The 57,671-nt window shown below is 60.4% G+C and carries 51 protein-coding genes (2 of these 51 cut by a window edge); 10 read left to right on the top strand and 41 right to left on the bottom strand.

Translation table 11 applies throughout. The features are described from left to right. The 4 genes in view from recJ to KIT79_05655 are tightly spaced (at most 50 nt apart) and all read right to left on the bottom strand, a layout consistent with a single transcriptional unit that may run on beyond the window. A protein-coding gene (gene recJ, locus KIT79_05670; GenBank protein MCW5828786.1) for a single-stranded-DNA-specific exonuclease RecJ crosses the window boundary here: on the bottom strand, positions 1 to 607 show its 5' portion. Its footprint begins 1,163 nt before the window's first position; only the first 607 of its 1,770 coding nucleotides appear in the window; its start codon is at positions 605 to 607; its stop codon lies beyond the left edge, outside the window. 16 nt (positions 608 to 623) lie between these two features. Further along, on the bottom strand, positions 624 to 2,189 hold the full coding sequence (locus KIT79_05665; protein MCW5828785.1) for a hypothetical protein: 1,566 nt from the start codon (positions 2,187 to 2,189) through the stop codon (positions 624 to 626). Positions 2,190 to 2,203: 14 nt separating this feature from the next. After that, positions 2,204 to 2,470 (bottom strand): hypothetical protein, encoded by a 267-nt coding sequence (locus KIT79_05660; protein ID MCW5828784.1) that lies wholly within the window; start codon positions 2,468 to 2,470, stop codon positions 2,204 to 2,206. Between the two features lie 50 nt (positions 2,471 to 2,520). Further along, the gene (locus KIT79_05655) at positions 2,521 to 2,955 is read right to left on the bottom strand and encodes an SMI1/KNR4 family protein (GenBank protein ID MCW5828783.1); all 435 of its coding nucleotides are present in this window, start codon (positions 2,953 to 2,955) and stop codon (positions 2,521 to 2,523) included. 31 nt (positions 2,956 to 2,986) lie between these two features. Here KIT79_05655 and KIT79_05650 point away from each other — a divergent pair, with 31 nt between their 5' ends. The 3 genes from KIT79_05650 (at position 2,987) to KIT79_05640 (ending at position 5,548) form a co-directional block, all read left to right on the top strand. Continuing rightward, positions 2,987 to 3,271 carry a hypothetical protein gene (locus KIT79_05650; GenBank protein MCW5828782.1) on the top strand — a complete coding sequence of 95 codons (285 nt, stop codon included), beginning with the start codon at positions 2,987 to 2,989 and terminating at the stop codon, positions 3,269 to 3,271. 139 nt (positions 3,272 to 3,410) lie between these two features. After that, complete coding sequence (locus KIT79_05645) at positions 3,411 to 4,247, top strand: SDR family oxidoreductase (GenBank protein ID MCW5828781.1); 837 nt, start codon at positions 3,411 to 3,413, stop codon at positions 4,245 to 4,247. Between the two features lie 275 nt (positions 4,248 to 4,522). Then, the gene (locus KIT79_05640) at positions 4,523 to 5,548 is read left to right on the top strand and encodes a L,D-transpeptidase (protein MCW5828780.1); all 1,026 of its coding nucleotides are present in this window, start codon (positions 4,523 to 4,525) and stop codon (positions 5,546 to 5,548) included. A gap of 50 nt (positions 5,549 to 5,598) precedes the next feature. Here the strand turns inward: KIT79_05640 and KIT79_05635 are convergent, their stop codons facing one another. Both KIT79_05635 and KIT79_05630 read right to left on the bottom strand, forming a co-directional pair. Continuing rightward, positions 5,599 to 9,252, bottom strand: a complete 3,654-nt coding sequence (locus KIT79_05635; GenBank protein MCW5828779.1) for a vitamin B12-dependent ribonucleotide reductase — start codon at positions 9,250 to 9,252, stop codon at positions 5,599 to 5,601. Between the two features lie 562 nt (positions 9,253 to 9,814). Next, on the bottom strand, positions 9,815 to 11,329 hold the full coding sequence (locus tag KIT79_05630) for a hypothetical protein (GenBank protein MCW5828778.1): 1,515 nt from the start codon (positions 11,327 to 11,329) through the stop codon (positions 9,815 to 9,817). A 474-nt stretch (positions 11,330 to 11,803) separates the two neighbouring features. Between KIT79_05630 and KIT79_05625 the strand changes: the two genes are divergently transcribed. Beyond that, on the top strand, positions 11,804 to 12,412 hold the full coding sequence (locus KIT79_05625) for a transcriptional regulator (protein ID MCW5828777.1): 609 nt from the start codon (positions 11,804 to 11,806) through the stop codon (positions 12,410 to 12,412). Positions 12,413 to 12,434: 22 nt separating this feature from the next. Here KIT79_05625 and KIT79_05620 read toward each other — a convergent pair whose 3' ends face one another. From KIT79_05620 to KIT79_05605, 4 genes are all read right to left on the bottom strand, one after another. Then, positions 12,435 to 13,016, bottom strand: coding sequence for a hypothetical protein (locus KIT79_05620; protein ID MCW5828776.1), 582 nt, complete (start codon positions 13,014 to 13,016; stop codon positions 12,435 to 12,437). A gap of 45 nt (positions 13,017 to 13,061) precedes the next feature. Beyond that, positions 13,062 to 13,580, bottom strand: coding sequence for a 2-amino-4-hydroxy-6-hydroxymethyldihydropteridine diphosphokinase (gene folK / locus KIT79_05615; GenBank protein MCW5828775.1), 519 nt, complete (start codon positions 13,578 to 13,580; stop codon positions 13,062 to 13,064). Between the two features lie 24 nt (positions 13,581 to 13,604). Then, positions 13,605 to 14,786, bottom strand: coding sequence for an LL-diaminopimelate aminotransferase (locus tag KIT79_05610; GenBank protein MCW5828774.1), 1,182 nt, complete (start codon positions 14,784 to 14,786; stop codon positions 13,605 to 13,607). Positions 14,787 to 14,960: 174 nt separating this feature from the next. Continuing rightward, the gene (locus KIT79_05605) at positions 14,961 to 15,194 is read right to left on the bottom strand and encodes a hypothetical protein (protein MCW5828773.1); all 234 of its coding nucleotides are present in this window, start codon (positions 15,192 to 15,194) and stop codon (positions 14,961 to 14,963) included. A 200-nt stretch (positions 15,195 to 15,394) separates the two neighbouring features. Between KIT79_05605 and moeB the strand changes: the two genes are divergently transcribed. Both moeB and tatA read left to right on the top strand, forming a co-directional pair. Then, a complete protein-coding gene (moeB, locus tag KIT79_05600) occupies positions 15,395 to 16,570 on the top strand; it encodes a molybdopterin-synthase adenylyltransferase MoeB (protein MCW5828772.1) in 1,176 nt (391 codons plus the stop codon). 106 nt (positions 16,571 to 16,676) lie between these two features. Further along, positions 16,677 to 16,907, top strand: coding sequence for a twin-arginine translocase TatA/TatE family subunit (gene tatA, locus KIT79_05595; GenBank protein ID MCW5828771.1), 231 nt, complete (start codon positions 16,677 to 16,679; stop codon positions 16,905 to 16,907). A 15-nt stretch (positions 16,908 to 16,922) separates the two neighbouring features. Here tatA and KIT79_05590 read toward each other — a convergent pair whose 3' ends face one another. The 4 genes from KIT79_05590 to KIT79_05575 form a co-directional block, all read right to left on the bottom strand. Then, positions 16,923 to 18,365, bottom strand: a complete 1,443-nt coding sequence (locus KIT79_05590) for a sigma-54-dependent Fis family transcriptional regulator (GenBank protein MCW5828770.1) — start codon at positions 18,363 to 18,365, stop codon at positions 16,923 to 16,925. 12 nt (positions 18,366 to 18,377) lie between these two features. Further along, entirely contained in the window at positions 18,378 to 20,138 is a 1,761-nt protein-coding gene (locus KIT79_05585) for a PAS domain-containing protein (GenBank protein ID MCW5828769.1), read from the bottom strand. Between the two features lie 41 nt (positions 20,139 to 20,179). After that, positions 20,180 to 21,397 carry a type II secretion system F family protein gene (locus KIT79_05580; GenBank protein ID MCW5828768.1) on the bottom strand — a complete coding sequence of 406 codons (1,218 nt, stop codon included), beginning with the start codon at positions 21,395 to 21,397 and terminating at the stop codon, positions 20,180 to 20,182. A gap of 153 nt (positions 21,398 to 21,550) precedes the next feature. Beyond that, a complete protein-coding gene (locus KIT79_05575; GenBank protein MCW5828767.1) occupies positions 21,551 to 22,930 on the bottom strand; it encodes an NAD-dependent malic enzyme in 1,380 nt (459 codons plus the stop codon). Positions 22,931 to 23,074: 144 nt separating this feature from the next. Between KIT79_05575 and KIT79_05570 the strand changes: the two genes are divergently transcribed. Continuing rightward, positions 23,075 to 24,043, top strand: a complete 969-nt coding sequence (locus KIT79_05570) for an SDR family oxidoreductase (GenBank protein MCW5828766.1) — start codon at positions 23,075 to 23,077, stop codon at positions 24,041 to 24,043. Positions 24,044 to 24,049: 6 nt separating this feature from the next. Here the strand turns inward: KIT79_05570 and KIT79_05565 are convergent, their stop codons facing one another. The 4 genes from KIT79_05565 to alaS form a co-directional block, all read right to left on the bottom strand. Then, positions 24,050 to 24,751 (bottom strand): VTT domain-containing protein, encoded by a 702-nt coding sequence (locus KIT79_05565; protein ID MCW5828765.1) that lies wholly within the window; start codon positions 24,749 to 24,751, stop codon positions 24,050 to 24,052. A 5-nt stretch (positions 24,752 to 24,756) separates the two neighbouring features. Beyond that, complete coding sequence (locus tag KIT79_05560) at positions 24,757 to 25,287, bottom strand: regulatory protein RecX (GenBank protein MCW5828764.1); 531 nt, start codon at positions 25,285 to 25,287, stop codon at positions 24,757 to 24,759. A 24-nt stretch (positions 25,288 to 25,311) separates the two neighbouring features. Next, entirely contained in the window at positions 25,312 to 26,478 is a 1,167-nt protein-coding gene (locus KIT79_05555) for a type IV pilus twitching motility protein PilT (protein MCW5828763.1), read from the bottom strand. A 92-nt stretch (positions 26,479 to 26,570) separates the two neighbouring features. Beyond that, entirely contained in the window at positions 26,571 to 29,228 is a 2,658-nt protein-coding gene (gene alaS, locus KIT79_05550) for an alanine--tRNA ligase (GenBank protein MCW5828762.1), read from the bottom strand. A gap of 171 nt (positions 29,229 to 29,399) precedes the next feature. On the opposite strand from alaS, the gene KIT79_05545 reads away from it, so the two are divergent. Then, on the top strand, positions 29,400 to 29,996 hold the full coding sequence (locus KIT79_05545) for a 2-hydroxychromene-2-carboxylate isomerase (GenBank protein MCW5828761.1): 597 nt from the start codon (positions 29,400 to 29,402) through the stop codon (positions 29,994 to 29,996). Between the two features lie 6 nt (positions 29,997 to 30,002). Here KIT79_05545 and KIT79_05540 read toward each other — a convergent pair whose 3' ends face one another. From KIT79_05540 to KIT79_05515, 6 genes are all read right to left on the bottom strand, one after another. Beyond that, the gene (locus KIT79_05540; GenBank protein MCW5828760.1) at positions 30,003 to 31,454 is read right to left on the bottom strand and encodes a glycogen synthase; all 1,452 of its coding nucleotides are present in this window, start codon (positions 31,452 to 31,454) and stop codon (positions 30,003 to 30,005) included. Beyond that, a complete protein-coding gene (locus KIT79_05535; protein ID MCW5828759.1) occupies positions 31,454 to 32,422 on the bottom strand; it encodes a hypothetical protein in 969 nt (322 codons plus the stop codon). The genes KIT79_05540 and KIT79_05535 overlap by 1 nt, the downstream gene beginning before the upstream one ends. 29 nt (positions 32,423 to 32,451) lie before the next feature. Further along, the gene (locus KIT79_05530; protein ID MCW5828758.1) at positions 32,452 to 34,566 is read right to left on the bottom strand and encodes a hypothetical protein; all 2,115 of its coding nucleotides are present in this window, start codon (positions 34,564 to 34,566) and stop codon (positions 32,452 to 32,454) included. Beyond that, entirely contained in the window at positions 34,563 to 35,810 is a 1,248-nt protein-coding gene (glgC, locus tag KIT79_05525; protein MCW5828757.1) for a glucose-1-phosphate adenylyltransferase, read from the bottom strand. Before glgC ends, KIT79_05530 begins: the two co-directional genes overlap by 4 nt. Further along, on the bottom strand, positions 35,807 to 37,354 hold the full coding sequence (locus KIT79_05520; protein MCW5828756.1) for a DUF1957 domain-containing protein: 1,548 nt from the start codon (positions 37,352 to 37,354) through the stop codon (positions 35,807 to 35,809). Before KIT79_05520 ends, glgC begins: the two co-directional genes overlap by 4 nt. A gap of 775 nt (positions 37,355 to 38,129) precedes the next feature. Further along, positions 38,130 to 38,747 carry a hypothetical protein gene (locus KIT79_05515; protein ID MCW5828755.1) on the bottom strand — a complete coding sequence of 206 codons (618 nt, stop codon included), beginning with the start codon at positions 38,745 to 38,747 and terminating at the stop codon, positions 38,130 to 38,132. Between the two features lie 129 nt (positions 38,748 to 38,876). Between KIT79_05515 and ppsA the strand changes: the two genes are divergently transcribed. After that, the gene (gene ppsA / locus KIT79_05510) at positions 38,877 to 41,288 is read left to right on the top strand and encodes a phosphoenolpyruvate synthase (GenBank protein ID MCW5828754.1); all 2,412 of its coding nucleotides are present in this window, start codon (positions 38,877 to 38,879) and stop codon (positions 41,286 to 41,288) included. 4 nt (positions 41,289 to 41,292) lie between these two features. Next, the gene (locus KIT79_05505; protein ID MCW5828753.1) at positions 41,293 to 42,297 is read left to right on the top strand and encodes a hydroxyacid dehydrogenase; all 1,005 of its coding nucleotides are present in this window, start codon (positions 41,293 to 41,295) and stop codon (positions 42,295 to 42,297) included. 6 nt (positions 42,298 to 42,303) lie between these two features. Here the strand turns inward: KIT79_05505 and KIT79_05500 are convergent, their stop codons facing one another. The 17 genes from KIT79_05500 to folP all read right to left on the bottom strand — a co-directional run. Beyond that, positions 42,304 to 42,711 (bottom strand): YraN family protein, encoded by a 408-nt coding sequence (locus tag KIT79_05500; GenBank protein ID MCW5828752.1) that lies wholly within the window; start codon positions 42,709 to 42,711, stop codon positions 42,304 to 42,306. Continuing rightward, positions 42,708 to 43,325 (bottom strand): ribonuclease HII, encoded by a 618-nt coding sequence (locus KIT79_05495; GenBank protein ID MCW5828751.1) that lies wholly within the window; start codon positions 43,323 to 43,325, stop codon positions 42,708 to 42,710. Before KIT79_05495 ends, KIT79_05500 begins: the two co-directional genes overlap by 4 nt. A gap of 26 nt (positions 43,326 to 43,351) precedes the next feature. Continuing rightward, positions 43,352 to 45,193, bottom strand: coding sequence for an AAA family ATPase (locus tag KIT79_05490; GenBank protein MCW5828750.1), 1,842 nt, complete (start codon positions 45,191 to 45,193; stop codon positions 43,352 to 43,354). Positions 45,194 to 45,321: 128 nt separating this feature from the next. Beyond that, a complete protein-coding gene (rplS, locus tag KIT79_05485; GenBank protein ID MCW5828749.1) occupies positions 45,322 to 45,819 on the bottom strand; it encodes a 50S ribosomal protein L19 in 498 nt (165 codons plus the stop codon). Between the two features lie 142 nt (positions 45,820 to 45,961). Next, positions 45,962 to 46,717 (bottom strand): tRNA (guanosine(37)-N1)-methyltransferase TrmD, encoded by a 756-nt coding sequence (gene trmD / locus KIT79_05480; GenBank protein ID MCW5828748.1) that lies wholly within the window; start codon positions 46,715 to 46,717, stop codon positions 45,962 to 45,964. A 5-nt stretch (positions 46,718 to 46,722) separates the two neighbouring features. Next, the gene (locus KIT79_05475; protein MCW5828747.1) at positions 46,723 to 47,292 is read right to left on the bottom strand and encodes a hypothetical protein; all 570 of its coding nucleotides are present in this window, start codon (positions 47,290 to 47,292) and stop codon (positions 46,723 to 46,725) included. Continuing rightward, positions 47,243 to 47,635, bottom strand: a complete 393-nt coding sequence (locus KIT79_05470; GenBank protein ID MCW5828746.1) for a KH domain-containing protein — start codon at positions 47,633 to 47,635, stop codon at positions 47,243 to 47,245. Before KIT79_05470 ends, KIT79_05475 begins: the two co-directional genes overlap by 50 nt. Positions 47,636 to 47,795: 160 nt before the next feature. Then, complete coding sequence (gene rpsP, locus KIT79_05465; GenBank protein MCW5828745.1) at positions 47,796 to 48,044, bottom strand: 30S ribosomal protein S16; 249 nt, start codon at positions 48,042 to 48,044, stop codon at positions 47,796 to 47,798. 208 nt (positions 48,045 to 48,252) lie between these two features. Continuing rightward, positions 48,253 to 49,875 (bottom strand): citramalate synthase, encoded by a 1,623-nt coding sequence (cimA, locus tag KIT79_05460; protein MCW5828744.1) that lies wholly within the window; start codon positions 49,873 to 49,875, stop codon positions 48,253 to 48,255. 155 nt (positions 49,876 to 50,030) lie between these two features. Further along, positions 50,031 to 51,254, bottom strand: a complete 1,224-nt coding sequence (locus tag KIT79_05455; GenBank protein MCW5828743.1) for an aspartate kinase — start codon at positions 51,252 to 51,254, stop codon at positions 50,031 to 50,033. 10 nt (positions 51,255 to 51,264) lie between these two features. Next, on the bottom strand, positions 51,265 to 51,759 hold the full coding sequence (gene tsaE / locus KIT79_05450; GenBank protein ID MCW5828742.1) for a tRNA (adenosine(37)-N6)-threonylcarbamoyltransferase complex ATPase subunit type 1 TsaE: 495 nt from the start codon (positions 51,757 to 51,759) through the stop codon (positions 51,265 to 51,267). An 8-nt stretch (positions 51,760 to 51,767) separates the two neighbouring features. Further along, the gene (locus tag KIT79_05445; protein MCW5828741.1) at positions 51,768 to 53,321 is read right to left on the bottom strand and encodes an NAD(P)H-hydrate dehydratase; all 1,554 of its coding nucleotides are present in this window, start codon (positions 53,319 to 53,321) and stop codon (positions 51,768 to 51,770) included. A gap of 6 nt (positions 53,322 to 53,327) precedes the next feature. Next, on the bottom strand, positions 53,328 to 54,062 hold the full coding sequence (locus KIT79_05440) for a pyridoxine 5'-phosphate synthase (GenBank protein MCW5828740.1): 735 nt from the start codon (positions 54,060 to 54,062) through the stop codon (positions 53,328 to 53,330). A gap of 12 nt (positions 54,063 to 54,074) precedes the next feature. Further along, entirely contained in the window at positions 54,075 to 55,451 is a 1,377-nt protein-coding gene (locus tag KIT79_05435; protein ID MCW5828739.1) for a phosphoglucosamine mutase, read from the bottom strand. An 18-nt stretch (positions 55,452 to 55,469) separates the two neighbouring features. After that, positions 55,470 to 56,393, bottom strand: coding sequence for a hypothetical protein (locus KIT79_05430; GenBank protein ID MCW5828738.1), 924 nt, complete (start codon positions 56,391 to 56,393; stop codon positions 55,470 to 55,472). Beyond that, on the bottom strand, positions 56,390 to 57,163 hold the full coding sequence (gene cdaA, locus KIT79_05425) for a diadenylate cyclase CdaA (GenBank protein ID MCW5828737.1): 774 nt from the start codon (positions 57,161 to 57,163) through the stop codon (positions 56,390 to 56,392). Before cdaA ends, KIT79_05430 begins: the two co-directional genes overlap by 4 nt. Before the next feature lie 108 nt (positions 57,164 to 57,271). Beyond that, a protein-coding gene (gene folP, locus KIT79_05420; protein ID MCW5828736.1) for a dihydropteroate synthase crosses the window boundary here: on the bottom strand, positions 57,272 to 57,671 show its 3' portion. It continues 383 nt past the right edge of the window; 400 of the gene's 783 nt are visible here — the last part of the coding sequence; the start codon falls outside the window, past its right edge; it ends in the stop codon at positions 57,272 to 57,274.

Below are 57,671 nucleotides of genomic sequence, written 5' to 3'. Positions count from 1 at the left end.
ACGCCACGCCGCAGCCGCACAGAAGCGGGAACGGGAACTGGCTGCCTTCCAGATGCGGATTGACAACCGCATGGGCCACCGGCGCACTTTCCGGAACCTGATGGTGATCGGTCACGATCATGTCAATCCCGTTCGCCTGGGCCCAGGCCACCTCCTCCACGTCCGCAATCCCGTTATCAACCGTAATAACCACGGACGTGCCCCTGTTACGGGCCTCCTTCAATGCATCCATGCTGAGTCCGTAGCCATCGTGGCTCCGGTGCGGAATGAAAAAGTCTGTCTTCGCGCCAATGGCGCGGAAAAACCGGAGCAGCAACGCGGTGGACGTCACGCCGTCCACGTCATAATCGCCAAAGACCGAAATCTGTTCCCCCCCGCTAACCGCACGGACAACCCTGCTCACTGCGGCTTCCATGCCCGGCAGGAGAAACGGATCGTGCAGATGCTCCAGCCGGGGGTGAATGAACCGGTCCACGGCGACCGGATCGCTCACGCCCCGGCGGACCAGTATCTCGATCAGCAACCGGTGAAGCGGGAACTCGGCCTCCAGCGACCGGACAAGCTGGTAGTCCACGGGGGCGGGAAGCACCCAGCGCTTTCCTGTCACGGAACTCATGTGATGCCTAAAGGACCACCTGCACCTGGATACGTATCATCTCGGGGCTGGAATCACCCGACAGGCCGAACCGCTGGATGCGGGACTTTCCGGTGGAAGGAAGCCGCATGAGGGAGGTTTCAACGGCTCGGGGATAGCCGTACCCGCCCCCTGGAAGCGGACTGATTGGGTCGGCTGCCCGCCAGGGTAGTTCATAGTGCAGGTAATCAGCGGTCACTTTCAGGTCATGCCCCCGTAGCAGGTAACTCAGGGCGAACCCCCACGAATAAAAGCCCGTAAACGTCGTATTACGGGGGGCACCGGGAACCGCATGCGGACAGGCAGCCAAGGGTGCTGCGGAACTTGCGGCGCAAACCGGATCTCGCCCTGCCACCAGCGCCTGAAACGGGCCATCCGAAAAGATCGCCTGCTCAAACCGGCCGGCAAGGTTGAACCCGCCGGGGAACAGGTATCCCGCTTCCAGCAGCCATGCGAAATCATCGAATCCCTGACTGGTGTGGGCGAACTCGTACCTCCGGTAGTTGGACTCCAGAAGAAGCGAGAGTCCCCTGAGCCGTGCCAGCAGGGCGGCTCCGGTGCTACTGTGCGCCATCGAGTTGCCACCGCCGTAGTACCGGTTCCAGAAAGCCTCCGGGAACTCCACGCCCGTGCAGATCTGCCGGCCGCGCAGAAGGCTCGACAATACGAAGTAACGGTGGCAGGTCGGACTGATCGGATTGGCCGTATCCCGCTCCAGGTTATCCCGGAGATTGACCACCCTCCCCCCTCCGAAATCGACCGATGGCACATCCCGGCCCCTGATGGTTTCCCACGCAAACCAGCCGCGAAACTGGACCGACAGGTCGCCCCGCCTCTGGTCAATCTGGTCCCAGTCGAAAGACTCCCCGGCCAGACGGACGTCCAGCCCCAGCGTGTAGTGAAGGCCGTCAAAATCACCATTTATACGGTTTGCGCCGCCCAGAAAGGCGCTGTCGTTCATGATTTCCAGGCTGAGGCGCACCGGCCCCAGTTCGGCATAAGGCCGGATTCCAAGGCCGAGCCCCGCTCCGGCGATTTGCGTAAACGTAGCTTCATCGGCGAACGCAAGATTCAGGGGACTCAAGGAGTGCTGGAGCGTCACGAACCGCTTCATCTGTCCGAACATCACGCCACCGGCGGAACCGATGCGCCAGTCACCCCACATCTGGTCGGCCTCGCAGTTGTTCCCCGTAGCGCATTCGGCAAAAAACCGGTACCGGAGGCTGGGGATGATCTGGCCTTCGGCCATGAACCGGCCCCGGGCTTCCCCGAAACCGAAGTAGTTTCCGTCCACCACCGGAGCGGCGGACGCGGGAGCAGTCTGTCCGCCGCTGGCGAACAGTCCGGTAAACCGGAACTGGGCCAGAAAATTAAGCCGGATTTCCTGCTCGCCATCGCGGGAAGTGCAGCGAATACCCCTATCGTATTCACATCCATAACGGCTGATCTGGGTTTCGGATTCCCCAGTATCCGCGGCTACCACGGGGACAGGCGAACCCAATACGGCCAGTGCTGCGACCATCCAGTTCCATGGCCAGCATCCGGTACGAACCATGTTTCGGCTGCCTGTTACTTCTGCTCGGGGCGCTTGTCTATGAATTGCCGTATACGGTCGGCGATCAGCTTGATCGCATCATCCTTGCCGGTATGGGATGCCGGCAGTATCTCATGGGGCGGAGCCGTTACCCAGAGCTTGCGGCCCTGCGGATCCATCATTTCCGGGCAATAGGCAACGAATCCCTTTTCCTTGATCCGCTTGCGTGTGGCAGGGTCAATGGAGTTGATCTCCTCGGCCTTAACCTTGATGACGAACTGGTAGCCCTTGTAAGTCGGCATCTGATCCTGCCTTTCCGCTGCGGGAACCCCTGCTGCACGTCCGCCCCGCTTCAGCGGCGTCGACGGCGCAGCAGCTCGTCTCGGATTTCTTCTGCTTCTTCGACAAAATTCGCAAGATCCTCGTCGTATTCGGCAACATCGGCCGTGTCGTGGTCCCATACGAACAGTTCCGGAAGCAGCCGGTCGTCCTCACGCTGGAGAACCAGATGGTTGCCATCTTGCTCGGCGATGCTGATGAAATCGTCCGGGAAATCCTCCGGCCGGGCATCGGTATTGATGTGGATAATATCCCGGCGGTCGGCCGTGGGGTTTGCGGGGTCCCTGAGGGCGTGGAACTTCCAGTCGTTGATCCCGGCCCCGTTCAATGCCTTCCATATCCGGATGACATTGCGCGGGAATACGACACCAAGCAGTTCCGTCGTGTCCTCGACTGCCTCATCACTCGCCCCGTAGGGATTGTGCTCGGGCTCGGCGGGCTGCTCCACGGGAGCGGGTGCGGGCGGCGGGGCAGGCTGCGTGGGCGGTTTCTTCGGGACTGGAGTTGGCGGTGCGGTCTCCCGCGGCTTTTCGGGCGACAAGACTTTCAAGCCGGGCTTCTGGGGCTTTGCTGCCGGAGTTTTCCGGACGGGCTTTTGGACCTTGCTCTTGGCCGCAGGCTTTGGCTTCCCGGCCGCCTTTTTCCGGGCCGGCTTTACAGTCTTTTTGGGAACTGGCGGCTTTTTCGCCTTTTTCCCCTTGGCTTTCCCCACAGCCTTTTTCTTCGGTTTTGCTTTGGCAGCACTCACGAACAACTTCCCCTAATCATCCGGAATCCGGACTGTTTTGGTGCTTAGTGGTCATAGGAAGTGACGTTTCAAAAGTAAAGCCCCGCCCGGCCGAAAAATGGCTTGCGCCCCGGCAGAACCAAACGTATATGACCACCGGAATGGGGGTTCAGGGCATGAACGGGAAAATCTGCGTCATTACCGGCGCCAATTCAGGTATCGGCAAGGATACCGCCATAGGACTTGCCCAAAAGGGCGCCCATATCGTGATGATTTGCCGGAATCCTGAGAAGGCCCGTGCGGCCCAGCAGGAAATCCGTGAGAAGGGTCAGGGGGCCCGGGTCGATCTGCTCATTGCCGACCTCGCCTCCAAGAAACAGGTCCGCAAGGTGGCGGCCGAATTTCTGTCCACTTACCCGCGCCTTGACGTGCTGGTGAACAATGCCGGTCTGGTCCAGAAGCAGAAGCAGATGACCGAGGACGGGATCGAGGTTCAGTGGGCAACCAACCACCTGGCCCCCTTCCTCCTGACCAGTCTCCTGCTGGATGTCCTGAAAAAGAGTGCCCCTGCGCGGGTCGTGACTGTCTCGTCCGGAGGGCACTGGGCCGGGCATATCAATTTCAGCGACATCGATAGCTCCAAACGGTTCAACATGTGGCTCGCCTACTGCAATTCCAAGCTCGCCAATATCCTGTTCGCCCGTGAACTGGCCAAGCGGCTGGAGGGGACCGGCGTCACGTCCAATGCCCTGCACCCCGGCGGCGTCAATACGAATTTCGCAGGCGGGCAGGTGCCGGAACGCCTGTTCGGAATCGCCCGGCGATTCATGATCTCGTCCGAATCCGGGGCCCGGACACCGGTTTACCTTTCCAGTTCGCCGGAAGTGGAAGGCCAGACCGGCGGATACTACGTCCGCTGCAAGCCCGCCTGGAGCCGCCCCGAATCCCGCAACCCCGATGTCATGCGCCGCCTGTGGGAAGTAAGCGAAAAGATGACAGGGCTGACCGCATAGGCTGATGGCCTGTGCTGGCTTCTGACGGTAGCGGCAAATGCCTGGCCGGCTATAGTTTCCTCCCGTGATTCCGGTTCTGGTCAAAGGCTCGTTGCTCCGGGCATTTCGGGGGGATCGTCCCTGTCCTCGCCGCTGTTTCGATCGGCAGTTCCCCTCCGTCCTCATCCCCTCCCGAACTGCCCGTCTGGGCCACGCTGCAGGCAGAATCCTCCTTCATCCGTAAACTTCCGGATGCAAAATCTCCCGCCATCGGCATCCTCCGTTCCGGGGACAACGTGATTGTCCAGGAGTGCCTGCCCTCATGTACGGATCCGTCCGCCTGGGTCCGGCTTCTGGGAGATGGGTATGTCCGCAATTCGCTCCTGAAACGGATCGAAACACCCCCGCCGCAGCCGGAGGGATTTCTGCACCTCCCTTACTGGTACGGACGGGTTATCCGGAAGGACACGGCATTCCGTGACCGCCCGGATGACGCAGCAAAGGAAACGGGCCGCGTGACCGTTGACACGATGATTGCCGTTTTCCTCGATGACGCACTCTACGAGAAGGGGTGGCTCAGGCGCATTGATGGAACCTATGTCCGCAGCAGCCAGGTTGCCCGGATCGAACCCTATCCCTTTTCAGGTGTACCGGACCCGGAACTCCCCATCGCCTTCACCCTGAGAAGAGTGAGAACATCTACCGATGAACTGTTTGAGCGCCATGTCCATCTTCCCGTCCTCGGAACCGATGTGAAAGGAAATATCGTGACTGCACCGGGCAGCCTGTCCCGCAGTGCGGTCCGCCTTGCGGTACAGAGGGACCGTCCCGCAGGTGTCAGTGCTGGCGGGAAATGGGTACACGTGGACCTCCGGGAGCAAACGCTGGTGGCCTATGAAGGCGACCGGCCAGTGCTGGCGACACTCGTCTCTTCTGGCAAGGACCAGACTCCGACACCCGAGGGGCTATTCATGGTCTGGCAAAAGGCCCGGCATGAACCGATGAGCGGCCTAGAGGACGACCCATATCTTGTCGAAGAAGTTCCCGATATCCTGTTTTTCTCTGAAGGAATAGCCCTGCACGGTTCCTTCTGGCACAGCCAGTTCGGAACACAGGTAAGCCACGGATGCGTGAACATCTCCGTGAAAGACGCCCGGTGGCTCTTTGACTGGAGCCCGCCGGAACTGCCGTTCGGCTGGCATTCGATCATTCCGGACATGGCCGGCCGGCCTTCCCTTCCGGTCCTGGTCGAACGGGCTCCGCCGGTGAAACTGCCCCGTTTCCAGCCTCAAACGGATGATGACTCCGATGCCCGAAACTGAAACGGGGAACCGTCAGGTCCCCCGTTTCAGGCTTCAACGCGGCACCGGTATCAGCTGCAGCCGCTCGTCGAGCCGCAGGTGACACACTTGAGGCAGGTGCCGTTGCGGACGAGCGTCATCGCTCCACACTCACCGCAGGGATCACCTTCGTAGCCCTTGGCCTTGGCCTCGGAAACCGCCGCGCGGGTCGGCCGGCCGGCAGCCGAGCCGGAAAGCCGGAAGCTGGCGGCTGGCGCCGCGCCTGCGCCCACGGATGCTTCGGAATGTGCTTCCACCGGACGGCCGTGGCCGTTGCCGCCGCTCTGGCCATCATCGCCGGGTCGGCCGGCAAGCAGCGGCATCTGTTCCGGATTCAGGGCATCCAGAACGCGCTCACGTTCCTCGACCACTTCCTCATCCTCGAACACTGGCTCGTTCGGCTGGCGGATCGAATCGCTCCGGAGATCGTCCGGCTGGACCTGCGCCAGTTCGTTCCGGCCCAGGTAACTGATCGCCAGTTCGCGGAAGATATAGTCCACGATGGATGTCGACAGTTTGATCCGGTCATTGCCCGCCACCATGCCATTTGGCTCGAACCGCGTGAATACGAAGGCATCAACGTATTCATCCAGCGGAACACCGTGTTGAAGTCCCAGGGAGACAGCGATGGCAAAGCAGTTCATCAGGCTCCGGAAGGCAGCGCCCTCCTTGTGCATGTCGATGAATATCTCCCCGATGGAGCCATCATCATACTCACCTGTGCGGATATAGACCTTGTGGCCGCCGACAATCGCCTTCTGGGTATACCCTTTCCGGCGGGTCGGGAGCAGCCGGCGCTTGCTGCGGTACAGGTAACGGTGGACGATTTTTTCGGCCATGCGTATCGCTGCAGGCTCGTCCACCGTCCGGTCGTCCAGTTCCGTATCGTCCTCGAACAGGTCATCGTCGGCGCTCACATTGAGCGGCTGTGAGAGTTTCGATCCGTCGCGGTACAGGGCGATGGCCTTCAGCATGAGCTGCCAGGATTCGGTGTAGCAGTCACGCACATCCTGGACGGTCGCCTCGTTTGGCATGTTGATCGTCTTGGAGATCGCGCCTGAAATGAACGGCTGCGCGGCCGCCATCATGTGCAGATGGGCACGGTACTGGATAAACCGCTTTCCGGTCCGCCCGCACTTGTTGGCGCAGTCGAATACGGGATAGTCGGATTCCTTCAGGTGCGGTGCACCCTCGATGGTCATCGTGCCGCAAACGTAGTTGTTCGCCTCGCGGATCTGTTCTTTCGAGAACCCCAAGTGTTCCAGCAGGCTGAAGACCGGATCGGCAAGCTGGGCATTGCTCAGTCCCAGCGTCTCCCTGCAGAACGCCTCGCCAAGCGTCCACTTGTTGAAGGCGAACGAGATGTCGAAGGCGGCATCAAGGGCCTGCTCGATCGCCGCGATCTGCTCCGCCTTGAACCCCTTGGCCTGAAGGGCCGCCGGATTGATATGCGGCGCGCCGCCGATGGAACCGCTGCCGCGGCAGTAGTTCACGATGTCCCGGATCTGCTCCTGGGTGTAACCCAGTCGCTCCAGCGCCACTGGCACCGACAGGTTGATGATCTTGAAGTATCCGCCTCCGGCCAGCTTCTTGAACTTCACCAGCGCAAAGTCCGGCTCGATGCCGGTGGTATCGCAATCCATCACGAGGCCGATCGTCCCCGTCGGCGCGATGACCGTCACCTGGGCGTTGCGGTAGCCGTGCTCCTGCCCCTTCGCAAGCGCCTCGTCCCAGGAACGCCGGGCGGCCTTGAGAAGATAGTCCGGACAGTTCTTCGGACTGATCGCCATCGGAACGACAGTCAGGCCTTCGTATTCGGCTGCCGGAACGCCATAGGCCGCACGCCGGTGGTTCCGGATCACCCGGAGCATCGGCTCGCGATTCTTGTCATAGCCGGGGAAAGCGCCCAGCTCACCGGCCATTTCGGCCGACGTCCGGTAGGAAACGCCCGTCATGATTGCCGTGATCGCACCGCAGATGGCGAATGCCTCCTGCGAATCATACGGGATCCCGGCCACCATGAGCATCGTCCCCATGTTGGCATAGCCCAGGCCGAGGGTCCGGAACCGGTAGGACAGCTCCGCGATCTTGCGGCTCGGGAACTGGGCCATCAGCACCGAGATTTCCAGCGCAACGGTCCAGAGCCGGCACGCGTGGTCATAGCTTTCCACGTCGAACCTGCCGTTCTTCGGGTCGTAGAACTTCATCAGGTTCAGCGATGCGAGATTGCAGGCCGTGTCGTCCAGGAACATGTATTCCGAGCACGGGTTGCTCGCATTGATCCGGCCATCAGCCGGGCAGGTGTGCCACTCGTTGATGGTCGTGTCGAACTGGACACCCGGATCGGCGCATGCCCAGGCAGCATGGGCAATCTGCTCATACAGCTGCCGTGCGGGGAGGGTTTTCGTCACCTTCCCCGACGTGCGGGCGGTGAGATTCCAGGGGCCGTCGGCCTCGACTGCCTTGAGGAAATCATTGGAAAGCCGGACGGAGTTGTTGGAGTTCTGTCCGCTGACTGTGGCGTAGGCGGCCGAGTTCCAGTTGGTGTCGTAGACCGGGAACTCGACCGAGGTATATCCCTGCTCGGCAAGCTGGAGGATGCGGGCAATGTAGTTGTCCGGTATGCCCGTCTTCCGCGCTTCCCGCACAGCGGCGCGCAAGTCCCGGTTTGCCTTGTGGTCGAACCGTTCGGAGGGTTCGGGCCATTCGTGCGCGGCCTTCATGATCCGGTTCAGGTGCCGGTTGCAGAGCGCCGACCCTGTCACCAGTGCGGCAACCTTCTGCTCCTCAATTACCTTCCAGTTGATGTAGTCCTCGATATCCGGGTGGTCGATATCGACTGTCACCATCTTGGCCGCCCGCCGGGTTGTGCCGCCGGACTTGATGGCGCCAGCCGCACGGTCGCCAATCTGGAGAAAGCTCATGAGACCGGACGAGCGTCCACCGCCTGAGAGTTTCTCATTGGCGCCGCGAATGGCGGAGAAGTTCGACCCTGTGCCCGATCCGTATTTGAAGATGCGGGCCTCACGGGTCCACAGGTCCATGATGCCGCCATCGTTCACCAGATCGTCACTCACCGACTGGATGAAACAGGCGTGCGGCTGGGGGTGCTCGTAAGCTGAGCGCGAACGGGTCATCTCCCCCGACCTGGGATCTACGTAGTAATGTCCCTGCGCCGGACCGTCGATTCCATAGGCCCACTGAAGGCCGGTGTTGAACCACTGGGGCGAATTGGGTGCGCCCATCTGCCGGGCCAGCATGGCACAGAACTCCTCGTAGAAAACGAGGGCGTCCTTTTCCGAACTGAAGTAACCGTGCCGCGATCCCCAGTATGTCCAGCAGCCGGCCAACCGGTTGAACACGTCACGGGCGTCGGACTCGCTGCCATAGCGCTGGCCATCGGGAAGTTTCGCCAGTGCTTCTTCGTCGGCGATGCTCCGCTGGAGCCACTCAGGGATCCCGTCGGCAGGAACCCGCTTCAGGATGCGGGGAACCCCCGCCTTGCGGAAATATTTCTGGGCCAGGATATCCACGGCTACCTGGGACCAGTCGGAGGGAGCCATGATGTTGTTCATTTCGAATACCACCGACCCGTCCGGGTTGACGATCTTCGATGTCCTCGCGACGAACTCAATTCCGTCGTAGGGCCCCTTGCCTTCAGTCGTGTACCGGCGCGTGAACTTCATATGAGCAACTCCCCCGGCAATCCGCCAGCCAGTCCGCAGGCAGCCCCCTGCTCCGGACCGAAAACCACACCGGCAAGCTCCGCCGCCAAGGGCGTAACATCCCCATTCTGCCATCCCCCGCATTAAGGGGGGATTGACGGAAGTCAGGTTCATGCCTTGCCGGGAGAAGCCCCCAAAGACCGCCGGACCGCGGGCTGGAACCTGTTAATTCGGGCAAAAACTGGCGTTCAGGAGACGAGTGTCTTCTTCACCTCTACCGTGATGACCCCTGCTCGACGCGACAGCTTGCCTGCCGTTGTGATGAACCCGTTTAACCAGACCGCCCCGGCTTTGTCAACGGAAAAACCACTAGATGTTGTGCCATATATTTAAGTATTACCCCTACATATGGGCATAAGTGGGTGGAAACTATGGGGAGAAACTGGGCAGACAAACCCGGCTCACTTTGAGAAGAATACCCTAACTGTGCGATTCGAAACGAGGTTGGGGCGGGAAAAGCTCCTGTGGATCGTTGCCTGTGGATAAGGCAGATCACTTTGGGCAGCAGGAATCTTTTGGGTGCCTAAATCCCGGCTGTCGTCTCGACAATTTCGACCGCGCCGGGATCGCCGCCGTAACGGTAGAAAATCGCCATGAAGTTCAGCGTCGTATTATTGCCGACATTCATGTTGCTGTTATTGGCTCCCAGCTTGCGCTGGAGTTCGGAATCGAGGTCTTGCGGGTCGGTCTTCTGCAGTCGGTCTACGCTGATCGAATTGCCTGCATACACGGTTTTTTCCTGGAGCACGGCCCCCTGCGGATCCCTGAGCCGCAACCGGACCCTTAGAAAATTCATTGGCGCCCCGCTGCGGTTCACCATTTTCCCCGTGGCCACATAGATCACCTCGCCCGCCAGGTTCGTTACCGGGAAGGTCTGGTCTACCCGTGCCTCGATCTTGGGTTGCGGGGGCGGGAAGTCGGGATTTGTCACCGGGAACGGAACAATGTCCCGTATGAGACGTGCCGTTTCGAGCGACACACCGGGCAGGCTTTCCGGAGCAAACTCGACCATGCTCCTCAAACCAACCGCCAGCAGCATCGTCACACCAACAGTGAGACCGATGATCAGCCCCATCCCCGGACCATCGTCACGGACCGGCTTACGGCGGCTGGAATCTCCCGCCCGGCTCAGGAACTCCAGCGTCTTGGAGGAGTGCGCGTCGAGTTCCAGATTGGCCGTCTGCGTGGGAGGCGGAGGAGCATCCGCGAAGCCCGCCGGGGCGCCTGACAGCAGCGAATCGAAGCTGTCGTCGCTGCCAGGGGCCTTGCCGCCTTTGTTTTTTGGCGGAGGCGGCGCATCGGCAAATACTCCGCCAAATGCATCTCCCGTGCGGTCAACATCGAGCTCGATGTCACCTCCAAAATCGAGGTTTTCACCTCCGTCACCGGAAGGTGGAGGCGGTGGAGGGACTGCCGGGCGCCGGGCGACCGGTGCAGCAGGCCGTTTCGGGGGTGCGGGAGACGGCTTTGGCTGTGGCGGAGGGGCCGATGCGAAGAGATCATCTAGACCATCACCACCACCAGGTGCCGGAGCTGGGCTCGCCTTGGCCTTGCGCGGGGGTGCCGGTGGAATACTGGCAAACGGATCACTGGCAGCAGCCGGGGGAGGAAGAGGTCGCTTGACCGGAGGCTTGGGTGCGGCTGCGGGCGAGGGCTTGTCCATTCCTGCGGAGAAAAAACCGGACAGGTCATCGTCCACTGGCGACTTGGGTGCTGCCGGTTTCGGTGCCGCAGCCTTTTGGGGTAGAGACGCTGGCTTCGGAGCTGCTGGCGGAGGTGGCCCTTTGGGTACATGTGATTTGGTCGACACCTCAGCGAATTCACCCAGATCAAAGCTGTCAAACCCGGCTTTTCCGGAAACCGGACCAGGCTTCGCCGCTGGTGGCGCCTTCGTTGCTGGCGGAGCGCTCGGCACCGGTGGCTTGGGGGCGGCTTCCCCTGCAATAACAGCCGAGCCATCAGGCCGGACGGTGAAAACCGCCGTACATTTGGAACAGCGGATCTTGACGCCTTTGGCCGTAACCTTTTCATCGGCCAATTTGAACTTGGCCTGGCAGCTTGGGCACAGAACGATCATCGGGCTACAACACTATCCGACCTTGGAACGAATTCACCCTGCAACGGCGGACTTCACAATGCGCCCATTGGGCTGGGGACGCCTTTTGCCGAGCCCTCACCAAAATTCAAGCCAGCGCGCCGCGGGCCGGTAGCATAGACGCAAAACTACCTGTAATTCCATCGTTTTTTTGCCGCTAACCGGCCCTGTCTGTTTCTAATTGTTCCATCTTGACGCGCCGCAATGACAAGTGTTATCCACAATAGTCCTGTCCACTAGGGTGGATTGGTCCGGATAAACAGGTGTAAATACCGTCGGCGACCGGGATACCGGAAGCCCCGAGAATCAAACGGGGTTTCGGAACAGCCTTCCGATGCATTAGACTTGTTGTTGTGGCCGCCAGTTTTCGGCGGTGCTTTTGGTGAACCCGATTCCCACTATAAAGGCCCGAACATAATGAACGAAGCAAAACCAGCGGCAGAAGCCACCGAAACCCGGCAGCGGGTCATCAAGCGGTACCCGAATCGCAAGCTCTACGATACCGAACAGAGCTGTTATGTGACTCTCGAAGAGATCGCCGCCATGGTAAAGGCTGGCGTCGATGTACGGATCATCGATAACAAGACGAGTGAGGACATCACATCGGTAACGCTCGCACAGGTCCTTTTTGAAGAAGAAAAGAAAAAGAAGAGCATTCTGGGCCTGAACCTGCTCCGCAAGCTGATTCAGGACGGGCAGGATCTCGTGCAGCGCGGCCTCACCGAAGCCCAGGACCAGATCAACCAGGTCCGGGACGAAACCGAAAAGCAGCTCCAGAAGGTATTCACCCGCAGCGACGTCAAGCTGGAAGACATGAAGGGACTCGTTAGCGAGTTCCTCTCAACCCGCCAGCGCAATCTCGAAACCTTCCAGAAATCACTTGACGAACGAATTCGCTACTGGATCGACAGGGTCCAGCAGGACCAAGACAGTGGAGCTAACGACCGCGAAAGCATCGAGAACGAGATTCGCTCGCTCCGTGAGCGCCTTGCCCAGCTCGAAGACAAGCTCGGCAAGCTGGGCTGATTATCCGGATATCCCGCAGTTATCAGGCTGGCGTCAGGCTGGCTGGTGCCGTTGCAACCGGGCCCTTCAGCTTGAGATAGATATAGGCCATTCCAGCATAGCAGAACGGTCCTGCCAGCAAACTGCCGATCGGAATCAGGCTCGCTGCAAACAGAATCAGGAATAGTGTGCCCAGGGCCATGGATACAGACCAGAAGTATCCCTTGATCAGTTCGCGGCTCCGGCCGAGTGCGCCCATCGCGCCGACGTGGGGATCATCTGCCAGCACCAGAAATGCAAGACACCATACTATTGAAAGATATATTCCCGGAACGACCAGCAGTATCAGGCCGATAGCAATTCCCATCGAACTCAGGATGACTATTCCCCAGCCGGTCAGGAAGCCCGAAAATCCCTGGAACAGATCGCCGACTTCAACATTCTCGCCACGAAGTGCCCGGATACTCAGCCTGAACATCCCGATAGCAGCGGGTGGCAGCAGGATGATGGTCAGCGTCATGACCGTCGCAATGAGTCCGGCAAAAAACAGCGCGAAGAAATTGTCCTTGTACACCTCGAACGAGGCATTCACCATCTTTCCGATTTCAAGCCTGCCGTCTGCCATGTTTCACCTTCGCGGCAGATCGTATCACAGATCAGCCGGCTGGCTCTAGAGCCTTTCTTCCAGCGGTTCCGCGCAGGTTTCGCGACAGGCCCTGAGCATCTCCGCAAGCTCCAGCCCGGTTTCGGGATGTACCCAGTCTTGCCAGACATCCAGGAACGGTTCCAATGCCCAGCGCCGCCCGGCGAGCCCCGGATGCGGCACCCGCAGTCCCGGCAGATTGATCACACGGTCATCCCAGGCGAGGATATCAATATCGATGGTGCGGTCGGCATACTGGCCATCCACTCTCCCGTGGCTATCCGCCCGATCACGCCCAAGGGATTTCTCAACATCGTGGACAACGCCCAGCAGTTCTTCCGGCCCCATGGATGTCGTGACAAGGATTGCGGCGTTGATGAAATCCGGAGAGCCCGGTTTCATGCCCCAGGCTGGGCTGGCATAGAGGCGGCTTTCGGCTTCAAGTCCTGCGCCAGTACGCTCGATCAGGCCGGAAACAGCACGGCGGAGGTTACCAACCCGGTCGCCAAGGTTGGAACCCAGCCCCAGCACTACACGTGAGGCCATCCCGAAAAATCCCTGTAGTCCGGACTAGCGCGAGGCCAGTGCCTTCTCGATCCGGCTGAAGGCGGTTTCCATACGATCCAGATCAACCGTGAGGGCAATCCGGAAGTACCCGGTGCCCGCCTCTCCAAAGCCGGAACCGGGCGTTACCACGACACCGGCCTTCTCGATACAGAAGTCGGCAAACGCCGCATCGCTATCAAACCCTTCGGGAATCTCCGCCCAGACGAAGAAACCGGCCTTCGGCTTGGCGGCCTTCGCACCGATCTGCTTGATTCCCTGCATGGCCAGCGACCGGCGGCGCTTGTAGATCCGGCGCATTTTCTCGACCGACTTGAAGTCCGAGCGGAGCGCAATCGCCCCGGCCCGCTGGATGGCATTGAAGGCGCCAGAATCAACATTCGTTTTCACCTTGCCAAGACCCGCGATGAGCTGGTCGTTCCCGGCGGCCCAGCCAATCCTCCAGCCAGTCATGTTGAAGGTCTTCGAAAGGGAATGGAACTCGATCGCAACGTCTTTCGCGCCCGGAGTTTCGAAAATGGAGAGCGGTTTCTCGGCTTCGTCGTAATATATTTCCGAGTAGGCACAGTCCGTCATGATGATTGTGCGGGTCTTGTGGGCCCAGGAAACCAGTTCCGAGAAAAACTCGGACGTTGCCGTGGCGCCCGTCGGGTTGGACGGGTAACACAGGTAGATCAGCTTGGCCCGGTGGGCGACATCATCGGGTATCTTGCGCAGATCGGGCAGCCATTTCCCCGACTTGGTCAGCTTGGCTTCGTAGACTTCACCGCCCGCGAACCCAACGGCCGTCTTGCCAACCGGATATCCGGGCGAACAGCAGATCGCCAGATCACCCGGGTTGATGAATGCAAGGGGGAAGTGCGCAATGCCTTCCTTGGAGCCGATCAGCGTGATGATCTCAGTGGCCGGATCCAGCGCCGCACCAAACCGGCGAGCCATGAACTCGCCCGCGGCCTCCCGGAAATCCATCGAGCCCTGGTAAGAAGGATACTGATGGGTTGACGGGTCTTTGGCTGCTTCGGCCAGTGCCTTGATAATGAATTTCGGGGTGGGTTGGTCTGGATCACCAATGCCGAGGCTGATGATATCCACGCCCCGCTTCTTTGCCTCGGCGATCTTCCTGTCGATCCCGGCGAACAGGTAAGGCGGCAGATCCTTGATTCGTCTGGCCAACTCAAATTCCGGCATGAACAATCACTCCATCTTCCAGCCGCAGGAGCGGCTGCAATCTCCGCGTAGGGAGACTGTGCCTGTTATCCATGAAAAACGGAAGGGAACCCCGTATCCGGACCTGGCGGCCTCACCTGACCATCCATCACCTATAGAATAGCCCGGAGGCTGGCGGCAAGAACGGCCTAGGGATCAGCGGACGCCCTGAATCTGCTCACCTGCATCAAATTCGCCGGCATTGAGGAAATAGTAATCGAGCGCTTCCTCGGGGGTAATGAATGTACGCGCCGCCCGGCCATGCAGCTTGACCCGGTAGTACGACCTGAACCCTTGGTAGGGATTCCACGAAGCGACTTCCTCCACCAGCCCCCGGCGGCCCTTCTCGATAACATTCACTTCGTCAATCGTGTCCCCAACGCCTGCCATTTCGCTATTTCCTTTTCCGGAACGGCCCCTGACGGACTCTCCAGTGACCGGGCAATTGATAGCTAATCCAGGCAGTTAAGCAAGCGGGAGCCCGCCGGAGACAGCCCTTTTCAGATGATAGAGCCGGACCTATAGTGCGGCCCTTGCGGCCTGCTGCCCAGGCATGGTGTATGGGCGGGCCGACTGGAGCACCTGCGAAAATGCCCTCCTCCCAGGACTATCTGAAGCAGATCAAATCCCAGATCCGGGAAGCCACTGTTGACGACCTTAAGCGTGCGATAGGCGGGCCCAATACACCCGCCCTGATTGACGTTCGGGAAGCTGACGAGTTCGAGCAGGGGCACGTTCCGGGTGCCCGGTTCATTCCCCGCGGATTTCTTGAACTGCGGATAGAGGACGCCGTGAGCGACCGGAAGGTTCCTGTTTACCTGATGTGCGCCGGCGGCGCCCGGTCGGCATTTGCCGCACGGGCGCTCAAGGAAATGGGATACGAGAATGTCTTTTCCGTCGCCGGAGGCTTCAAGGCGTGGAAGGACAAGGGATATCCCGTTCAGGTTCCCCGGACCCTTTCTGCCGACCAGATGAAGCGGTACTCCCGGCATGTGCTGATCCCTGAAGTCGGCATCGAAGGGCAAATGAAGTTGCTGGAGGCGAAGGTCCTGCTGATCGGAGCCGGCGGGCTGGGCTCCCCTTCCGCCTACTATCTCGCGGCGGCCGGTGTCGGGACGATCGGGATCGTCGATGACGATGTCGTGGATGTGTCCAACCTCCAGCGCCAGATCCTGCATACCTCCGAGCGGGTCGGGATGCCCAAGGTCGAGAGCGCCATGGAGACCATCCACGGCCTGAACCCCGATATCCGGGTAGTTCCGTACAAAATGCGAATCACCGCCGAAAACGTTATGGAAATCGTCAAGGACTACGACGTGGTGGTTGATGGCTGCGACAACTTCGGAACCCGCTATCTCGTCAATGACGCCTGCGTACTTCTGAACAAGCCGAATGTCTACGCGTCGATTTACCGGTTCGAGGGACAGGCGACCACCCTGCTCCCCCACGACGGCCCGTGCTACCGGTGCCTGTATCCCGATCCCACACCCCCAGAACTGGCGCCGTCCTGCCAGGAAGCGGGAGTGCTGGGCGTCCTGCCCGGCGTGATGGGACTCATTCAGGCAACCGAGGCCGTCAAGATCATTCTCGGCACCGGCGGGTTACTGGTGAACCGGCTGCTCACCTACGATGCGCTCGCCATGAAGTTCCGCGAAATGAAGATACGCCGCGATCCTGAATGCCGGGTTTGCGGCCAGCACCCGACCATCACCCGGCCGGTGGACATGGATATCACCTGCGCGGTTCCCCAGACCGCCCATACCTGAAACCCGGGATTAACCGCCCCCTACCTGGTTCGTCTTTTCGGTCCGGGCATGTTACCTATGAAGCGTGTCCGCGTATGGATAGCGGACGAACGGTGGAGTGACTGACATGGGAATCGGCGTTACCGAATGGCTGATTATTCTCCTCATCGTGCTGGTGTTGTTCGGCGGCCGCAAGCTGCCGGAGCTCATGAGCGGCCTCGGCAAGGGCCTCAAGAACTTCAAGAAAGAACTGAACCGTCCGGATGAAATAGACGTAACGCCAGAATCGAAAAAGCTTGGCGACAGCAGCGAGACGGACAAATCCCAATCCAGGCCAGAACCCCGGGACAAAGCCTGATACGAACCTGCCGGATCAGTCGATCCGGTATTTCTCGCACCGGTAACGGAATGCACGGAACGTCAGGCCCAAAAGGTCGGCCGCTTCTTTCTTGGCGCCACCAGTTCGATCCAGTGCCTTCATGATCGCCCGCCGCTCGATCTCCCCGATGTAATCCTCAAGACATAGGCCCTCGGCCGGGATATCGAAATCGGCTACTGGCAGCGGTACGCCCCGAAGGGGAAAAATCCCGACAGCGGGACGCCCTTCTCCAGCAGCACCGGCCGGATGGCGAATTGCCCCCTCCGTCTTCTCCCCGCTTCTGGCCGGAAGCGACGCGGGAGTAATGACATCGGCGCTTTCCAGTGCAACCGCACGCTCGATGATGTTCTCCAGTTCCCGCACGTTGCCGGGATAAGGCATTGTCTCCAGAACCGACATCGCTTCCCGCGAAATCGTAGTAATCCGGCGGCCAGTTTCCTGGGTGAACTTGTGCAGAAAGTGCAGGGCCAGCAGCGGAATATCCTCGCGCCGTTCGCGCAGCGGGGGCAGTTCGACCCCCACGACATTCAGCCTGTAGAAAAGGTCTTCACGGAATGTCTTGTCCGCAACCTGCCGGGCAAGGTCGCGGTTTGTCGCGGCAATGATCCGGACATCGACCTGAATGTCATTCTGTCCCCCGACACGCCGGAACGTCCGGTCCTGGATTACCCTCAGCAGCTTGACCTGGAGATCCAGCGGGAGTTCGCCAATTTCGTCCAGGAAAAGCGTCCCGCCCTCGGCCTGCTCAAATAACCCGGCCTTTTCTGCCACGGCGCCGGTAAACGCACCTTTGGTGTGTCCGAACAGCTCGCTTTCGATGAGATCCTTGGGGATGGCACCGCAGTTCACAGCCACGAAAGGCCGGACGGCACGCTTGGATGCGAAATGGATCGCCCTTGCAACGACTTCCTTCCCGGTTCCGGATTCCCCGGTGATCAGGACGTTTGCGCGGGTATCCTTGACCCGTTCGATAACCTCGTAAACCTGCTGGAGCCGCGGCGATGAACCGACGATGCCCCGAAAGCCATACCGCCCCTCGATGGCCTGCCGCAACCCCCGGTTTTCAGCACGAAGCTGCTTGGTTTCCAGACCCTTCCTGACCTTTGCCTTGAGGTCGTCCACATTGAACGGCTTCGTGATGTAGTCGTAGGCCCCCAGCTTCATGGCCTCGACGGCCGTATCGGTCGTGGCGAATGCGGTCAGGAGAATGACAATGGTGTCCGGGTCGGTTTCCCTGGCAGCACGAAGCACGTCAATGCCCGAACCATCCGGCATCCGGATATCGGAAAGTACCGCATCAAAGGGATCGTGTTTCAACAGTGCGGTAGCTTCCCGTACACCGGAAGCGGAGCTGACGAGGTGTCCTTCCTTTTCCAGAAGGATGCCAAGCATCTCCCGGACCGAGGATTCATCATCGACTACCAGGACTGAAGCCATTCCGACAACAGCCTACACGGCCTCTGCACGGCTGGTCGATAGTTCCCCGCTGCTTTCAGCCGGAATACTGCCGGGTATCCGGATGCTGAATACGGTACCGGCTGGACTGGTACTGAGGTCAACCTCGCCGCCATGCAGTTCGACAATCTTGTATACCAGTGAAAGACCGAGTCCGGTCCCTTCTGCCTTGGTCGTATAAAAGGGTTCGAACACCCTCGCCTGCATTTCAACCGGAATTCCCGGTCCGTTATCGGCAATCTCGATCTGGAGGCGCGGGCCGTTCGGTCCGGATTCTTTCCATGCGGACAATCTGATCTTGCCGCCGGGAGTGGTCCCCAGCGCCTGGTCGGAATTTCGAAGCAGGTTCCATACCGCCTGGGTCAGCATGTCCCGGTCTGCCGATATCTGGCCGGCCTCAGCCGCCACAGAAACCGTCAGCCGCGCCGAATCGCTGGCGGCCGACCGGAACTGCAGTCCGATATCCTCCAGCCATTTCTGTACATCAATCTGGCTTGGTTCCAGCGGCTTCGGACGGGCAAACTGCAGGAATTCCGTGATCAGCGTGTTCAGCCGGTCAATTTCCCTGCTTACGATGGCAAAGAGCCGTGATGATGCCATATCTGGCGGCAGGTCATTGCTCAGCATCTGGACACACCCGGATATGGAAGTGAGGGGATTCCGGATTTCGTGGGCGATACCGGCGGCGAGTTCGCCGATGGCCGCCAGCCGGTCGGCTTTCTGGAGCCTCTCTTCGGCACGCTTGAGCTGCGTCAGATCCTGAAAAATGAAAATGTTGCCCTTGGAACGGCCGGTTTCATCGCGAAGCGGCGTCACCGTGAGTCCAAAATACCTGTCTCCGGTATCTCCAATGACACGAACCTCCACGCGATCAATTCCGCCGGGGTTCTTCTCCGCAATTTCGGCGAATGCCGGGAACACCTCCCGGACTCCGGCACCCGTCAGCACCCTGTGTCCCGTCTGGAGAAACTGGTGGGCGGCAGCATTCAGGTAGAGTACCCGGCCCCGGGAATCGGTCGTGACGATGCCACTGGTCAGGTTGGAAACGATTCGCTCATGAAGCTGTTCGAGTTCGCGCCTGTCAACTTCGCTGCGCTCCAGCAGGTCACCTGTCTGCTGCAGGCGTTCGGCGATGTAACTGGTGACGGCACCGGCCGCGAACAGGCTGCCGGACTGGACGAAGACGCTGAACAGGCACTCGGCCAGGTCCGGCGCCTTGAAGAGGAACCCCAGGGTTTCTCGCATGATGGGCTGGGGATAGAGGTAAACCAGAAAGACCGCCGCCGCGTGGCCTGCTGTTCCCATCGCGGCGGCCCAGAAGGCCCATCTCTCACTGAGCAGGAAGCCTGCATAGATCACCACGACGATGAACAGGTAGGAAAACACGCTTGACGGGCCGCCCGACACGACGACCAGGAATGCAATCGTCAGGACATCCACGACCAGCTGGGACTTGGTGAGGAGAATCAGCCGGTTCGGCCGCTCCTCCCACCGGCGGAAAAGGAATGACCAGACGACCGTCGCGGCATAGATGAATGAAATGGTTCCATAGGTAGGCGACAGCACCCGGAGCACGGGCCCATCCTCGATGCGGAACCACTGATAGATCAGGGCCGCCCCGAGAAGGGTGCTGGCCAGAATGACACGGCCAAGCATCACCCGGGGAAGACGCTGGGCAAGTCCCCCCGGATGGCTCATCAGCGACGACACAAGGCCGCCCGGCGAAGAGTTCCTGAGCGGTTCTGGAGCCTGCATAGCGGTTCAGGCCTCTGGGGGGGGGGAGGCCCTGCCGACCGTTAATTGACGGCTTCACCCATCGAGAACACCGGCATGTACATGGCGATCAGGATGTATCCGATAAATCCGCCCAGGACCACGATGATGAACGGCTCCATCAGGGACGTCAGTGCCTCCACGGCCGTATCGACTTCCTCGTCGTAAAAATCGGCAATCTTGCCGAGCATGGTATCCATGGCGCCGGTCTGCTCACCGACCTGGATCATCTGGACCACCATGGACGGGAATATCTTGCTGCCAATCATCGGTTGCGCGAGCGGCTTGCCCTCCGACACGCCGGCGCGGACCAGGTCGACTTCCTTCTGGACAGCGATGTTTCCGGCGGTCTTGGAGACCACTTCGAGTGCTTCCATGATCGGGACGCCGGACGAAATCATCGTGGAGAGTGTGCGCGTAAATCGCGCCACCGCGACCTTCTTGATCAGGTCACCGAGCAGCGGAATCTTGAGCATGCCCCGATCTAGCATTTCCGATGTCCGGGGATTGGAACGCATGGCCCGCACGATAATGAACGGCGAAGCGATGCCTGCGAATATGTAATACAGGTTGGCCACGAACCAGTTGGAGAGGTCAATCGCGGATTTTGTGACCGCGGGGAGTTCCTTGCCGAACCCCTTGAACAGGTTGGCAAAGGTCGGCATGACCTTGACCATGAGCAGGATAACGACGCCGATCGCGACCGTGAGCACACCGATCGGGTAGGTCATGGCGCCCTTGACCTTCTTTCTCAGCGCCTGCGCTTTTTCCATGTAGGCTGCCAGACGCGTCAGAATCGTGTCCAGAATACCGCCCACTTCGCCGGCCGCACACAAGTTGGCATACAACTGGTCGAATGCCTGCGGATGTTTGCGGAGTGCATCAGCGAACGTCGAACCGGATTCGACATCGGACTTGATCTCCGTGAGGATTTTCTTGAACGGTCCCGGCGGCTGCTGCGACATGAGAATGTCCAGACACTGCACCAGAGCCAGACCGGCATCGATCATGGTCGAGAACTGCCGGGTGAAGATAACGATCGTCCGCTGATCGATTCCGCCGAGAATGTGCTTGAGGATCGGCAGGCTGGTCAGATCAATTTCTATGTTTTTCTGGATATTGATGTCGGTAAGGCCCTGAGCCTCCAGAACCTCACGCAGCTTCTCCGCAGACGCGGCCTCGGTGACCTGCTTGATCTTTTCGCCGTTCTTGCGCTTGGCCTTCCAGGTAAAATTCGGCATAAAACCACCTTACGTGGGGAACAATCCCCTCAGCGCAGCGTGGGACTACAGAACTGACTGCCCTGATTTCAGCACCTTATTGTACGTGCCACATGTCCGCTTCGCAAGCGGCAGCAAAGCACCGGCACTTAATGAACTCTTTAATAAACGATTTCAGGAGGGGCCTGCCGTCCGAATGACCTGCTCGCCCCTGATGTGGTGGAAATAGTCCTCGTCCAGCGTTTTCTGGGCAACACCCGCCTTCATCGCCGCACGGGCAACAGCGGCCGCCACGCTCCGGTGAACCGACAGGTTGAGCGGGGATGGCAGCAGTTCATCATCCCCGTGCGCCTCCTGGGCAATCGCCTCGGCGGCGGCAATCAGCATTTCCGGCACAATCCGGCTGGCCTTGGCGTCCAGAGCGCCCTTCCATATCCCCGGATAGCCCAGGATGTTGTTCACGCTGCGCCCGTCAACCGCAATTGCGGCTCCGGCCTGCATGGCTTCCTGCGGATCGATCTCCGGGTTCGGATTCGAGAGCGCCATTACGACCGAGCCCTTGCGTACCCGGTCAGGTTTGAGGAGCCCCTTCACGCCGGTTGTCATCAGCACGATGTCACTCTCAACGAGGATATCGTCCATGCTGCTTTCGATACCGCCGCCAGCCTTGAACCGGGCGACGGCGTCGCTGTTGCGGTCGCATCCCTTGACCGGCTGGCCTGTGTATTTGGCCACCAGCCGTGAAATGGCAAAACCGGCCGCACCCAGGCCCACCTGGCCGACTTTTGCCGTGGCAAGGTCCATGCCGATCTCCTTGCAGGCGGAGATGACGGCAGCGAGGGCGGCGACGGCCGTGCCATGCTGGTCGTCGTGCATCACGGGCTTGTTGAGCCGTTCGATCAGCTTCTCCTCGATTTCGAAGCAGGCGGGAGTTTCGATGTCCTCCAGATGGATCGCGGCAAACGTAGATGAAATCTTCACGACTGTTTCCACGAACTCGTTGATGTCCCGGGTTCCGATCAGGACCGGCCAAGCGTTCAGACCGACGAACTGGGTCAGAAGAGCCGCCTTGCCCTCCATCACTGGCATGGATGCTTCCGGGCCGATGTTGCCAAGGCCCAGCACACGGGAACCGTTCGTGCAGATGGCCACCGTGCTGCCGATGGAAGAGTATATCTCGGCCAGTTCCGGACGCTCGACCACCGCCCGCGACACGTCTGCCACGCCCGGCGTATACACCTTGCGCAGGTCCGCCACCGAACGGATGGGATGGGTAGGCTGGGAGCAGATCTTGCCGCCCCGGTGAATATCCATCACTTCGTCGCGGACTTCCAGCACGTCCACGTCCGGAGCCCGTTTCACGGCATCGAGAATCTTCTGGAGGATCGCCTCGTTCTCGCACAGGATATCAATATCCCGCACCGCATAGTTGTTGCCGAACGAAACCGTCTCGATCTCGCCGACATAACCGCCCTGGTCGCCGATCATGGTCAGCAGCCGGCCGAGGACGCCCGGCATATTGCGGTTCCGGCACCGGAGCGTACGGAGTATCATCGTCTGGTTGAACAGCATGAAGGGATCGTCCTGCGAAAAGCGGTCCGGCAGGGGACAGTTGCACCGGAAACCTCGGGTTAACTAGTAGCGTATCGGCCGGTTCATTTCCAGATGATCCGGACTTTCGCTGGAGTATTTGCACTTATGGGCCAGATTCTCGTCACCGGTGGAACCGGATTCGTCGGTTCGGCAGTGGTGCGTGCCCTGTGTACCGAAGGTGAACGCCCCCGCGTGCTTGCCCGCAAGGGGTCATCCACGGAGAATCTGGATGGGCTCTCTTACGACCTCATTCACGGCGATCTTGGCGATGTGCTCTCGATCGCGTCAGCAATGAAGGATGTCGAATACGTCTTTCATACCGCCGCCGTCCATAAAGTGACCGCACCGCGCGAGGAGATTATCACCGCCAATGTGCTGGGCACCCGCAATGTGCTGGAGGCCGCGGCAAAGGCAAAGGTCAAACGGTTTGTCCACACCTCTTCCACCGCTGCCATTGGTTCGGCGCCACCGGAGGGTCTTGCCGATGAAGAGACCATATGGGATCTCGGACCGCTTGAAGTGCCTTACCTTGATTCCAAGTTTCTGGCCGAACGCGAGGTCTTGCAGTGGATCCCGCGTGGCCTCGACGCCGTGATCGTCAACCCTTCAGCCCCGATCGGCCCCGGCGACCGCATTCCCGGTCCCACCGGTGCCGTCCTGCTGTCGTTCGCCCGGCGCCCCTGGCCGTTCTACTTCCAGGGAACCCAGAACTACGTGGACGTGGATGACGTGGCCGATGGCCATCTGAAGGCGCTCAGAAAGGGCCGGACCGGGGAGCGCTACCTGCTGACACATGCCAACTTCACCATGAAGGAGATGGTCCGTGAGGTGGCCCGGGCCGCCGGGAAGCACCCGCCCCCCATCGGCATACCGGTCCCTTTCCTTCAGATCGGAGCGCGAATCGGCGCATTGATCACGCTCGGCGCCCTGCCCCACAAGTCGGCTGATTATCTGGAAAAGCGTATTGCCTACGCCAATACCAAGGCTATCAAAGAACTGGGATTCAGTCCCCGGCCGATCGGGGAGAGTTTCGACAGGGCCATCGCCTATTTCCGGAGCAAGGGCTGGATGTAACGATGCCTACCCCTTCTTCTTCCCTTGTTTCTTGAGTTGACCGTACACGGTATACATCGCCCCTATGGTCACAATAATGATGGCCACGACAATCGGCATCGCCCACTCCGAGTCCCATACGCGCAGGTAAAGCTCCAGCAGGAATCCGGCGAGAATCACGTAGAAAAGGCTCGATATGACGTAGCCCGCCAGAGAGCCCAGAAAGAATATCTGCGGCCGGAGCGCCGAGACGGCGCAGACGGAGTTGAACATCCCCATGGCCGTGGGAGGAAATCCGCGCAGCAGGGCCACGGCCCAGAAACCGTGCTTAAGGATACGTTCTTCCCACTGGACCGCCTGCGCCGGAAGCCGGTCACGCACCCAGGCAGCGATGGCCCAGCGGATCACCATGAACTGGATCAGGGCGGAGACTGGCAGGATCAGCGAGAACGCCAGCCAGGTTTTAACCTCACCCATGAGGCCAATGCCGATCGCTGCCACCACACCTCGTGGGAAACCAAAAATGCCGAAAAAGAAAATGAACCCCAGGTAAAAGGGGACCAGATTCGGTCCGACCTTCGGGTCAGCCTGCCATTTGTCGAACGTTTGACGGATCGAATCAGGAGACGGCAGTCCGATACCGAGTTTCCATGCAACCAGGGCAAACAGGGCCGCTCCTGCAAGCAGAATGCCGACACGAAGACCGGTTCTGGGTTTGGATTCAGACACCGGATCTACTCCTCGTCGCATCCATCATGATCCGGGAATTCAGCCTCGGCGGTTTCGAGCATTTCTGAAGGCAAGTCATCGAACCTGCGGCGCACCAGGGAAACCGGGAACCCGCGCCGGACGATTTTCAGGGCGAGCCGCTGGCGGGCCTTCAGGTCGGCCGGCAGTTTCGCGGGAAGCATCCGGGCAAGGGCCTTATCCACCGGGGTTTCCGTCTCCATCTGGTCGAGTGCCCGGTCGATCGCGGACTTCGGGAAACCCCGTGTAACGAGCCTCGCCCTCACGGCGAGCCCCCAGTAACCCCGCCCGCAAAGGGTCCGGGCAGCCGCCTCGGCGTCCCGTTCCTCGTTGAGGAAATTCCGGTCTTCGACGAACCGGACTCCAGCCTCAATTTCATCGGGACCGTAATTGCGCTGCCTCAGCTTGCGGGCCAGTTCCCGGCGGGAATGGCCGGAACGGCTAAGCAGGTCTACCGCTTTTACGTGGGCCGGCGGCTTTTCGCGGGCATTCTTCTTACGGGCTGGATGGCCGGACATCGCCCGCATCCCTTCTGCTGCCGCTCATTCCAGCTCAAGATCGCTGTCGTCACCACCGTGCGCCTGCTCCAGTTCGCCTTCGGCCGCCTCGCCAAACTCGTCGAAGTCGGTATCCGAGGTGCCGGAAATACCCGACACGCGAAGTGCGAAGTCGTCAGGATTGGAGCTCTGCCGCAGGGCCTCCTCATAGGCGATGGCGCCACGCTTGAAGTGGTAGAAAAGCGACTGGTCGAAAGTCTGCATACCGTAGGTCTGGAAACCCTTCTGGATGGCGGACCGGATTTCCTTGACCTTTTCCTTATCCTCCATGCACTCGCGGGTGCGTGCGGTGGAGACCATTACCTCCACCGCCGCCACGCGGCCCTTCCCGTCCTTGGTGGGCACCAGCCGCTGGGAGATGATTCCCTTCACAATACCGCCAAGCTGCAACCGGACCTGGTTCTGCTGATACGGCGGGAACGCCGTCACGATACGGGTGATTGTCTCGGCCGCATCCAGTGTATGCAGGGTCGAAAACACGAGATGCCCGGTTTCCGCCGCCGTGAGGGCGATCTCGATCGTTTCGAAATCGCGCATTTCGCCTACCAGAATCACGTCCGGATCCTGGCGAAGGGCTGACCGGAGCGCCTGTGCGAAGCTGACGGTATCGAAGCCGACTTCCCGCTGGTTGATGATCGATTTCTTGTCACGATGCAGAAACTCGATCGGATCCTCGATCGTCATGATATGAGCCGTTCGGCTCTGGTTTACATGATCGATCATTGCGGCGAGTGTCGTGGACTTGCCCGAACCGGTGGTCCCGGTCACGAGCACCAGTCCGCGTTCATACATGGCGATCTTTTTCAGCACCGGCGGCAGGTTGAGCTGGTCAACCGACAGGATATTGAACGGTATCGACCGGAGCACCATCCCGATGGTGCCCCGCTGCTGGAACACGTTGACACGAAAACGGCCAAGCCCCGGCACGCCATATGCCAGGTCACATTCGTTAAACTCCTTGAACTTGTTTTTCTGGGCGTTGTTCATGATGCCAAACGCCATCTTGTTGACGATATCCGGAGTGAGCCGTGGGGCATCCTTGAACGGCGTCAGGGCCCCATTCAGACGCAAGATCGGCGGCAATCCCGCCTTGATATGAATATCCGAACTCCCCCGGCTGAGAGCCGTCTTGAGGATTTCGTTCAGCTCCATTGGGAACCTCTCCCCGCAAATCAGGAATAAACGCTACGGCCGGGAGCTTACCCGATCAGGGAGAATCGGCAACTCCCCAACGCGCGTAAGCGTTATTTCGACAGCAACTCTTTTGCGCGTGCCAGTGCGTTTGGAATCCCCGTAGGGTCGTTCCCGCCGGCCTGGGCCATGTCGGGCTTGCCACCACCCTTGCCCCCGATCAGTGGAGCGATCTCCTTCACGATCGCACCGGCGTTGACCTTGTTTTTGAGGTCCGCCGTCGCCGCCACGATAAGGCCGGCCCTGCCCTCATTCTCCGAGGCCGCGACGACGACTCCTGAGCCCAGCTTTTCCCTCGCCCGGTCGGCAAACTCGCGCAGCGTTCCGGCATCGGCGCCGTCCAGCCGGTGAACGATTTTCGCAACCGGACCGGACCGGTCGATAAGCGAACCAATGTCGGCCCTGCCTTCTCCGGATATGAGCTTGCGCTTCAGCTTGTCCACCTCGTGCTCAAGCTCTTTCACCCGCTCCAGGAGTTTCTCCACCCGCGCCGGTATATCTGCCGCCGGGACCGCCAGCTTCTCAGCCAGCGACTCCAGTGTCCGTTCGGCGCGGGCAAACTCAGCCAGCGCCGCCTCGCCCGTCACGGCGGTAACACGTCTGACTCCGCCTGCCACGGCTTCTTCGCGGATGATCTTGAACAGGCCGATATCCCCGGTATGGGAGACATGGGTTCCACCGCACAGTTCCATCGAGAAGTCACCCATCCGGATGACGCGCACCTCATCACCATATTTCTCGCCAAAGAGCGCCATCGCTCCGGCCTTGCAGGCCTCATCGTACGATGTCACCCGTGCGTCGACCGGATCGTTCCGGCGGATCGCCTCGTTCACCAGCGCCTCGATGGTGGTGAGTTCCCGGTCGTCCAGCCGTTTCTGGTGCGAAAAGTCGAACCTGAGCCGGTCGGCAGCGACCAGCGATCCAGCCTGGGAGACGTGCGTACCAAGCGTGCGACGGAGGGCCGCATGCAACAGGTGTGTCGCGGAATGGTTGCGACGTATGCGCTGGCGGCGCACTTCGTCGATATGCAGTTCGATGGAATCGCCTACCTTCAGCGTTCCCTGCTCCACGTGCCCCCGGTGGACAAACAGGTTTTCCAGCGGCTTATGCACGTCATCCACACGGACATGGGCCGTGCCGGTCCGGGCATTACCCGTATCCCCCACCTGCCCGCCGCTTTCCCCGTAAAACGGCGTCCTGTCCACTATGAACTCGATATCGGCGCCTTTGTGGACTTCACTTACCGGCTGTCCGTGGTGAATGATCGCCGTGATTTTCGCACTCACCTGCGGCGTTTCATATCCGGCAAAAAGCGTCTTCTGGCCGGCGAACTTCTGGTAAACTTCGTCGGCCGCCGCCGTAACCTGGCGGGCCGCGTCCCTGGAGCGTTCACGCTGGGCATCCATCTCTCTATCGAATTCCGCCTCGTCCACCTCGAACCCCATCTCGCGGCCCAGCGTGAGCGTGAGATCCAGCGGAAAACCGTAGGTATCGTAAAGCCTGAACGCGAAGGAGCCGTCGAGCCGGCGGGGCTTTCCCTTCTGCTGGTAGGTATCGAGGATCGCCAGTTGCCCCTGCAGAAGGTCCAGTCCCTGCGACAGTGTCTTCAGGAACAGTTCTTCCTCGGTCCGGATCGCCTCCCGAATATAGCCCTCTTTCTGCGCGATCTCCGGGTAGACATCGCCCATTTCGCGCACGACAGCGGCGGCCAGGCCATTGAAGAACGGCTTTTCCATGCCGAGTTTCTTGCCGTGCCGGATCGCCCGCCGCATGATGCGCCGGAGAACGTACCCACGGCCTTCGCGTGACGGCAGCACGCCGTCGCCGATCAGGAATACCGCGGCCCGGATATGGTCGGCCAATACCCGGAGCGAACTGTCCGGTTCAGAGCTTGCACCGAATCTGGTGCCAGTGATCTTTTCGGCATCCGAGATGATATTCCGGATGGCATCGGTCTCATAGTTGCCGTTCGCCCCCTGAAGCACCGCCGCGATACGCTCCAGCCCCGCGCCCGTATCGACCGAGGGCTTGGGCAAAGGCTCCATGCGGCCGTCAGCCTTCTGGTTGAACTGCATGAAGACGAGATTCCACAGCTCAATATAACGCTCGTTCACGTCGTCCGGTGACCCGGGTCCGCTGCCCTTCATCGGATCACTGTCGCCGAGGTCAATATGGATTTCAGTGCATGGTCCGCAGGGGCCTGTGTCTCCCATGCGCCAGAAGTTGTCGGCCTCGCCCATCTTGAGCACACGGCCCGGCAGCACGTCCGTATGCTTTTTCCAGAGTTCGCCCGCCTCGTCGTCCTTCTCGAAGATCGTCACCCAGAGCCGGTCCTTCGGAAGCTGGAGGACACCGGTAAGGAACTCCCACGCAAACCTGATGGCGTCTTCCTTGAAATAGTCGCCAAAGGAAAAGTTCCCCAGCATCTCGAAGAATGTGTGATGACGGCGGGTAAAGCCGACGTTTTCCAGGTCGTTATGCTTGCCCCCCGCCCGGACGCACTTCTGGCAGCTCGTCGCCCGGCGATAGTCCCGTTTTTCCTCGCCAAGAAAGGTCCGCTTGAACTGGTTCATGCCGGCATTGGTGAACAGGATGGTTTCATCTGTCTTTCCCGGCGCCAGCATCGGCACCAGTGAAGACGACGGCACGCGCCGGTGGCCCTTCGACTCGAAGTAGGTGAGAAACGCCTCGCGCAATTCGCGAGTGGTCATCCGTTTTCCAAAGGGTCTGGCCATAAATCCCGTATCTTTCCCGCAGGTTGACCGGCCGCCGGGGGCCGGACCGGGCTATATAGAGAGACGGCTCGCCCGGCTCAAGGGGTGGTCTCCGGTACAAGGTATTCCCCGTTTGCCCATGAGCTCCTTTCCGGCCAGAACTACGCCATGAATACCGTCGAGTTTTTCTACGACTTCTCCAGCCCCTGGACCTACCTTGCACAGACGCAGATCGAGGCCCTCTGCCAGCGGAACAACGCAAGGCTCCGCTACCGGCCGCTGTTTCTGGGCGGGTTATTCAAGACCACAGGCCATACGCCCACGATGAGCAACCCGCTCAAGTGGAAATACAGTCTCGCCGACATGGAAGATTGGGCATCACATTACGGCGTCCCCCTCAAGATGCCCTCACGTTTTCCCATCAACACGCTCGGCGCGCTTCGGGCATCGGCCGCAATAGAGAAAGCCGGCCATGACCCTGCCCGTTTCATCGGAGCGGTTTTCCGGGCCTACTGGGCCGAGGACGCGGATATTTCGAACCCGGACGTGCTGGCCTCCCTGCTCGAAAAATCCGGAGAGGACACAGAGGCCATCCTTGCCGCTACCCAGACCGAGGAGATCAAGAGCGCCGTCAAGGAATCCACCGATGAAGCCCACCGGCGCGGGGTATTTGGCGCTCCGTCATTCTTTGTGGGCGACAAGATGTTCTGGGGGAATGACCGGCTCCAGTTCCTGGAGAACTGGCTCAAGCGGCATCCGGCATAAAAGGCCCTAACGCATCTCCAGCGCACGGCGGTACAGGCCGCGGTATTCAGCCGCGGACCGGCCCCATGAAAAATCCTTTCGCATGGCGCGTCGCATGGCGGTTGTCCATGCCGCCGGATCGGTCCGGTACAAGGCCAGTGCCCTATCCAGCACATGCCGGAGGGCTCCGGCCGTAGGACCGCTGAAAAGAAACCCCGTCCCTGTATCGGGATAATCCGCCAGATCAGTGATCGTATCGGCGAGACCACCGGTCCGGCAGGCCACCGGCAGGGCGCCATACCGCATCGCTTGCATCTGGATGAGCCCGCAGGGTTCATACCGGGACGGGATCAGAACCATGTCGGCGGCAGCAATCAGAAGATGTGACAGATTTTCATCGAAACCGATCCGGACCGCAACGCTTCCCGGGAATGTCCGTTCCAGAATCCTGAGCCCTTCCTCAAGTTCAGGATCGCCTGACCCCAGTGCAACGAGACGGGCACCCTGCTGGATGGCCGGACCCAGTGCTTCCAGCGCAACATCGATCCCTTTCTGCCAGACAAGACGGCTCACCAGGGCGATGAGCGGCGGCCGTTCTCCGCCGAGCAGGCCAAAACGGTCAAATACCTCCTGCTTCAGCCGCCCCTTTCCGGCCAGATCATCCACACTGAAATGGTGTGCGAGGAATCTGCCTGTTTCGGGGTTCCATGCCCGCTGGTCAATGCCGTTCAGAATACCCCGGTAACGGTCCCCCAGATGCCTGAGCAGGCCGTCGAGGCCAAAACCAAGATCAGGTGCAAGCGTTTCGCTGGCATGGGCCGGGCTGACCGTATTCACAAGGTCGGCGGACTGGATGCCCGCCTTGAGGAAATTGAAGGTGCCGTAGAACTCCAGAGGGCCCCCGTTCAGATGGCTTTCAATTTCGTTCCATGGGATGGAAAGAAGGCCCAGCGCACTCATCGGGAACGATCCCTGGTATCCGACATTGTGGATGGTGAGCACAATCCCCGGACGGCGGTCCGGCCACGGAATCACATGCCGTGCGAAAAAGGAAACCAGCGCTGCCTGCCAGTCATGGACATGAAGGATGTCCGGCCTCCCACGAACGGCCAGTTCAGTTACGGCGCGGGCAAAAAACGCGAACCTCCGGTCGTTGTCGGGATAGTCCTGCCCCTGCTCGCCATAAAATCCCGGCCGTCCAAAAAATGCCGGTGCCTCGACGATGGTCACGATCAGGCCATCCGGTGTTTCCAGCGATCTCAATTCCGCCGGTTCGTCGTGGCTTCCGAGCGGGACCGATATGTAGCCGTCATGATGACTGAAGTCCTCGCGCCGGACAGATGCATAGCCCGGAACAAACACCCGGACTTCGTCACCGGTCCGGGCGAGTTCACCCGAGAGTGCCGCGACGGCATCTCCCAGTCCGCCCGATTTCGCCCACGGAGAACACTCCGACGAAACCATCCAGATTCGAGCCATCAGCGGACGGACTCCACAGGAATCAGCCAGTCCGGCGATGGAAGCGCCGCCGTCCGCTCGAGGTCCCGCAGGATCGAGCAGGCATCCTCCGGCCTGACAGGATTCACTGCAAGGCCCGCCTCCCATGAAACCGGAACGTACATTTCCAGTTCCGGGCGGATCACAATCTGCCATGACGGCACCGACGCCACTCCTGCCGGATGCCGCCACACCCGTAGTGCAAGCCTGATCGGCGGTGACTTCAGCGCCAGTTCCAGCCGGCGCCAGATATCCCGGATAAGCCCGGCAAGCCGATCCGGCTCGCACAGGTCCACGAAACTGATGGCAGGCTCAACAGGCGAAATCACGATTTCAAAGGGGTACGGCTGGGCATAGGTAGCAAATGCCACGAACGGCCCGTGCGCGATTACACGCCGGTGTTCGGGGTGCGGGCCGTCGTCCAGCAGGGAGACGGAAGCCCTGAACGGCTGCGGAAAGGCGAATACCTGGGAATGTGGATGAGACTGCCGGCCGGTGCCTTCCGACCGGTGGACCAGGAAGAAATTCAGGCGGCTATCGTTCATCAGGTCGCCTATGCGGCTTCGCCAGGCCGAGATGACATCCACCAGCAGGTCCACCGGATAGTCCCTGAGCAACGTGGCGTGTTCCGGCAGTTCGATCACGACTTCGTGCGCACCAAGGCCATCGCGCCGTATTTCCTGATGATCGTGCCGGGGTGGCGCGGCTTCGATGCGGAGCAGTGGATACTGGTTCGGAATAACGCGCAGGGACCACCCGGATCCGTTTGAAACGAACCGGTGGTTTCGCAACGTGAAGAGATCGCGCCCGCATGCCTGCTCATGACCAGGGCAGAACGGACAGTCAGCCGCAGGGACAATCTTCCCCGTCCTTTCGGCCGGCCGCACTGCCGCCTCCGGCGCGATCAGCACCCAGGCTCCTGACGGCTGGTGATAACGATATTCAGACATAAACAGAAGCCAGCCGGACCATTCCGGTTTCAGACGGCGCTCCAGCCCGTCAGGCGCAAAACCCCTGACGGGATCTGTATACGCACAGGCCGGGTTTCAGTCCATGCGCCTCCGCTTTGCACCCGGAGTCGGACAATCACATATCCGGCCTCATCGTGAACCACCAGCGGACATCGCAACTTTCCCTCCAGCACCTGCCGGTACACCACGACAGCGTCCCACTCTGGTGGTACTTCGCCAGCCAGCTGGTAGCCACTTCCATCCAGCCGAAGCGAGAACGTATGCCCGCCGTCAGTCCCGCCAATTACGACCTCCAGAACCTCCGGGGCATGGGTTAGCCCATCAACCCGGAACATCAGTTCCTGCTGGGGACTGAACCCTATATGAAAGGCATCAAACACCGGACCGGAACGGGCCATGGTGCCGCCGATCATGAACTGATCGGCACCGAAATGGGCTGCCGACGCCCATTCAAAGTAACTGTTCGCGAGGCCGTCGATCTGGCCATCCACGCGGGCCTTGGCGCCAACGACAAGACGCTCCGCGCCACCAGCAAAACGGAAAGCTGACAGCCGCCCCGGCTCCACCGGACGGTCCAGCGCACGCCAGGCCGCTTCCAGATGTGACTGGAACAGGTCGTGGAAGTTGAACCGGTGCTCGGTGGCGAACTGGCCATCCATCCACCAGAACCAGTCGCTTCCCTCGGCGGCAAGCATAGCCTCCATCGCCTTTGCATTCTGTGTGGATTCCGCAAGTTCCCAGAGTTCCCGGCGGGTAAAGTTGAGGGCTTCCCATGCGGCATTCTTCTGTTCTCCTCCGATCCAGATGGAAAACCGCCCGTTCACCCAGCCCCCGGCGCGCAGATGCGTGACCCGGCGGGCATGCCCGCTCGAAGCGCCGATGCTCTCCGACATCGTGGCGAGCCTGATACCGGGACTGTCTTTCACCGCCGCTTCGAGTGCCGACAGAAACTGCCAACCGGCACCGGGATAGGTTTCCCACGGGTTCTCTCCATCCAGAATCACACAGACCACCGGTGCCAGGCTGTCCGATAACGAAGCGATCGACCGCACCCCCTCCATAATATCCTGTGCGGCAGCTTCCGGGTTATCACGGGCATACCGGAAGCCGATCCGGTCCGAATAGTCGTGGCTCCGGAAGGCAACCAGAAGCGAACCGTCATCCGGGCCCGCTCGCCAGGGCCTGCAGATATCCGGTGAAGCATCGTCCAGACGTGCCGACCGGTGGAGGACTTCCTCGTCGGTCGCAATCCACTCGACTCCTTCCGAGGCAAACAGCCGGGCGGCGGCCTCCGAAACCGCCCCCTCGGCGGGCCACATCCCGCGGGGACGGCGGCCGAATCGGCTGTTCATGAACTCCAGCGACCGGTGAACCTGCTGCCGGGCATCGCCGATGCAGCCGTAGGATGACGGGAGCATCGCATCAGGCATCGCCTCGCGTGCGGAATCGGTGTCAATCAGGAGAGGCAGAATCGGGTGATAAAACGGCGTCGTGGACAGTTCCAGACGGTCCGACTCCCACTGGCGGCGGTACAAGGGGACAATCCGGCCGAGAATCTCGCTGGATATCCGGTCGAGCACTGCCGCATCCTCGTCCCGGTAGTCCCGGCCCTGGCGGGCCAGTTCATCAATGGCGGGGAAATCCCGCCGGGCGGCGAAACCGAACCATGCCAGTTGAAACAGGACTCTCAGGTCCCGGAAATCCTGATCGGTAAAATCCCGCCAGCCGTCATCCTCGCCCATCCGGCTCCACGCGTCATCCCGTTTCCTGTGCAGTTCGGCATAACGGGGAAGCGGGGCGATCATCGTTTCCGGGTGCGCCGAGAAGAAGTTGCGAAGCAGGAACCGGCGGCCCGCCGGGGTGAGACTGGAAGCGGGACTCAGGGCCAGCTCCCGGAAACTGTCCGTGCCACCATCCAGATAGGACTCCACCTGCATGATGAGCGACGGAACGAGATTTATCGTCCAACGGAGTCCCGGCAGGAGGTCCGGCAACCGGGCGAAGTCGTAGTATGACCTGACCGCATGAAGCCGCACCCACGGGGCAAAGCATTCCCGCTCGCCCGGCAGCCGGTACAACGGCTGGTGCATATGCCACAGGAAGGCGAGGCGAATGTCCTTCAAGTAAAGGTTGCCCCCGCCGGCACCACCACCACGCCGCTTTCGGTCACCGTGAAGCCCCGGGCCCGGTCGGCATCCAGCTCGTATCCGATCACCGTATCCGGCGGAATCCGGACGTGCTTGTCGACAATCACCCGCTTCAGTTTCGATCGGCGGCCGATATCCACGCCTTCAAAGATCACGCTCTCTGCAACGGTTGCGTAGGAGTTGATCCGGACCCTTGGGCTCAGGATCGAGCGGTCTATAAGACCGCCCGAGACGACGACGCCATCACAGACCAGTGAATCAGTCGCCACGCCGATACGGGACGTTTCACGGTCCGCGAAGACAAACTTCGCCGGCGGATGATGTTCACGGGCGGTGATCAGGGGCCACTCACGATTGTACAGGTTGAACTCGGGACTTACTTGGATGAGGTCCATCGACGCCTTCCAGTAGGCATCTATCGTTCCTACGTCGCGCCAGTAGCCCACTTCATTCGGGTTGCTTCCCGGAATGATATTCCGGGAAAAATCATAGGCGTGCAGGTTCATGCGTTCCACCCAGGATGGCAGCAGATCCCTCCCGATGTCGTGGGAGCTGCCCTCCTTGCCGGCGTCCTCGGCGAGCATTCTCTCCAGCGCATCCAGGCTGAAAATATAGTTTCCCATTGACACCAGGGACTGACCGGGCCGCCCCGGCATTTCGGGTGGATTGGCCGGCTTCTCGACAAAACTCGTAATCCGGCCAGTATCGTCTATTCCGATACAGCCGAACTGGCTTGCCTCCGAGCGGGGTTGCGGAATAACCGCCACACTGACATCGGCCATGGCGCGCTCATGCTCGGCAACCATCTGCCGTATATCCATGCGGTAGATATGATCGGCGCCAAACACCGCCACATAACGGGGCCGGTCCCTTCGGATGTAGGTGAGATTCTGCCAAAGGGCATCGGCCGACCCCAGATACCAGCCCTTGTTCTGCCCTTCCGTTGCCGGGATGGTTTCACAGAACTGGCTCAGTTGCGACGAAAATGTCCAGCCGCGGGACAAATGCCGGATCAATGAGTAGCTCTGGTACTGGGTCAGCACCATGATCCTGAAGATGTGCGAATTGACCAGGTTCGACAGCACGAAATCGATCAGGCGGTAATGTCCACCGAACGGAACGGCCGGCTTGGCCCGGCTCGTGGTTAGGGGCTTCAGACGCGTACCGGCGCCTCCTGCCAGAACAATGGCCAGCACATCGCCTCCCGATGCGAAATTCATACTTCTTCTCCTTCGGTCGAGGCCATAAAAGGCCAGTCGCCCTTCACGGGCATCTGCCCAGAAACCTGCCAGCGGCCTGTTTCCAGTCCCCGGACGAGATCGATAAACCGCTTCAGGTGGTCTTCAACACGTTTCCGGGCATAGGTGGAATGGGCCCCGCTGGCGAGCATGAAAGGCCAGTCCGATGCCTGAGCCAGCATCAGCTCGTTCACACACCCTCGCCAGGCCAGTTTCAAGGCTGCGCCTTCTCCAAGATTCAAATGCGCCAGACGGCGTCCGGCTTCCAGCAGCCGGGAGGGAATCCAGTCGTTAGCGGGATTCAGCCACATCTCCGAATAGCCTCCCTCTCCCCAGCTTCCTGACGATGGCTCGGATATCTCATGCAGAGGAAAACGGTTGAGATATCCGGATGGTGTTACCGTCTGGATGCCGGTGCTTTCCTCCACAGACAGTTCGAGCACCTTCTCCAGCCAGTCGGGGCCTTCAAACCACCAGTGTCCGAACAGTTCGGCGTCATAGAGAGACGTCACCAGCGGAGTGCGGTCTCCGTGCATTGGCTGCCCGGCCAGACGGCCAGCGAGTTCCCTGACGAACTGCTCCGCATGTTCGTTTACCCGCCGGAGCGCCATGGCCCGGTCATACGGCATTTTCTGTTCTTCCGGACCCGTGACCCGCCGGTATTTGAAACCGGTTGGCCCCCTTCCGATGCCACCCCACAGAAACGGCGCAAGTTCCAGCTCGCCCAGTTCGTATCCGGCGTCATGGTAAAAATCCCGATAAACGGGATCGGCCGGATATCCATCCCGCGAACTCCACACCTGGCGGGATGTCAGTTCATCGCGGCCGAAGAATATCACGCCAGCCGGGCTCACCACCGGAGCATAGGTCCCGTCCACCGGACTGTGCGATCCGTTACGGAATGCGTGCGCATCAACAAACGTGTGCCGGACGCCGACACGGGCCAGAACTTCATCGAGCCCTTCCATGTATCCGCATTCCGGAAGCCAGAACCCCTCCGGCCGCCGGCCCAGATGGCGTTCAAAAACATTGAGCCCCATGGTGATCTGCCGCTCAACCGATTCCGGATCGGCCGCAAGGATCGGAAGATAGGCATGGGTAGCTGCCGTAGTCATCAGTTCGATCATTCCGCCGGCTTCGAGGTCACCAAATGATTCCAGCAGCATTCTTCCGTGATGACTTTCCCACTCATCACGAAGCCAGGCGATCCGGTCCCGGTAGAAGTGAACCACCGGCTCATACACGGTGCCCTTCAGCCGCTGGCTTTCGTGCCCAGAGAACCGCTCCAGCTTGCCCAGGTAACGGTCAAGACGCCCGCAGAGCAGCGGATCCGCCAGCATCAGGATGAGAGTGGGGCTCAGGGAAACGGTCAGACGGGCCTGCACATTGCGCTGGTGCAGCCGGTCAAGAACTGCCAGAAGCGGCAGATAGCATTCCAGCACAGCCTCAAAAAACCAGCTCTCCTCGCGGTACTCGGGGAGCTCCGGATGCCGCACGTACGGCAGATGTGCATGGAGCACGGGCATGAACAGTCCGGAGCAGTTCACAATCCTGCGGCAGGTCCGGGCCAGAGCCTTCCGCCGCTGGCATGCGCCCCCGCTACGCCCCTGCGCCGTTGTCCCCTTTGAAATTCACCGGAACTGACAGTCATGGTCCCAGCCGGCTCTTCCTCATGCTCAGGCGACAGATCAGGACGGACGGATGGAGCCGCGAGCAATTCTGCTGCTGTCCCCCAGACGACGGGACCGGAACCTGCCCGTGTGCGGGGCATCCGGGCAACACGGCTTTCCATGCGGGATTCGAACTTGGCCGCAGCATTGAACCCGATCCGGATCCGGATATAGCAGTCACTCATACCGGCCTTCACATACACTGGTCCGTCTGACACCCTGAGCGGCTCATCCGAAATTACCGTCCAGTGAACGCCGTCGGCGCTCCATTCTACCCGGCAGGTTGCGCTGGAGGCGTCATTTCCAAAAGCCGCATAGGCTGCCGCAGGTTCCAGATAAAAAAAGAGTGTCCAGGGATCGCGGACGAGAAGATCAAACGGCCCGGCTCCTGTTCCATCGGAAGAACCGGCTGACCGTATTTCACCTGTTGCTGCTTGCCGCAATTTCCGGCTGTGGGGCTGGGAATCCCCCAGGCGGCCCGAGAGCTTCCGGGCAGTATCGGGTCGCTCACCGGGGGCCGGCGCAGGCCATTTCCCGGCCGGAGCGGGAGTCCGATTGCCATCCCGGCGGTTTCCACCAGACAGCCCGATGCGGCGGGCCAGATACCGGAAAAACCTGATAATGAGACGAATCATCGTGACGTCCGGGCCAGAACAGCTCTCCTGCATAGTGCCAGACAGCGACGGACTTCGCCGCCCTCGGTACACCACGGTTCTAGCACGTTCACATTTACGAAACGATCTTTCAGGATCGGATAGGCCCCGCCGTCCCCGATATCGGGAAAATGGCGCAACAGTTCCTCATGGTGGCGGGCAAGCCGGTTACGCCAGGCTGCCGCGTCCTTCATCTGCCCGTTGCTGTCAAGGAACTGTAACAGGCGGTCGAGGCACCCGTATGCCCGTCCGGCGAGAAATCCCGCAAACGGCACCGTCACTTGCCCGTTTTCGTTCACCGACGCCCACATGCCGACCACATCAAGCTCGGGGAGGTCAATTCCCAGCTCCACGCGCCGGCGCCTCAGCGTCTGACCGGCACTGGCTTCACCGTTTCTTGCTTCCGTGTAACCGGTTTCCAGAACGTCCAGATAGTACCGCGCCTCCCGGAGGAGCCGCAGGGCATCGGTGCCGGCCAGATCGGCAGAACCGGTACCACGCGGCGATTCCGTCTCCGGTGTTGCCGAACCTTCGCCGCCGTTCTCGTCGGCCAGCATATCCAGAAGAAAGTGCGCTGGTTGCCTGTCGCCGGACATGAGCCCCCCTTCAGTTCCTAGTCTAACACCCTGCCCATACACGCCTTATGATTAACGTCATCGCCATGGTGTCCTCCCCCGTTAACCATTACGCTCGAAGGCGCGCCCCATTGCCGGAAAGGTACCCAAATGCCCCAGTATATCCGCTGGTTCGAAGACATCTCCATTGCCGACGTTCCCCTGGTCGGAGGCAAGAATGCATCGCTGGGTGAAATGGTCCGGGAGTTGAGTTCCCAGGGCGTTAAGGTTCCCCCCGGTTTCGCTGTAACGGCCGACGCCTATACGTCGCTGATCGAAACCCGCAGCGTTGGCCAAGAGATAGAGCGCATACTGAAGGGGCTGGATACCCATGACGTCGCAGACCTCGCACGTCGGGGGCAGAAAATCCGCACGCTTATCCGTGAGACACCCCTTCCGGATGCTGTCCGCACGGATATCGTCGAGGCTTACCGGCAGCTTTCCAAGCGTACAGGCGTGGATGATATTGATGTCGCCGTCCGTTCTTCCGCCACGGCGGAAGACCTGCCTGATGCCTCATTCGCCGGCCAGCAGGAAACGTTCCTGAACGTGCGTGGCGAGGCCGATCTCCTTGTGGCCTGCCAGAACTGTTTTGCGTCGCTGTATACGGACCGGGCCATCAGTTACCGCGTGAACAAGGGTTTCAGGCACTCGCAGGTGCGGCTGTCAATTGTCGTGCAGCAGATGGTCCGTTCCGATCTTGGAAGTGCCGGAGTGATCTTCACGCTGGACACGGAGTCCGGCTTCCGTGATGTGGTGTTTGTTACGAGCGCATGGGGACTTGGCGAAAATGTGGTCTCCGGCAAGGTCGATCCCGACGAGTTTGTCGTGCTCAAGCCGACGCTCAGGATGGGGAAACAGCCGATTCTCCGGCGTACGGCTGGCGCAAAGCAGTTCAAGCTGGTTTACGCGGGACAGGGCACACGGCGAACGCGTGATGTCGAGGTGTCGAAGGCCGACCGGGAGCGTCTCTCCCTAAGCGATGCCGATGTTATCCAGCTTTCCCGGTGGGCCTGCATCATCGAGGATCACTATACCCGGAAACACGGGCGCGACACACCAATGGACATCGAGTGGGGCCGCGATGGGCGCACGGGGGAACTCTATATCCTTCAGGCCCGGCCCGAAACTGTCCAGGCCAACCGGCGGGTGGCAGAAATGGTCACCTACGAACTGGAGGAACGCTCGAAGGTTCTGGCTATCGGCCGCGCTGTGGGGTCGATGATCGGCGCTGGTCCGGTCCGGGTCATCCAGTCAGTGAATGAACTGGGCAGCTTCAGGCCGGGAGAAGTGCTGGTCGCCGACATGACCGATCCCGACTGGGAACCGGTCATGAAGAAGGCAGCCGCCATTGTCACCAACCGGGGTGGCCGGACCTGTCATGCCGCCATTGTGAGCCGCGAACTCGGTGTTCCCTGCGTGGTCGGAACCGGAGAAGGTACCACGCTGCTGGGAACCGGTACGTCCGTCACGGTGAGTTGCTCCGAGGGCGAGGAAGGCCGGATATACGACGGCATCCTGAAGTTCCGCCGCACGACACTGGACCTCTCCCATCTGAAGGCGCCCCGGACGAAAGTCTACTGCATCCTCGGCAATCCGGATCAGGCCCTGAAGACCGCCATGCTGCCAGTCAGTGGCGTGGGGCTCGCCCGCGAGGAGTTCATCATCAATGAATACGTCAAGGTGCACCCCATGGCACTGGTTCACTACGACCGGCTGAAAGACACGGAAGCCCGCAACGCCATCGCGAGGCTCACCCGGGGCTACGAGAACGACCGGACCCGGTTCTTCGTGGACCGCCTCTCCGAGGGTGTCGGCATGATCGCGGGTGCATTCTACCCGCGCCCGGTGATTGTCCGGCTTTCGGACTTCAAGACCAACGAATATGCGAATCTCCTCGGTGGACGTGATTTCGAGCCGGAGGAAGAAAACCCGATGATCGGCTTCCGGGGGGCGTCCCGCTATTACCACGAACGCTACCGGGAAGGATTCCGCCTGGAATGCCTCGCCCTGAAACGCGTCCGCGACGAGATGGGCCTTACGAACCTCAAGATCATGGTGCCTTTCTGCCGCACTCCGGGAGAAGGCGAGCGGGTGATTGCCGAAATGGCCACGCACGGCCTGAAGCAGGGAGAAAATGGTCTCGGAATCTATGTCATGTGCGAGATCCCCTCGAACGTCATCGCTGCCGACCTGTTCGGAAAGATATTCGATGGGTTTTCAATCGGGTCGAATGACCTGACGCAACTGACCTTGGGTGTGGACCGTGACTCGGCTATCGTGAGCGGGCTGTTCGACGAACGGCTGGAGCCGGTCAAACGCATGCTGGCTGCTGCCATTGATGGCGCACACAAGGCCGGCCGTCCCATCGGCATTTGCGGTCAGGCCCCCAGCGACTATCCCGAAATCTGCCGGTTCCTGGTGGAAAGGGGCATTGATTCCATTTCCCTCAATCCTGATTCCATCATGAAGGGAATCCAGTCCGTTCTTGATGCCGAGAAATCACTTGGCCTTGCGGGATAGGGAAATGTCCAGAACTGTCTTTTACGAAGTTACCCCGACTGAACGCCCCACCCTTGAGGCACTCATGAAGGGCGAACAGGCGCTCTATACGGACAAGCTGCTCACCCGGGAAACGGCTGCCCTCGCCGCTGGTGCGGCTGTGGTCTCCGTGTTCATTGTCTCGCAGGTTAATGCCGGAGTCCTTGGGGCATTACCTGACGTCAAGCTCATCGCCACACGATCTACCGGCTACGACCATATTGACCTCAACGCGTGCAGGAGCCGGAACGTCGTCGTGGCCAATGTCCCGTCATACGGTTCCAACACGGTGGCGGAGCACACCTTCGGCCTGATCCTCGCCCTCTCCCGGCGGATCGCCGTCACTTTCCAGCGTGTCAGGCTGGGAGAGTTTTCACGGGAAGGGCTGTGTGGTTTCGACCTGCGCGGGAAAACCCTTGGAGTCATTGGAACCGGACGGATCGGCAGCCATGTGATCCGGATCGGGAAAGCCTTCGGCATGAATGTGATCGCCCATGACGGACACCCTGACGAGCGGCTGTCCGCGGCGATGGACTTCGGCTACGTTCCGCTGGACGACCTCCTCACTCGCTCCCATGTGGTGAGTCTGCACTGTCCCTATACTCCCGAAAGCCACCACCTGATCAATGAAAAGTCACTCGCCCGGATGCAGAAGGGTACGCTTCTCATCAACACCGCCAGAGGCGGGCTCGTAGATACTCGCGCACTGCTGGGCGCCCTCAGGTCCGGCCATCTGGGCGGCGCCGGACTGGATGTTCTTGAAGAAGAAAAATCGATTTTCGAGGAGCGCGAAGTGCTGGCCGACAGTTACGACCGGGAAAAACTGGAACTTCTCGTTCAGAACCACGCCCTGCTCAAGCTGCCCAACGTCATCATTACCCCACACAACGCCTTCAACAGCGAAGAGGCCCTTCACCGCATCCTTGAAACCACTGTTTCCAACATCCACGCCTGCCTTGCCGGAACCCCCGTAAACGTGGTCACCGGATAGTCCTCGCTAATATCCTGTTACGTTCGGCACATGCTCGAACGCATAGGTCCCGTCGGGAGCCTCATCCACGCCAATCACATCGATCCGCAGCGGCACATCCCTGATGCCGCCCGACTGGACATAGGCCTCGGCCAGACGAATCAGCTTTTTCACCTTGCCCGGCGTGACCGATTCGATTCCGCTTCCGAATTCACGGCCTGATTTCGTGCGGACCTCCACGAAAACATACGTTTCACCGTCGCGGGCGATGATGTCCAGTTCGCCAAGGGCGCAGTTCCAGTTCCGCTCAACGATCTGCCAGCCCTTGCGCGCAAGCCAGATGGCGGCTGCGTCTTCACCCCGTGCACCGAGGTTTTTACGGGGTCCGGAACCGGGCGCGGGTTTCCCTGCTGACGAAGAAGGTTTCGGGCTCATGGCAGGAACTCCTTGACCCCCCGGAACGTGCGCCGGTGAATGGGACAAGGGCCATTTTTCCGGATCGCTTCCCGGTGAGAAGCAGTCGGATAGCCCTTGTGCCGGTCGAATCCGTATTCCGGATAACGTTCAGCCAGATCCGACATGAGAAGATCCCGGTGAACCTTGGCCAGGATACTGGCCGACGCAATAGACGGACTCCTGGAATCGCCCTTTATCACATACTGCTGGCGCACCAGTGCGTCGGTGAGCCGGTTTCCGTCAATAAGCGCCAGTCCCACCGGCCGGTCCAGCGCTTCGATGGCCCGCCGCATGGCCAGCAGTGATGCCCGGAGAATGTTGTGCCGGTCGATCTCCTCGACGCTCGCCTCGCAGACCGCAAAGGAAAGTGCCCGCTCACGGATAACCGCCGCCAGTTCCAGCCGTACCTCGTGCCTGAGTGCCTTGGAGTCATCAACACCGGCAATCGGGGAAGCATCCGGATCGAGAATCACCGCCGCTGCCACAACCGGGCCTGCAAGCGGGCCACGCCCGGCCTCATCAACACCGGCCAGAAATGCGGTCACCGGGATCCCGGACCGGAACCGGCGGTCGAAGTCGGGGTCTACCGGCATGATCTATCCACACGCCCTGGGACGTTCTATGCCGGCAGTTTTATGGCCAGATCCGCCATGCTGGCAACCTGCGCACGGGACGTGGTGAGGATGACCTGCGAGCGGCCACCTACGGCCTTGAGTACCCGGAACAGACCCGCCAGCCAGCGGTCATCGAGGGTCCCGGTGCCGCAATCAACCAGCAGCGGCAGTTTTTCCTTCCGGTCGGCAATGAATTCCATCAATGCCCCATGAACGGCGAACTGGAAAGCAGTCAGCACGCTGCTGCCCAGTTCGCCAATGAGCCGCTCCCGCGAGGAAGGAAGATGCCTGAGGCCTGCCGAACCATCGGAGGATAGCGAAACGAGCGAATAGCGGTTCTCCGTAATCGTCTGCAGGTGGGCAGAGGCGCGGGGCATAATGGCCGCAGCCAGGCCATCCGGGCTTTCATCCAGATAGCTAGCCGCCGCCGCGATCAGTTTCCCGGCCCCCACTCCGGCAACGCCCTTGTTTCCGCCGGCATTCTCCAGCCTGTCGAGCTGGCGGCGCAGTTCGGCTGGATCAATGGCGGCCGCGGCTCCCGCCTTCTTGATCGCCATCTGGGTTTCCTTGATCTTCGCAGTGACTTCCTTGAGCCGGGCGGCCGCCTCGGCCACTTCCGGAGCTTCACGGGCCTTGTTGGCTGCCGCACGGGCCTTGTCCGCCGTGGCCTTCAGCTTCTTGAATGCGACGAGCCGCTCCAGAAGCTCGCGTGGAGTGTCCGATTCGGTTCGCCTGAGCACGGAAATGACGTCCGCTGATTCCACGTCGTACTTGCGCATGAGCTGATTGCGCTGCTGTTCGGTTTTCTCCGGTTTGGAAATAACCTCTTTCAGGTCCTGCATCAGTTTCATCCACTGAAGATAACCGAATCCGGCGAGGGCTGCGCCCACCATCACCAGCAGAAACGATTTCGATGCATGCGGGGCATACTGATCGCCTGACATTTTCATCCCGATCCACAGGATGAACCCCAGCAGGATTACTCCTATTCCAGCCATGACGATCGGATGCTGATAGGGCGCCACCTGTTTTGCGCGGGCGGCGTCCGCTTCCTGGTAAAAGCTCAGCATCTGCTTTTCGAGATGATCCAGTTCTCGCTTGCGTTCTCCCGATTTCTCATCGTGGTTGCGGATCCGCTCTTCCTGTTCGGCCGAAATGGACCCCAGTTTCTCGTTCTGGGGCTGCTCCAGCACCTCCTCGGCCTTTTTGGCTTCCGCTTCGAGATCGTCCGCCCTTTTCAGCGTGCTCATCAGGTCAAACTTTTCGCTCTCGTAACCGTCCAGCTCGTACTGGAGCTGGTCGAGCTTGCCGGTTCCTTCCAGTGCTTCCTTTATTTCCCTGATCTTCTGTTCGCGGACTTCTGGCGAAAGCTGGCTCAGTTCATCCACCGCCGAGCCAAATCCCGCTGCCCCGGGAGCTTCGCTATCCAGCCGGTGAATGACGCAAAGCGCATGATAGATTTCGAGAGAGGGGAGCCCCATTTCTTTCAGAACCGTATCGATTTGCGCGGAATCCCCGGCGATCGGCATGAACTTTTTCGTCTCCGGATCCAGTTTTGAAAGTGATGACGCATTTTTCACGAAATCCCTGACAATACGATAAGTGCCGTCTTCCGGTCCCGCCCTGAAAACAATCGCTCCGCGTGAGAGCTCCGGAGTTTCCCACGATACCAGTTCGGAAGAATGCTTCGAGTCGGCCGGGAACAGCGACGCCTCGATGATGTCAACCAGCGTCGTCTTGCCGGACTCACTTCCGCCCACAGCCATAATAAGACCAGGCTTCAGTTGTATCTTGAACGAGTCCTTGAACCGCCGGACTCCCTGAACCACCAGTTCGATGATCTGCACGGTTGGCTACTTCCTCGTCCCCGGAGTCTATTCGCTCCACTGGACAAGACCAAACCGGAGAAGCAGCAAAAACAGCCTTCCCTGTCTCCATGATGAGGAGACAGGGCCAACGGGCAAGAGATGAGTGGTTAGGCCTTCGGAGCTTCGCCAGCCGGTTCGGCAGGAGCTTCCGGGGGCGGATTACCGGCCGCCGCCTCTTCAGGAGCCTGCTGCGGCAGGAGCAGCTTGCGGAAGTTCTCCGTGCCGCGCTTTTCCCGGAGCTTGGCTGCACGGCCGGAAAGGTCACGCAGGTAGTAGAGCTTGCCCCGGCGGACTTCGCCCTCCTGCTTCACTTCAATCTTTTCGATCCATGGCGAATGCAGGGGGAACGTACGTTCCACACCCACGCCGAAAGACACCTTCCGGACCTTGAACGCCCGCAGCAGGCCCCGGCCTTTACAGGCGATCACCACACCTTCGAATATCTGGATACGTTCCTTGTCGCCTTCACGAATACGGGTGTGGACCCGGACAGTGGCACCTGGGCGGAAGTTTTCCTTCACCCGGCCGCGCTTGCCGGCCTTCTTCAGGCGGTCGCCCTTGATCTGTTCGGCTTCTATCTTCTGGATGATCGGATGCATCGACATGGCTTCATTCCCGGTCAGGAGCTCCTTCGGCACATGCCGGGCGGAGCCTCAAGAGGGGCCTCCCTTGCCACGGAAACGAGGGGCAAGTCAAGGCAGATGAAACCGGAAAGATTCCGGCGGCTTAGCCGCATCCAGGGCAGTCTCAGTCGCCCCCGTAACCCAGCGCCTTCAGATAGCCCATATCGGCCGCCGTCAGACGCCCTTCCTGCTCTGCCCGGCGGATGAGTTCCGGCCGCCGCTCCCAGGTCCGTTTCAGGCTTTCTTCCCGCCGGAACCGGGCGATACGGGCATGATCCCCCGACATCAGCAGTTCCGGAACCGATACCCCCTCGACCACTTCGGGGCGTGTGTAGTGCGGGCCTTCCAGGAGCCCCCCGCTGGTACCCGAAGCATGACTTTCAGTGGCCGCCGAAATCTCGTTGCCGAGTACCCCCGGCAGGAGCCGGATAATCGAGTCGCTAATGCACATTGCAGGAAGCTCGCCCCCGGTCATCACGAAATCTCCAACCGATACTTCCCTTGCCCCCGTCAAATCGAGCGCACGCTGGTCAAATCCTTCGTAGTGGCCACAGAGGATCACCAGACGGGGACAGCCCGCATGTTTCCTCGCAAGGCTGTCGCTCCACGGCTCACCGGATGCCGACGCGGCAATTACCGGGGTTCCCGCCGGAAGGTTGAGCGCCCGGATCTGCCTGAGCACGGGGGGTGCCTGGATCAGCATTCCGCCACCACCGCCGAATGGCGCTTCATCCACCCGGTTATGCTTGTTCTCCGCGTGGTCGCGCAGGTTGTGAACATGGAGTTCCACAGCGCCCTTCGACTGGGCCCGGCTGATAATGGAATGATTGCGCCAACCTTCAAAGGTTTCCGGGAACAGGGTGACGATATCGATATGCACCGGCTCTACTCGTCGCTATCGGCACTGATCACCGCATGTGCTGGCACATGGAGGACGCCATCCGCGAATTTCACTTCCGGCAGGAACAGTGCAACATACTGCCCATCACCAAGGACTCCATAGGACTGACCGGCCGGATTCACATAAAAGTCCCTGATGAGCCCCGCTGGCTGAACGGCACCGGCGACCCGGACCTGGGCGCCTTTCAGGTCTTCCAGATAGAGGCCTTCTGATAAATCCTTGCGTGCAGCGAGTATTGCCGCCCCACGCCACTTTTCAGCCGCTTCCGGCGAGGAAATCTCTTTCAGGACCAGATGGAAACAGTTTCCGGCGGGTGCGGCGCGAACGATGGAGACATCCATGGTGCCTGATTCGGAATGCTCCAGGCGCAGCGGGATTTCCGGGCGAAGATTATCGCCCGAACCGCTCCAGATCATCACCTTGAGAGCACCCTTCAGTGCGTGGGGTTTCACCACCCGGCCAAGCTCGATCCACTGGCTGGGGGCGCGGGAAGGATTTCCCGCGTCAGTCGTCGCGGCTGTCGTCGTCGCCGCCGGCTTCTTCTTCACCGTCATCGGCCGTCTCGTCGTCCGCACCGTCATCATCACCATCATCACTGGCATCGTCGCCGCCAGCATCGTCACGGGCATCGCGGGCGGGCGGCCGTGAGCCTTCGGGCTCGACGATTTCCATCTCGGCCTGGACGCGGCTCCGGGCGGCCAGTGCATTCACCATCGCCCGCAGGGCACGTGCCGTGCGGCCATTCTTGCCAATCACCTTGCCGAGATCGGAGGGATCCACATTGATTTCGTAGAGCGTAAACCGGTCGCCGTCCTCATCCCGTTCGGATTCATCGATCCGCACGGCATCAGGCATCGACACCACATCACGCACGATCTCCTCCAGCATGGTCCGGATCGGCACTGGTGGCGGCGAGGGAGCACGCGAGCTTTCGGAAGACTCCTGAGTTTCCTCGTTTTCCGTCATATCGGACATGGGTATCTCCAAACGGGCGGCCTGCTGCCTTGCCGGTTCAGCAAATGCCAACCGGACTGTTCAGGAAGGAGGAGCGCCTGACTTAATTCGGGAGCTGAACGCCCTGCTTTTTCAGCAGCGCACGGACGGTTTCCGACGGCTGTGCACCCTTCGACAGCCAGTACTGGATGCGTTCGGTGTGAAGCGTAGTGCCACGCTGGGTTCCGGTCGGGATGTGCGTACCGAGCACCTCCAGATGACGGCCATCACGGGGCTTCGTTTTGTCAGCGGCCACAATCCGGTAGGCGGGACGGCCCCGGTTACCGCGGCGGGAAAGTCGGATCACTACCATAAAGAATCTCTCGCTTGCTCCTGGAAACCTCAATCTTTTCAACGGGTTCCTTCAAAAGCCACACAAGGCTTCCGAAGGTCCGGAGGGCCATTTCTAAAGGAAAACCCTGCTGAAAGCAAGACCATTCGAAGCGTGCCGAAATGCACACAGCTTCAGGCTCTCCCCAGGGAGCCGTGAAGCCCCAGCAGGCTGTCACAAAAGGCGCCAGTTACCCTTTCTTTTTGTCCTTGTACAGCTTGTAGGCGATCGAGTCAGCCAGTGCCTGGTAGCTAGCCTCGATGATGTCGTGGGAGACGCCCACGGTACCCCAGCGGTCCTTGCCATCACCCGATTCGATGAGGACACGGACAAATGATCCTGTGCCCTTTTCGCCGGCGATGACACGGACCTTGTAGTCGAGCAGTTCCACGTCCTTCAGTTCCGGATAGAACGGGATCAGGCTTTTCCGGAGCGCGCCGTCCAGCGCATTCACGGGTCCGTTTCCCAAGGCAACCGAGTGGGAGACCTGCCCATCCACCTCAATCTGGACGGTTGCCTCCGACAGGGGTTCTTCACCCTCGGCCCGTTTTTCGTCGATCACGCGAAAACCCACCAGCCGGAAGCCCTTCCGGTGGTTTTCCTTGTGAAGCGCCCTCTGCATCAGCAGCTCAAACGATGCCTCGGCACCCTCATACTGGTAGCCCGCGTGTTCCAGAGTTTTCAGCTGGTCGAGAATCTCGCGGGTTGCCGGGCTGTTCTTCGCAAGGTCGATATGGAACTCCTTGGCCTTGTAGAGGACGTTGCTCTGCCCCGCGAGATCACTGACCAGAATCCGGTGGCTGCTTCCGACCAGTTCGGGTTCGATGTGCTCGTATGTGCTGGCGTATTTCTGCACAGCCGACACATGGATCCCGCCCTTGTGGGCGAACGCGGAATCGCCCACGTAGGGCTGGCGCTTCCATGGAGGCATGTTCAGGAGTTCATACAGCAGGCGCGAGACATCGCGCAACGAGCGGAGCTGCTTCGGTGTAACGACATCGAGGCCCAGTTTCAGTTGCAGGTTCGGAATGATCGAGACGAGATTCGCGTTCCCGCACCGTTCGCCGATGCCGTTGATCGTGCCCTGCACCTGGCCTGCACCCGCCTCAACCGCAGCAATGGCATTGGCAACACCGCATTCGGTGTCATTGTGGGCATGAATGCCCAGCTCCGCGCCGGGGAGTTCCTTCCGGACGTCCCCGACCACCGATCCGACCCATGAGGGAAGCGAGCCGCCATTCGTGTCGCACAGGACGAGCACGTCAGCCCCGGCATCCCGGGCACTTCTCAGCACCTGCAGAGCAAAGGCGGGGTTCGTCCGGTAGCCGTCAAAGAAATGTTCAGCGTCGAAAAACACCTTGTCGACGTGCCGTTTCAGGTATTTCACCGAGTCATGAATGAGATCGAGATTTTCCTCCAGAGAAATCTCCAGCGCCTTTGTCACATGGAAATCCCATGACTTCCCGAAAATGCAGGCCACCGGTGCGCCGGACTCAACCAGTGCCTTCAGGTTGGGATCCTTCGACGCCTGTAATCCGGGTCTGCGTGTCGAACCGAAGGCCGACAGCTTCGAACGTTCGAACTTCACCTTCCGGATGCGGCTGAAAAACTCCACATCGCGGGGGTTCGATCCCGGCCAGCCACCTTCCAGATAGTGGATGCCAAGTTCATCCAGTGCCCGGGCGACAGTAATCTTGTCCTCAACGCTGAAGTTGACGTCCTCGCACTGGGAGCCATCCCTCAAGGTCGTGTCGTATATCTCAACCCTGCGCCTGTGCGCGGAAGCCGAAAGTGCTTTTGCCGGCGGTGTCATGTGTCAAAAAAACCTCTCCCTCCCCGTCCGCCCCTTGGCGGTCAGGTGAGGCAGGGCGGGACCAGCCGGGTCCGCCCGAGTCAGATAATAATGGAAATCGAGAGCGCGGCCATTTGTATGTTTTCCGGCCTTTCATGCGCCTCCCGGCGGTTGGTTCAGGCCGGATTTTCGCCTAGCTTGAACTCATCGTGGAGGGTCCGCACCGCCAACTCGGTATATTTCTCCGAGATGACAACCGATATCCTAATCTCCGAGGTCGAAATCATCAAGACGTTGATGCTTTCACGGGCCAGCGCCTGGAACATGCGGCTGGCCACTCCGGCATAGGACCGCATTCCCAGCCCCACCACCGACACCTTGGCGATGGCCGAATCGGTCTGGACGCCTGCCGCGCCAAGCTCCTTGGCAAGTGGTTCAATAATCGTCCGCGTCCGCTCCAGTTCCGCCTTGGTAACGGTGAAGGTGAGATCGGTGGTTCCGTCGGCCGACACGTTCTGGACAATCATGTCCACGTTGATGTTGGCATCGCCGATAGCCTTGAAAATCCGGGCTGCTATGCCCGGCTTGTCCGGCACCTTCTGCACGGTGACTTTCGCCTCGTTCTTGTCATAGGCCACGTTCGTGGCGATGAGACCTTCCATGTCCTTTGTCTCCTCGACGATCATCGTCCCTGGCGCATCCGAAAGGCTGCTCCGCACCTGCACGGGCACTTTCCACTTCATCGCGAACTCGACCGACCGGGTCTGCAGCACTTTTGCCCCCAGGCTGGCCGCTTCCAGCATCTCCTCATGGGTAATGCGGCCAAGCTTGCGGGCCGAAGGGCACATGTTGGGATCGGTCGTATAAACGCCATCCACGTCGGTATAGATATCACAGCGATCAGCCTTCACTGCCGCTGCCACGGCGACAGCGGAAAGATCCGAACCGCCCCGCCCCAGCGTCGTCACGTTGCCTTCCGCATCGATCCCCTGAAAACCGGTGACCACGGGAATGACCCCGGCGGCCACGTCACGCAGAAGCCGCTCGGGTTCAATGGCGGTGATGCGTGCCTTCATGAAATCGCTGCCCGTGCGGATAGGCACCTGAGGGCCGGTATAGCTTCTCGCTTTCCCCCCCAGATTCTGGATGGCGATGGCCAGCAGTCCGCAGGCGACGGTCTCGCCCGTTGAAACGAGCTGGTCCATCTCGCGAGGATCGGGCAATTTGGTTATTTCAGTGGCGAGCCCGATCAGGCGGTTCGTTTCTCCCGACATGGCACTGGATACAATAATAACCCGGTCGCCCGCCGTCTGGGCCGCAAGCGCACGGCGGGCAACGTTCTGGATCCGCTCGATCGAGCCGACCGACGTACCACCGAATTTCATGACAACGAGTGGCATGGTTTTCTGGTCAGGACCGCCCCAGCCAGCGACAGAACGCGGGACTGATTGCGGCTGCGCCCACAAGGGCCGCTTTCGCTTTCCGGCCACGGGAAGCGTGGCTCAGGAGTATTTCGATCCGGTCCGGGGGCAGGACCTCAGGGAACTTCTCCGCCCATTCGGCGATCACCACGGCGTTCTCGCCAAGAAGGTCATCCCAGCCGATATCGGGCAGTTCGTCTAGTGCGCCTAGACGATAGAAGTCAAAATGGTAAACCGGCAGCCGGCCACCCTCATAAACGTGCTGAATGGCGAAGGTGGGACTTGTCACCTGCGCGGGTTCCGGCAGTTTCAGCCCCTCGCCTATGGCCCGGACCAGCGTCGTCTTGCCTGCCCCCAGTTCACCGTCCAACGCAATAAAGACCGGGCCTTCACTGATCGCCCTGCCCAAAGCCCTGCCCCATTTGCGGGTGGCGGCGAGCGTGGGGAGCGAGAGCTTTCGAACAGGGACCGGTTGAGCCGGCATGCGGCGTTTCACCCCGTCTCCTCGAATGCCTCGCCCAGATATTGGAAAACTTCCGTGGCGAGGACTGATGGCCGCTTGGTCCGGGCTTCGGCCATTTCGGCCGCACGGCCATGAATCCAGACGGCCCGCGTAACGGCTTCGACCGGATCAAGGCTGGTGGAGGCCAGCATTCCGCCGATGAACCCTGCAAGCAGATCCCCCATTCCGCCGGTAGACATGGCAGGGGTTCCGGTCGGATTCAGCCGAACCGCCTTCCCCGGCGCGGCGATTACTGTTCCCGCGCCTTTCAATGCGATTGTGGCGGCATATTTTTTTGCCAGTGCCCTGGCCGCGCCCACACGGTCTGCCTGGATTTTCGCCGTTGTGGTCCCGAGAAGGCGGGCCGCTTCACCCGGATGAGGCGTCAGGACCAGATCCTTTATCTTTGGCGCCTTCTTCAGGTTCGCCAGAAGGTTAAGACCGTCGGCATCGAGCACGACCGGTATTTGCGTCTCCGCAAGGATCTTTTGCAGAACGCTACCTGACGCCTTTCCGACCGGGATCCCCGGCCCGAGAACAAGCACGTGCCCCGGCGTCAGCGCGTCGAGAATGCTCCGGGCGGTTTCCGGCGCCCATCCGTCCGGAGTGCTCTCGGAAAGGAGCAGCGTCATGGTTTCAGGCTGGCGTGCGGCAACGACCGGTTCCAGCGATTGCGGGACGGCGATTGTCACGAGTCCAGCCCCTCCCGCATGGGCGCCCAATGCAGCCAGCACCGCCGCGCCGGATTTCCCATGCGTGCCGGCCAGCACAAGCACGTGACCGTATGTTCCTTTGTGAGAATTATTCTCGCGGCTCCGCAGTTCGGCATCCCACCCTTCCCCGGCGGGATCGACCAGTTCATGCGAAGGCTGGAACTTCTGGATGTGACTGTCCGGGATCGGAATAGGAACCAGCAGCAGGTACCCGCAGTGCGTGCGTCCAGGCTCCAGAAACTGCCCCGGCTTTTCAAGGCCATACGTCACGGTCAGGTCTGCCTGTACCGCCGTCTTCATCACAGCCCCATTGTCGGCGGAAATGCCGCTCGGAATATCCACGGAACAGACGAAAATACCGGCATAGTTCAGCGCATCTATGGCCTGTGCTGCAATCCCCTTCACTGGCGAGTTCAGACCGGTTCCAAACAGTGCATCCACAGCCAGGCCGGCGCCTTCCAGCGCGTCCCGGAACCGGCGGATATCAGCTGCCGCAGCGAGCGGGACGACCGGACCTCCGGCAGCGATGAAAGCCTGCGCATTCACAGCCGCATCACCTGCCAGGTCCGGCACACGGCCGAGCAGATACGCAACAGCGGGGATGCCGATTTCGAGGAGCTTTCGCCCAATCACGAAACCGTCACCGCCGTTATTCCCCTTGCCGCAAAGGATCACGGCACCCAGTGCAATATCTTCAGCCCGAACGTGCTCGCGGATTGCCTCAAATGTCCCGTGTCCGGCGTGTTCCATCAGCACGAGGCCCGGTACACCGGACCGGATTGCGCCGGTGTCGAGCGCACGCATCTCCACCGATGTGGCCAGTTTTCTCATTGGAAATCAGTCGGGCTCGTGACGTGCCTGCCGGATGATATCGGCCATTTCACGAACAGCGCGTTCCATGCCGGTGAGGATGGCCCGGGAAACGATCGAGTGCCCGATATTCAGTTCTTCGACTTCCTCCAACGCCGCCACCGGGCGGACATTCTCGTAGGTAAGTCCATGACCTGCATTGACGCGAAGCCCCAGCTTTTTGGCCATGCGGGCAGAGTTCACCAGCATTTCATACTTGGGCTTACGTTCCAGCTCGGTACGGGCGAGCGAATACGGACCTGTGCAGAGCTCCACATACTGCGCGCCAACGAAATGGGCGGCCTGCACCTGATCAGGATCGGGGTCGATGAACAGGCTCAGGGATATGCCCGCTTCACGAAACAGGCCGGCATACTTCTGAAGCTGCTGGCGGTAGAGGGCGACATCAAGACCGCCTTCGGTAGTCACTTCCTCGCGCCGCTCGGGAACCAGCGTCACCTGATCGGGCTTGACCAGAAGGGCGATCTTCACCATCTCCTGCGTCGCGGCCATCTCCAGATTCAGTTTCGTTCGGACCACCTGCCGCAGAATCTGGAGATCCCGGTCCTGGATATGGCGCCTGTCTTCACGCAGGTGAACCGTGATCCCACGCGCCCCGCCCAGTTCGCACAAGAGCGCCGCCGTGACCGGGTCCGGCTCCACCGTCCGGCGGGCCTGCCGCACCGTGGCGACGTGATCAATATTTACGCAGAGCCTGGCCATTATCTTTTCCCCTTACGCTCCGAGCCGGTCCTTCAGGGTTCCCCCCAGCCGGTCCAGAAGCGCGTTCAGACGGCCGGCATCCGGGCCTTCCATCATCACCCGGAGCAGTGCCTCGGTTCCCGAGTAGCGTACCAGCAGACGCCCGTTTTCGCCCAGCGTTTCTTCCGTTTCCCGGATCGCCTTTGAAACCGCCGGATCGGATTCCAGCGGAACACGTTCTTTTACCTTGAGGTTCCAGAGAATCTGCGGCATGGGCGTCATGATGCCCCGGAGTTCGGACAGTTTTTTCCCTGTCCGTTTCATCACGCCCAGCACCTGGAGGGCGCAGATGGTTCCGTCGCCAGTCGTCGCATGGTCGAGAAAGATCATGTGGCCCGACTGCTCGCCGCCGAAGCAGTAGCCGCCGCGGCGAAGCTCCTCGACGACATAACGGTCTCCCACCGGTACCCGCACCAGCGAGATACCATGCTGCCGGAGAGCCACTTCCAGCCCCATGTTGCTCATGACCGTGGCAACGACGGTGTTCTTGCGGAGCAGCCCCCGTTCCTTCAGGTCAATGGCACAGATCGCCATGATCTGGTCGCCGTCAACCACTTCACCCCGTTCATCCACCAGAATCACGCGGTCGGCGTCGCCATCAAGCGAGATTCCGGCCTGGGCCTTCCGGGCCAGAACCTCAGCCTGCATTTTCTCCGGATACAGGGAGCCGTACCCGTTATTGATGTTGATGCCATTGGGTGTAATGCCGATCGGAAACACCTCGGCACCCAGTTCGGCAAATACCTTGGGTGCGACGAAGTATGCTGCGCCGTTGGCGCAGTCGAGCGCCACCACCATGCCGTCCAGTGTGAGTGACGGATCAAACGTCTGTTTGGCATGAACGATGTAGCGGCCCTCGGAATCCTCCACGCGGCGGATCCGGCCCACCGAGGTGCCGGTCGCCAGGCTTCCGGCAGGAACCCCTTCTCTCACCCAGCGTTCGATCTCCGCCTCCTCGGCATCGGGCAGTTTGAAACCGTGACGGTCAAAGAACTTGATGCCGTTGTCCTGATAAGGGTTATGCGAGGCACTGATGACGATTCCGGCGTCGGTCCGCATGTCATGGGCGAGGAACGCAATGCCTGGTGTCGGCATGGGGCCGATCAGAGTCACGTCGGCTCCCATCGAGCACAGACCCGACGCAAGTGCATGCTCCAGCATGTAGCAGGAGAGCCGCGTGTCCTTGCCAATCAGCACCTTCGGCCGGGCAGTTCCCCTTGTACGCAGCACCCAGGCGAGCGAGCGGCCCAGTGCCATCGCCGTGCCCGTATCCATCGGGTACTGGTTTGCCAGCCCGCGGATTCCGTCCGTGCCGAAAAGCGTCCTGCTGTTTCCGTTCTGGCCAGACATACAGTTTGCGAAACTCTCTTATCTTCCCGCCGTCACCACGATATCAAACTGCTTGGGCGTGTAGCTGATTTCAAGACCAGTGAGCGGTCCCGGCCCTTCCATGCGGACCTTGGGCGAAACCCGGCGGTAACGGCCCGGCGGATACGGGGAGAAATCAACCTCGGCCTGCAAACTGGCGGCTCCCAACCCCCTGACCAGTGAAGCTGGCCCGGAAATAGTGACACTGACCACATCCGGTGTGACCTGCACGTTATGGCCGTCCCGGTGACTGATCCGGACAGGGAGCAGCAGTTTCTTCTCGATGGTCTCCTCAGTCACCTCGGCCCGGACATTTACCCTCCGGGGAGAGAGATACTGGAAGGCTTCAGGAGAAGCGACGATGCCTGCTTCCCGGTCGGGTGACCGGATAAGTGCGTTGATCTCGACCGGTTCGGTCTGGACCTCCTTCAGCTTTTTTCCGATCCGTGCCGGGCCCTTGAACAGCACCTGCGAGGGCCTTATCTCGACCACCTTGACACGAAAACCGTCGGGGACCGGACCGGCAAGCTGTTCACGCACCGGAACCAGTGCTTCCAGAAGCGCCTCCAGTTTGACGCTCACCACCGGAGGCGCAACCCCGACCACGGCGACACCTACCGGGAGGCCCTTCACGTTTGTGCCGTCCAGTTCCAGGTTGGCATCGCCCTCAGCCCGTCCGGAAAGATCCAGTTCGATCGCCAGATCATCCTGACGGAGGCGGGAGAGTCCCCCCCGCGAACCGCGTAGCGTCACCATCGCCGTCTCGCGCAGCTTTTCGGTAACAATCAGGCCGGATGGTATGCTGCTAACCTCAAGCGGCACCTGGATATTCAACTGGTTATCACCGCCCAGCCGGATCGACGACCACGCCACCACGGCCAGCACGAATGCAACGACCAGGTTGGCCGTGTCCCGGCGGCTCATGCAGTCCTCCGGAGCAGTTCAGTCAGGTGGTTGAGCAGCGTCGCACCGTCAAGATCCGGCGTAATCCGGCCTTCAAAGGCAAGCGAAATGCGCCCCTCTTCTTCGGACACCACCACGGCAAGCGCGTCTGTCTCGGAAGTAATACCCATCGCGGCGCGATGGCGAGTGCCCAGATGGCGGCTCACCGTCGGGTCCACATGAAGGGGGAGAAAGCAGCCCGCCGCCTTGATCCGGTCGGACTGCACGATCACGGCACCATCGTGCAGTGGCGAATAGGGCAGGAAAATGCTGTACAAAAGATCCTCATCGACCACGGCGTCGATGACCGTGCCGACTTCCACGTAGTCGTTCAGGCCTATCTCGCGTTCAATGACAATCAGCGCGCCGATCTTCGCCTCCGCAAGACTCGCGGCGGCCTTGGAGATGTTTTCAAGAGCCCGTGCCTGTTCGACCGCCAGCACCCGGCTGAAGAACCCGCGTGTCTTTCCGAACCTGGCAAAGGCGCGGCGGATGTCGTCCTGGAACAGGATGACCACGACCAGGAAAAGGTTGGAGAAGAGCGCACCGATCAGCCAGTGTGTCGCTGCAAGATCAATGACCCGGGTGAGATAATAGAAACCGCCGAGCACGGCGAGCCCGGTGAGAATCTGTGCGGCACGTGTTCCCTGGATGAACGTGAGGATCGCGTAAAACAGCACCGTCAGTACGGCGATGTCCAGCGCGTCCTGCCAGCGAAGCGTGCGGGCGATGGACACAAGAACGTCGGTCATCGTTACGGGTTCCACGTACGGCAGATGCCGCGCTCAACGAAAAGCCCGGACTCCATCCGCCGTCACACTGATACTGTAAACCCGGATACGGGTAAAACTCAACGAATCTCAAGGGTTTTCAACGGCTTGGAGCACATTCAGCACCGCCCGGGTCGCAGCGACATCATGCACGCGTAGCACCGATACCCCCTGCCCCATGACAGGTCCGATGAGGGCCAGTGTCGCGGCGAGCCGTGCATCGGGCAGGTCACCTGCCAATTCCCGCAGGAAGCTTTTCCGCGACCAGCCGCAAAGGATGGGCAGGCCGAGCTTCGACAGCGGCGAGAGGTTCAATAAGAGCTTCCATGAGTCTGGTGCTTTCTTCGCGAACCCGATACCGGGATCGACGAGGATCCGGTCCCGGCGGATACCGTCCTTAACGGCGTAACGGACTCTTTTCGCCAGTTCCGAGGCCACCTCCCGGCTTACGTTCCGGTACCGGGCCAGTTTGTACATCTCCTGACTCGTG

The organism is Deltaproteobacteria bacterium, from assembly GCA_026129095.1.
Taxonomy (GTDB): Bacteria; JAGRBM01; JAGRBM01; order JAGRBM01; family JAHCIT01; genus JAHCIT01.
Note: the sequence above shows the minus strand (reverse complement) of the source record. Positions and strands in the feature narration are given on the sequence as shown.

Excerpts from the sequence above, each read along its gene's own strand:
- KIT79_05665 (MCW5828785.1), bottom strand. The coding sequence starts at position 2,189 with ATGGTTCGTACCGGATGCTGGCCATGGAACTGGATGGTCGCAGCACTG.
- KIT79_05660 (MCW5828784.1), bottom strand. The coding sequence starts at position 2,470 with ATGCCGACTTACAAGGGCTACCAGTTCGTCATCAAGGTTAAGGCCGAG.
- KIT79_05645 (MCW5828781.1), top strand. The coding sequence starts at position 3,411 with ATGAACGGGAAAATCTGCGTCATTACCGGCGCCAATTCAGGTATCGGC.
- KIT79_05635 (MCW5828779.1), bottom strand. The coding sequence starts at position 9,252 with ATGAAGTTCACGCGCCGGTACACGACTGAAGGCAAGGGGCCCTACGAC.
- KIT79_05625 (MCW5828777.1), top strand. The coding sequence starts at position 11,804 with ATGAACGAAGCAAAACCAGCGGCAGAAGCCACCGAAACCCGGCAGCGG.
- KIT79_05620 (MCW5828776.1), bottom strand. The coding sequence starts at position 13,016 with ATGGCAGACGGCAGGCTTGAAATCGGAAAGATGGTGAATGCCTCGTTC.
- folK (MCW5828775.1), bottom strand. The coding sequence starts at position 13,580 with ATGGCCTCACGTGTAGTGCTGGGGCTGGGTTCCAACCTTGGCGACCGG.
- KIT79_05610 (MCW5828774.1), bottom strand. The coding sequence starts at position 14,786 with ATGCCGGAATTTGAGTTGGCCAGACGAATCAAGGATCTGCCGCCTTAC.
- KIT79_05605 (MCW5828773.1), bottom strand. The coding sequence starts at position 15,194 with ATGGCAGGCGTTGGGGACACGATTGACGAAGTGAATGTTATCGAGAAG.
- moeB (MCW5828772.1), top strand. The coding sequence starts at position 15,395 with ATGCCCTCCTCCCAGGACTATCTGAAGCAGATCAAATCCCAGATCCGG.
- tatA (MCW5828771.1), top strand. The coding sequence starts at position 16,677 with ATGGGAATCGGCGTTACCGAATGGCTGATTATTCTCCTCATCGTGCTG.
- KIT79_05590 (MCW5828770.1), bottom strand. The coding sequence starts at position 18,365 with ATGGCTTCAGTCCTGGTAGTCGATGATGAATCCTCGGTCCGGGAGATG.
- KIT79_05585 (MCW5828769.1), bottom strand. The coding sequence starts at position 20,138 with ATGCAGGCTCCAGAACCGCTCAGGAACTCTTCGCCGGGCGGCCTTGTG.
- KIT79_05580 (MCW5828768.1), bottom strand. The coding sequence starts at position 21,397 with ATGCCGAATTTTACCTGGAAGGCCAAGCGCAAGAACGGCGAAAAGATC.
- KIT79_05575 (MCW5828767.1), bottom strand. The coding sequence starts at position 22,930 with ATGATACTCCGTACGCTCCGGTGCCGGAACCGCAATATGCCGGGCGTC.
- KIT79_05570 (MCW5828766.1), top strand. The coding sequence starts at position 23,075 with ATGGGCCAGATTCTCGTCACCGGTGGAACCGGATTCGTCGGTTCGGCA.
- KIT79_05560 (MCW5828764.1), bottom strand. The coding sequence starts at position 25,287 with ATGTCCGGCCATCCAGCCCGTAAGAAGAATGCCCGCGAAAAGCCGCCG.
- KIT79_05555 (MCW5828763.1), bottom strand. The coding sequence starts at position 26,478 with ATGGAGCTGAACGAAATCCTCAAGACGGCTCTCAGCCGGGGGAGTTCG.
- alaS (MCW5828762.1), bottom strand. The coding sequence starts at position 29,228 with ATGACCACTCGCGAATTGCGCGAGGCGTTTCTCACCTACTTCGAGTCG.
- KIT79_05545 (MCW5828761.1), top strand. The coding sequence starts at position 29,400 with ATGAATACCGTCGAGTTTTTCTACGACTTCTCCAGCCCCTGGACCTAC.
- KIT79_05540 (MCW5828760.1), bottom strand. The coding sequence starts at position 31,454 with ATGGCTCGAATCTGGATGGTTTCGTCGGAGTGTTCTCCGTGGGCGAAA.
- KIT79_05535 (MCW5828759.1), bottom strand. The coding sequence starts at position 32,422 with ATGTCTGAATATCGTTATCACCAGCCGTCAGGAGCCTGGGTGCTGATC.
- glgC (MCW5828757.1), bottom strand. The coding sequence starts at position 35,810 with ATGAATTTCGCATCGGGAGGCGATGTGCTGGCCATTGTTCTGGCAGGA.
- KIT79_05520 (MCW5828756.1), bottom strand. The coding sequence starts at position 37,354 with ATGCCCGTGCTCCATGCACATCTGCCGTACGTGCGGCATCCGGAGCTC.
- KIT79_05515 (MCW5828755.1), bottom strand. The coding sequence starts at position 38,747 with ATGTCCGGCGACAGGCAACCAGCGCACTTTCTTCTGGATATGCTGGCC.
- ppsA (MCW5828754.1), top strand. The coding sequence starts at position 38,877 with ATGCCCCAGTATATCCGCTGGTTCGAAGACATCTCCATTGCCGACGTT.
- KIT79_05505 (MCW5828753.1), top strand. The coding sequence starts at position 41,293 with ATGTCCAGAACTGTCTTTTACGAAGTTACCCCGACTGAACGCCCCACC.
- KIT79_05500 (MCW5828752.1), bottom strand. The coding sequence starts at position 42,711 with ATGAGCCCGAAACCTTCTTCGTCAGCAGGGAAACCCGCGCCCGGTTCC.
- KIT79_05495 (MCW5828751.1), bottom strand. The coding sequence starts at position 43,325 with ATGCCGGTAGACCCCGACTTCGACCGCCGGTTCCGGTCCGGGATCCCG.
- rplS (MCW5828749.1), bottom strand. The coding sequence starts at position 45,819 with ATGTCGATGCATCCGATCATCCAGAAGATAGAAGCCGAACAGATCAAG.
- KIT79_05475 (MCW5828747.1), bottom strand. The coding sequence starts at position 47,292 with ATGACGGTGAAGAAGAAGCCGGCGGCGACGACGACAGCCGCGACGACT.
- rpsP (MCW5828745.1), bottom strand. The coding sequence starts at position 48,044 with ATGGTAGTGATCCGACTTTCCCGCCGCGGTAACCGGGGCCGTCCCGCC.
- cimA (MCW5828744.1), bottom strand. The coding sequence starts at position 49,875 with ATGACACCGCCGGCAAAAGCACTTTCGGCTTCCGCGCACAGGCGCAGG.
- KIT79_05455 (MCW5828743.1), bottom strand. The coding sequence starts at position 51,254 with ATGCCACTCGTTGTCATGAAATTCGGTGGTACGTCGGTCGGCTCGATC.
- tsaE (MCW5828742.1), bottom strand. The coding sequence starts at position 51,759 with ATGCCGGCTCAACCGGTCCCTGTTCGAAAGCTCTCGCTCCCCACGCTC.
- KIT79_05445 (MCW5828741.1), bottom strand. The coding sequence starts at position 53,321 with ATGAGAAAACTGGCCACATCGGTGGAGATGCGTGCGCTCGACACCGGC.
- KIT79_05440 (MCW5828740.1), bottom strand. The coding sequence starts at position 54,062 with ATGGCCAGGCTCTGCGTAAATATTGATCACGTCGCCACGGTGCGGCAG.
- KIT79_05435 (MCW5828739.1), bottom strand. The coding sequence starts at position 55,451 with ATGTCTGGCCAGAACGGAAACAGCAGGACGCTTTTCGGCACGGACGGA.
- KIT79_05430 (MCW5828738.1), bottom strand. The coding sequence starts at position 56,393 with ATGAGCCGCCGGGACACGGCCAACCTGGTCGTTGCATTCGTGCTGGCC.
- cdaA (MCW5828737.1), bottom strand. The coding sequence starts at position 57,163 with ATGACCGACGTTCTTGTGTCCATCGCCCGCACGCTTCGCTGGCAGGAC.